This is a genomic window from Pedobacter jeongneungensis, assembly GCF_039538295.1.
Classification (GTDB): Bacteria; Bacteroidota; Bacteroidia; order Sphingobacteriales; family Sphingobacteriaceae; genus Pedobacter; species Pedobacter jeongneungensis.
Window position 1 is genome coordinate 1 of the sequence record NZ_BAABBY010000004.1, and the last position, 57,671, is coordinate 57,671.

At 41.1% G+C, this 57,671-nt stretch carries 54 protein-coding genes and 1 tRNA gene (1 of these 55 running past the window's edge); 19 read left to right on the forward strand and 36 right to left on the reverse strand.

The genetic code is table 11. The features are described 5' to 3' along the window. Positions 1–1,590: 1,590 nt before the first annotated feature. The gene (locus ABD769_RS08285) at positions 1,591–2,577 is read right to left on the reverse strand and encodes a D-alanine--D-alanine ligase (protein WP_344850948.1); all 987 of its coding nucleotides are present in this window, start codon (positions 2,575–2,577) and stop codon (positions 1,591–1,593) included. 268 nt (positions 2,578–2,845) lie between these two features. On the opposite strand from ABD769_RS08285, the gene ABD769_RS08290 reads away from it, so the two are divergent. The 5 genes from ABD769_RS08290 to ABD769_RS08310 all read left to right on the forward strand — a co-directional run bounded on the left by ABD769_RS08290 (position 2,846) and on the right by ABD769_RS08310 (position 6,275). Further along, on the forward strand, positions 2,846–3,616 hold the full coding sequence (locus ABD769_RS08290; RefSeq protein WP_344850949.1) for a PASTA domain-containing protein: 771 nt from the start codon (positions 2,846–2,848) through the stop codon (positions 3,614–3,616). Positions 3,617–3,634: 18 nt separating this feature from the next. Beyond that, positions 3,635–4,690, forward strand: coding sequence for an endolytic transglycosylase MltG (gene mltG, locus ABD769_RS08295; RefSeq protein WP_344850950.1), 1,056 nt, complete (start codon positions 3,635–3,637; stop codon positions 4,688–4,690). Next, positions 4,690–5,097, forward strand: coding sequence for an acyl-CoA thioesterase (locus ABD769_RS08300; protein WP_057934757.1), 408 nt, complete (start codon positions 4,690–4,692; stop codon positions 5,095–5,097). The genes mltG and ABD769_RS08300 overlap by 1 nt, the downstream gene beginning before the upstream one ends. Positions 5,098–5,105: 8 nt before the next feature. Continuing rightward, entirely contained in the window at positions 5,106–6,095 is a 990-nt protein-coding gene (locus ABD769_RS08305; protein WP_344850951.1) for a YihY/virulence factor BrkB family protein, read from the forward strand. 95 nt (positions 6,096–6,190) lie between these two features. Then, positions 6,191–6,275, forward strand: a tRNA-Ser gene (locus tag ABD769_RS08310). A 327-nt stretch (positions 6,276–6,602) separates the two neighbouring features. Here the strand turns inward: ABD769_RS08310 and ABD769_RS08315 are convergent. After that, positions 6,603–6,791, reverse strand: coding sequence for a hypothetical protein (locus ABD769_RS08315; RefSeq protein WP_344850952.1), 189 nt, complete (start codon positions 6,789–6,791; stop codon positions 6,603–6,605). After that, positions 6,791–7,624 (reverse strand): LCP family protein, encoded by an 834-nt coding sequence (locus tag ABD769_RS08320; protein WP_344850953.1) that lies wholly within the window; start codon positions 7,622–7,624, stop codon positions 6,791–6,793. Before ABD769_RS08320 ends, ABD769_RS08315 begins: the two co-directional genes overlap by 1 nt. 192 nt (positions 7,625–7,816) lie before the next feature. Between ABD769_RS08320 and ABD769_RS08325 the strand changes: the two genes are divergently transcribed. From ABD769_RS08325 to ABD769_RS08340, 4 genes are all read left to right on the forward strand, one after another. Beyond that, the gene (locus tag ABD769_RS08325; RefSeq protein ID WP_344850954.1) at positions 7,817–8,752 is read left to right on the forward strand and encodes a glycosyltransferase family 2 protein; all 936 of its coding nucleotides are present in this window, start codon (positions 7,817–7,819) and stop codon (positions 8,750–8,752) included. A gap of 115 nt (positions 8,753–8,867) precedes the next feature. Further along, on the forward strand, positions 8,868–10,034 hold the full coding sequence (locus tag ABD769_RS08330; RefSeq protein ID WP_344850955.1) for a glycosyltransferase family 2 protein: 1,167 nt from the start codon (positions 8,868–8,870) through the stop codon (positions 10,032–10,034). 58 nt (positions 10,035–10,092) lie between these two features. Continuing rightward, positions 10,093–11,460: a UDP-glucose dehydrogenase family protein gene (locus tag ABD769_RS08335; RefSeq protein WP_344850956.1), complete on the forward strand. Its 1,368-nt coding sequence runs from the start codon at positions 10,093–10,095 to the stop codon at positions 11,458–11,460. A 50-nt stretch (positions 11,461–11,510) separates the two neighbouring features. Next, positions 11,511–12,404, forward strand: coding sequence for a glycosyltransferase family 8 protein (locus ABD769_RS08340; protein WP_344850957.1), 894 nt, complete (start codon positions 11,511–11,513; stop codon positions 12,402–12,404). Here ABD769_RS08340 and ABD769_RS08345 read toward each other — a convergent pair. Beyond that, the gene (locus ABD769_RS08345; protein ID WP_344850958.1) at positions 12,397–12,918 is read right to left on the reverse strand and encodes a serine acetyltransferase; all 522 of its coding nucleotides are present in this window, start codon (positions 12,916–12,918) and stop codon (positions 12,397–12,399) included. The two genes, ABD769_RS08340 and ABD769_RS08345, sit on opposite strands and share 8 nt — an antisense overlap. Positions 12,919–13,173: 255 nt before the next feature. On the opposite strand from ABD769_RS08345, the gene ABD769_RS08350 reads away from it, so the two are divergent. Genes ABD769_RS08350 through ABD769_RS08360 form a run of 3 tightly spaced genes read left to right on the forward strand, consistent with a single transcriptional unit; the run spans position 13,174 to position 16,216 of the window. Continuing rightward, entirely contained in the window at positions 13,174–14,526 is a 1,353-nt protein-coding gene (locus ABD769_RS08350; protein WP_344850960.1) for a lipopolysaccharide biosynthesis protein, read from the forward strand. 36 nt (positions 14,527–14,562) lie between these two features. Further along, the gene (locus ABD769_RS08355) at positions 14,563–15,417 is read left to right on the forward strand and encodes a glycosyltransferase family 2 protein (protein ID WP_344850961.1); all 855 of its coding nucleotides are present in this window, start codon (positions 14,563–14,565) and stop codon (positions 15,415–15,417) included. Positions 15,418–15,436: 19 nt separating this feature from the next. Then, complete coding sequence (locus tag ABD769_RS08360; RefSeq protein WP_344850962.1) at positions 15,437–16,216, forward strand: glycosyltransferase; 780 nt, start codon at positions 15,437–15,439, stop codon at positions 16,214–16,216. 20 nt (positions 16,217–16,236) lie between these two features. On the opposite strand, the gene ABD769_RS08365 is transcribed toward ABD769_RS08360, so the two are convergent. The 12 genes from ABD769_RS08365 to ABD769_RS08420 form a co-directional block, all read right to left on the reverse strand. Next, positions 16,237–17,328 (reverse strand): acyltransferase family protein, encoded by a 1,092-nt coding sequence (locus tag ABD769_RS08365; RefSeq protein WP_344850963.1) that lies wholly within the window; start codon positions 17,326–17,328, stop codon positions 16,237–16,239. A gap of 3 nt (positions 17,329–17,331) precedes the next feature. Continuing rightward, on the reverse strand, positions 17,332–18,540 hold the full coding sequence (locus ABD769_RS08370) for a glycosyltransferase (RefSeq protein ID WP_344850964.1): 1,209 nt from the start codon (positions 18,538–18,540) through the stop codon (positions 17,332–17,334). Positions 18,541–18,563: 23 nt separating this feature from the next. After that, the gene (locus tag ABD769_RS08375) at positions 18,564–19,718 is read right to left on the reverse strand and encodes a glycosyltransferase (protein ID WP_344850965.1); all 1,155 of its coding nucleotides are present in this window, start codon (positions 19,716–19,718) and stop codon (positions 18,564–18,566) included. Between the two features lie 99 nt (positions 19,719–19,817). Beyond that, positions 19,818–21,074 carry an O-antigen ligase family protein gene (locus tag ABD769_RS08380; RefSeq protein ID WP_344850966.1) on the reverse strand — a complete coding sequence of 419 codons (1,257 nt, stop codon included), beginning with the start codon at positions 21,072–21,074 and terminating at the stop codon, positions 19,818–19,820. A gap of 33 nt (positions 21,075–21,107) precedes the next feature. Continuing rightward, positions 21,108–23,246, reverse strand: a complete 2,139-nt coding sequence (locus tag ABD769_RS08385; RefSeq protein WP_344850967.1) for an exopolysaccharide transport family protein — start codon at positions 23,244–23,246, stop codon at positions 21,108–21,110. A 7-nt stretch (positions 23,247–23,253) separates the two neighbouring features. Beyond that, entirely contained in the window at positions 23,254–23,934 is a 681-nt protein-coding gene (locus tag ABD769_RS08390; protein ID WP_344850968.1) for a TolC family protein, read from the reverse strand. Positions 23,935–23,967: 33 nt separating this feature from the next. Next, entirely contained in the window at positions 23,968–25,041 is a 1,074-nt protein-coding gene (locus ABD769_RS08395; protein ID WP_344850969.1) for a sugar transferase, read from the reverse strand. After that, on the reverse strand, positions 25,041–25,445 hold the full coding sequence (locus ABD769_RS08400) for a response regulator (protein ID WP_113946887.1): 405 nt from the start codon (positions 25,443–25,445) through the stop codon (positions 25,041–25,043). Before ABD769_RS08400 ends, ABD769_RS08395 begins: the two co-directional genes overlap by 1 nt. Positions 25,446–25,654: 209 nt before the next feature. Next, on the reverse strand, positions 25,655–26,197 hold the full coding sequence (locus tag ABD769_RS08405) for a serine O-acetyltransferase (RefSeq protein WP_344850970.1): 543 nt from the start codon (positions 26,195–26,197) through the stop codon (positions 25,655–25,657). Between the two features lie 190 nt (positions 26,198–26,387). Beyond that, positions 26,388–27,980: a hypothetical protein gene (locus ABD769_RS08410; RefSeq protein WP_344850971.1), complete on the reverse strand. Its 1,593-nt coding sequence runs from the start codon at positions 27,978–27,980 to the stop codon at positions 26,388–26,390. A 108-nt stretch (positions 27,981–28,088) separates the two neighbouring features. Beyond that, on the reverse strand, positions 28,089–28,280 hold the full coding sequence (locus tag ABD769_RS08415; protein ID WP_344850973.1) for a hypothetical protein: 192 nt from the start codon (positions 28,278–28,280) through the stop codon (positions 28,089–28,091). A 262-nt stretch (positions 28,281–28,542) separates the two neighbouring features. Then, positions 28,543–29,178 (reverse strand): response regulator, encoded by a 636-nt coding sequence (locus ABD769_RS08420; RefSeq protein WP_344850974.1) that lies wholly within the window; start codon positions 29,176–29,178, stop codon positions 28,543–28,545. 512 nt (positions 29,179–29,690) lie between these two features. Here ABD769_RS08420 and ABD769_RS08425 point away from each other — a divergent pair. Next, a complete protein-coding gene (locus tag ABD769_RS08425; protein ID WP_344850975.1) occupies positions 29,691–30,299 on the forward strand; it encodes a sensor histidine kinase in 609 nt (202 codons plus the stop codon). Positions 30,300–30,589: 290 nt separating this feature from the next. Here ABD769_RS08425 and ABD769_RS08430 read toward each other — a convergent pair whose 3' ends face one another. The 15 genes from ABD769_RS08430 to ABD769_RS08500 all read right to left on the reverse strand — a co-directional run bounded on the left by ABD769_RS08430 (position 30,590) and on the right by ABD769_RS08500 (position 47,306). Further along, a complete protein-coding gene (locus ABD769_RS08430) occupies positions 30,590–30,844 on the reverse strand; it encodes a hypothetical protein (protein ID WP_344850976.1) in 255 nt (84 codons plus the stop codon). A gap of 484 nt (positions 30,845–31,328) precedes the next feature. Continuing rightward, positions 31,329–32,030, reverse strand: coding sequence for a sulfite exporter TauE/SafE family protein (locus ABD769_RS08435; RefSeq protein ID WP_344850977.1), 702 nt, complete (start codon positions 32,028–32,030; stop codon positions 31,329–31,331). Continuing rightward, entirely contained in the window at positions 32,027–32,455 is a 429-nt protein-coding gene (locus ABD769_RS08440) for a FixH family protein (protein ID WP_344850979.1), read from the reverse strand. The genes ABD769_RS08435 and ABD769_RS08440 overlap by 4 nt, the downstream gene beginning before the upstream one ends. A gap of 295 nt (positions 32,456–32,750) precedes the next feature. Continuing rightward, on the reverse strand, positions 32,751–34,127 hold the full coding sequence (gene ccoG / locus ABD769_RS08445; RefSeq protein ID WP_344850981.1) for a cytochrome c oxidase accessory protein CcoG: 1,377 nt from the start codon (positions 34,125–34,127) through the stop codon (positions 32,751–32,753). After that, on the reverse strand, positions 34,111–35,079 hold the full coding sequence (locus tag ABD769_RS08450) for a cbb3-type cytochrome c oxidase N-terminal domain-containing protein (protein ID WP_344850982.1): 969 nt from the start codon (positions 35,077–35,079) through the stop codon (positions 34,111–34,113). Before ABD769_RS08450 ends, ccoG begins: the two co-directional genes overlap by 17 nt. Then, positions 35,066–35,248 (reverse strand): hypothetical protein, encoded by a 183-nt coding sequence (locus ABD769_RS08455; RefSeq protein WP_344850983.1) that lies wholly within the window; start codon positions 35,246–35,248, stop codon positions 35,066–35,068. Before ABD769_RS08455 ends, ABD769_RS08450 begins: the two co-directional genes overlap by 14 nt. 3 nt (positions 35,249–35,251) lie before the next feature. Further along, positions 35,252–37,393 (reverse strand): cytochrome-c oxidase, cbb3-type subunit I, encoded by a 2,142-nt coding sequence (ccoN, locus tag ABD769_RS08460; RefSeq protein ID WP_344850984.1) that lies wholly within the window; start codon positions 37,391–37,393, stop codon positions 35,252–35,254. Positions 37,394–37,465: 72 nt separating this feature from the next. Continuing rightward, a complete protein-coding gene (gene ccoS / locus ABD769_RS08465) occupies positions 37,466–37,645 on the reverse strand; it encodes a cbb3-type cytochrome oxidase assembly protein CcoS (protein ID WP_138820869.1) in 180 nt (59 codons plus the stop codon). Further along, positions 37,642–40,026, reverse strand: coding sequence for a heavy metal translocating P-type ATPase (locus tag ABD769_RS08470; protein WP_344850985.1), 2,385 nt, complete (start codon positions 40,024–40,026; stop codon positions 37,642–37,644). The genes ccoS and ABD769_RS08470 overlap by 4 nt, the downstream gene beginning before the upstream one ends. Positions 40,027–40,038: 12 nt before the next feature. Beyond that, complete coding sequence (hemN, locus tag ABD769_RS08475) at positions 40,039–41,385, reverse strand: oxygen-independent coproporphyrinogen III oxidase (RefSeq protein WP_344850986.1); 1,347 nt, start codon at positions 41,383–41,385, stop codon at positions 40,039–40,041. After that, a complete protein-coding gene (locus ABD769_RS08480) occupies positions 41,385–41,813 on the reverse strand; it encodes a Rossmann-fold NAD(P)-binding domain-containing protein (protein ID WP_344850987.1) in 429 nt (142 codons plus the stop codon). Before ABD769_RS08480 ends, hemN begins: the two co-directional genes overlap by 1 nt. Positions 41,814–42,256: 443 nt before the next feature. Then, positions 42,257–43,288 (reverse strand): response regulator, encoded by a 1,032-nt coding sequence (locus tag ABD769_RS08485; protein WP_344850988.1) that lies wholly within the window; start codon positions 43,286–43,288, stop codon positions 42,257–42,259. 16 nt (positions 43,289–43,304) lie between these two features. Next, positions 43,305–44,495, reverse strand: a complete 1,191-nt coding sequence (locus ABD769_RS08490) for a PAS domain-containing sensor histidine kinase (protein WP_344850989.1) — start codon at positions 44,493–44,495, stop codon at positions 43,305–43,307. Between the two features lie 57 nt (positions 44,496–44,552). Further along, positions 44,553–46,334, reverse strand: a complete 1,782-nt coding sequence (locus tag ABD769_RS08495; protein ID WP_344850990.1) for a hypothetical protein — start codon at positions 46,332–46,334, stop codon at positions 44,553–44,555. Between the two features lie 132 nt (positions 46,335–46,466). After that, positions 46,467–47,306, reverse strand: a complete 840-nt coding sequence (locus ABD769_RS08500; RefSeq protein ID WP_344850991.1) for an AraC family transcriptional regulator — start codon at positions 47,304–47,306, stop codon at positions 46,467–46,469. Between the two features lie 122 nt (positions 47,307–47,428). Here ABD769_RS08500 and ABD769_RS08505 point away from each other — a divergent pair, with 122 nt between their 5' ends. Then, complete coding sequence (locus tag ABD769_RS08505) at positions 47,429–48,442, forward strand: zinc-binding alcohol dehydrogenase family protein (RefSeq protein WP_344850992.1); 1,014 nt, start codon at positions 47,429–47,431, stop codon at positions 48,440–48,442. A gap of 209 nt (positions 48,443–48,651) precedes the next feature. On the opposite strand, the gene ABD769_RS08510 is transcribed toward ABD769_RS08505, so the two are convergent. Together ABD769_RS08510 and ABD769_RS08515 are read right to left on the reverse strand one after the other, a co-directional pair. Then, positions 48,652–49,041 carry a response regulator transcription factor gene (locus ABD769_RS08510; protein WP_138820861.1) on the reverse strand — a complete coding sequence of 130 codons (390 nt, stop codon included), beginning with the start codon at positions 49,039–49,041 and terminating at the stop codon, positions 48,652–48,654. Between the two features lie 44 nt (positions 49,042–49,085). Beyond that, positions 49,086–49,850 carry a DeoR/GlpR family DNA-binding transcription regulator gene (locus ABD769_RS08515; RefSeq protein WP_344850993.1) on the reverse strand — a complete coding sequence of 255 codons (765 nt, stop codon included), beginning with the start codon at positions 49,848–49,850 and terminating at the stop codon, positions 49,086–49,088. 158 nt (positions 49,851–50,008) lie between these two features. On the opposite strand from ABD769_RS08515, the gene ABD769_RS08520 reads away from it, so the two are divergent. The 5 genes from ABD769_RS08520 (at position 50,009) to ABD769_RS08540 (ending at position 56,207) form a co-directional block, all read left to right on the forward strand. Then, positions 50,009–51,577, forward strand: coding sequence for a glycerol-3-phosphate dehydrogenase/oxidase (locus ABD769_RS08520; RefSeq protein ID WP_344850994.1), 1,569 nt, complete (start codon positions 50,009–50,011; stop codon positions 51,575–51,577). Between the two features lie 34 nt (positions 51,578–51,611). Then, entirely contained in the window at positions 51,612–53,102 is a 1,491-nt protein-coding gene (glpK, locus tag ABD769_RS08525) for a glycerol kinase GlpK (protein WP_344850995.1), read from the forward strand. Between the two features lie 27 nt (positions 53,103–53,129). Continuing rightward, entirely contained in the window at positions 53,130–53,867 is a 738-nt protein-coding gene (locus ABD769_RS08530) for an MIP/aquaporin family protein (protein WP_344850996.1), read from the forward strand. A gap of 227 nt (positions 53,868–54,094) precedes the next feature. Continuing rightward, positions 54,095–54,766 (forward strand): 3'-5' exonuclease, encoded by a 672-nt coding sequence (locus ABD769_RS08535; protein ID WP_344850997.1) that lies wholly within the window; start codon positions 54,095–54,097, stop codon positions 54,764–54,766. Then, on the forward strand, positions 54,756–56,207 hold the full coding sequence (locus ABD769_RS08540; protein WP_344850998.1) for a DUF294 nucleotidyltransferase-like domain-containing protein: 1,452 nt from the start codon (positions 54,756–54,758) through the stop codon (positions 56,205–56,207). The genes ABD769_RS08535 and ABD769_RS08540 overlap by 11 nt, the downstream gene beginning before the upstream one ends. A gap of 285 nt (positions 56,208–56,492) precedes the next feature. Here ABD769_RS08540 and rplT read toward each other — a convergent pair whose 3' ends face one another. From rplT to infC, 3 genes are all read right to left on the reverse strand, one after another. After that, positions 56,493–56,837, reverse strand: a complete 345-nt coding sequence (rplT, locus tag ABD769_RS08545; protein WP_025144714.1) for a 50S ribosomal protein L20 — start codon at positions 56,835–56,837, stop codon at positions 56,493–56,495. Between the two features lie 75 nt (positions 56,838–56,912). Continuing rightward, positions 56,913–57,113, reverse strand: a complete 201-nt coding sequence (gene rpmI, locus ABD769_RS08550) for a 50S ribosomal protein L35 (protein ID WP_010600880.1) — start codon at positions 57,111–57,113, stop codon at positions 56,913–56,915. A 29-nt stretch (positions 57,114–57,142) separates the two neighbouring features. Further along, a protein-coding gene (gene infC, locus ABD769_RS08555) for a translation initiation factor IF-3 (RefSeq protein ID WP_025144713.1) crosses the window boundary here: on the reverse strand, positions 57,143–57,671 show its 3' portion. Its footprint extends 41 nt past the window's final position; only the last 529 of its 570 coding nucleotides appear in the window; its start codon lies beyond the right edge, outside the window; the stop codon is at positions 57,143–57,145.

A 57,671-nucleotide genomic window follows, 5' to 3' on the forward strand; every position in this document is an offset into this window, starting at 1 on the left:
TTCTTAGGCATAAAAACCTTGACGACTTTTTAATGTGCCGCTACCGCTTTAGGTAATCTGATTAATAATTAAGCAAATTAGATATTTGTTATCCTAAAATTAAATATCAAAACAAATCTAAAGGACGACCATTCTCTAAATGTGAGCTTCAGTGAACTTATATGTCTTATATGGTAAACATGATAGTTTTTTTTAAAAAAACCATATAAGACATATGAGAAAATATAAGCTCGGGGCGGTTATTTTTGAGCGACCGGAAATGACTTATATTTTCCGTGTTTTCAGTGCTTCCGTGGCAATTGTTAATTAACCCGGTGGTCTGTAAAGATACAGATCATGGGTTTACGGTCGAAAGCCTATTCTCTAAATATGAGCTTCAATGAACTTATATGTCTTATATGGTAAACATGATAATTTTTTTAAAAACCATATAAGACATATGAGAAAATATAAGCTCCTTGCCACTAATTTTAATATCCCAAAAGAATTACATTTAAGGTAATAGATTGATAAACAAATCATTAGAAAGCTTCTGAAATTAGAGTGATAGCTCAGTTGATTGGATTAATAAGGTTAAATAAAACTGTCATTTCGACTGTGTCGCGAAACGCCAGCCTGATACGGGCAGGAAGAAATCTATGCTATATAATTGTAAATAGATTTCTCCGCTACGGTCGAAATGACGACCATTCTCTAAATATGAGCTTCAATGAACTTATATGTCTTATATGGTAAACATGATAGTTTTTTTAAAACCATATAAGACATATGAGAAAATATAAGCTCGGGGCAGTTATTTTTGAGCGACCGGAAATGACTTATATTTTCCGTGTTTTCAGTGCCTCCGTGGCAATCGTTAATTAACGCTGTGGTCTGTAAAGATACAGATTATGAGTTTACGGTCGAAAGCCTATTCTCTAAATATGAGCTTCAATGAACTCATATGTCTTATATGGTAAACATGATAGTTTTTTTTAAAAAAACCATATAAGACATATGAGAAAATATAAGCTCCTTGCCACTAATTTTAATATCCCAAAAGAATTACATTTAAGGTAATAGATTGATAAACAAATCATTAGAAAGCTTCTGAAATTAGAGTGATAGCTCAGTTGATTGGATTAATAAGGTTAAATAAAATTTGTCATTTCGACTGTGTCGCGAAACTTCCGCCTGATACGGGCAGGAAGAAATCTATAAGATGTAATTGTAAATAGATTTCTCCGCTACGGTCGAAATGACGACCATTCTCTAAATATGAGCTTCAATGAACTTATATGTCTTATATGGTAAACATGATAGTTTTTTTTTAAAAAACCATTAGAAAGCTTCTGAAATTAAAGTGAAAGTTTTAGTTGATCGGATTAATAAGGTTTAATAAAATTTGTCATTTCGATAGATTTCTCCACTACGGTCGAAATGACGACCATTCTCTAATGTAAACTTCAATGAACTCATATGTCTTATATGGTAAGATAATAGTTGCTTTTTGAACCATATAAGAAAATATAACTAAAAGTGCTTATTAACAAATGGAAAATGAATTAAGTCTGCCGTGTTTCTGTGTATCAGTGGCAAATATGTCATAATCTAACCCAATGTTTCCTTCATCAAACGCGTATAGAACTCTTTAAGCGATATGCCCATCGCAGCTACCTGTTGTGGAATAAAACTTGTTGCGGTTTGCCCCGGGATGGTATTGATTTCGATAAAATAAAACTTGCCAGTTTCGTGCTCCAGGAAATAATCAACACGCACCACTCCCCTGCAGTTTAGCTTTTTATATACATCCGTAACCACTTGTTGCACACGTTGCAATTCTTCCTCATTCATCCGGCCGGGGGTGATTTCTTCTGTGGCCCCTGGCGTATATTTCGCTTCGAAATCGAAAAATTCATTCTGCGGAATTACTTCTGTGGTCGGTAAAACAATAATGTTGCCTTCCGCGCCAAAAACGCCAATCGAAAATTCCCTTCCACTTACAAACTCCTCAATCAAAACCTGGGTATCTTCCTTAAAAGCCTTTTCTATGGCTTCATCAAGGTCATCAGCATGTTTAACCTTGCTCATGCCAATGCTGCTTCCGCCACTATTCGGTTTTACAAAATATGGCAGTCTTAAATCTTGTTTAATCTGACTTAAACTGTAATTTCCGCCTTTAAATATCTGGACAGATTTAGCTGTATATAAATTTTCAATTCCTTCTACAATTGCTTTGGTATATCCCTTGTTCATTGTGATAGATGAGGTTAAAGCATCACAGGTAGTATATGGAATCCCCAGCATATCAAAATAACCCTGTAATTTTCCATCTTCTCCGGGAGAACCATGGATGGCAATAAAAACGCCATCAAACTTTATCCTTCGGCCATCAAGTGTGAGGGAAAAATCATTTTTATCAATTTCAATCTTAACAGAATCAGCAGGTTCATAAAACCATCCCTTTTCGTTAAGCATAATTTTATACACATCATATAAATCAGGGTCGATGTTCTGGGCAATTGTTGCTGCACTTTTTACCGAAACAACCCATTCGCCTGTGGTACCGCCTGTTAACAACGCAATAGTTTTCTTCATGTCAGAAATCCTTTTATAAATAGAAATTGAATATAAATATATCCCCAAAAATATAAATATCTTTGTGCTTTGATCACATTAACGGAACAATTATTGAAGGTTGGATAAGAGAATTAGTGAAGGAGTGAATGATTGAAGATTGAATGAAGAATTGATTGAGTGAGTGAGTGAGTGATTGAATGACTGGCGCCGATTTAGATTCTATAATTCAATCAATAATTAAAATAGTTACATTTGAGCTTATACGCATAAACCCCATTTAAGATACATGTCTAAATTTATAGATTACTTAAAAACCAAATCGTTTAGAAACAACATTTTAGCAGCCATAGGCACCGTTTTTGCCCTGCTCCTGATTGCATTTTTTAGTTTAAGGTATTACACCAAACATGGCGAAGGCTTAAATGTGCCGATGGTAAAGGGGCTTTCTTTTGAGCAGGCAGTAAAAAAACTGGAAGATGCGGGACTAAAATATGAGGTGGATTCTGTTTTCATTATGGACCAGCCGGCCGGCATTGTAATTGACCAGGATCCTGACCCAAACACATTTGTAAAAGATAACCGTACCATTTATTTAACCATTAATGCCGGTAAAACACCAAATACAAAATTCCCGGATATTGCGTTTAAAACCTTACGCGAGGCACAGGCGATTATTGAAAGTTCGAGGTTAAAACTGGGTGATACCACTTACAAACCGGATGTGAGCCGTGATGTAGTGCTCGAAGCCTCTTTTGGCGGTCAGCCGATTGCCGCCGGGCAGATTGTTCCGGTAGGTTCGAGGATTAACCTGGTACTGGGCGATGGCCGTGGAAACGAAGAAGTAGACATTCCGCAGTTAATGGGTTTAACCATGGATGAAGCAAAATTTAGTTTGCGGGGCTCGAACCTGAGCTTAGGTAATATTATTTACGAAGGTCCGGTAACGGACAGCGCTGCTGCAATTATTATTAAACAAGACCCGATGCTGGTTGATTCGCTAACAAAAGTGCCTTTGGGTACAAAAATCAACATTACGCTATCCAATAAACAACAATAATATACGCATACGATACAGATGACTGAAGTAGAAAAAAAGACCATGAGTACCGGCAAAAAAGCAGCAATTGTAATTGCGCTGATTGTAATTTTAATTGCCGGTTATTTTGCGCTGAACCTTTACAGGCTTTATTTTGCCCCCAACATTACCGAGAACCAAAAATACTTATACATTAAAACAGGTAGCAGCTATGATGATCTGCTGGCCGAAATGAAAAAGAAAGACCTGGTAAAAAGCATTGGTACTTTTACAGCTGCTGCCGGAAAAATGAACCTGGCAACCAGTGTAAAACCTGGCCGTTACCGTTTGAAGAAAGGCATGACTAACCGCACCTTGATCAACCTGATTAAAGCCGGAAACCAGGATCCTGTTAAACTGAAATTCCAGAATATCCGTAAGAAAGAGAATTTTGCAGCTTACCTGGCCAGCAACCTCGAAGCCGATTCTTTAAGTTTTATCCATGTACTGGATTCGACAGCACTGATCAGCAAATACGGTTTCAACCAGGATAATGTGTATGCCATGTTTATTCCGAATACTTATGAAATGTACTGGAACATTTCGCCGGTTGATTTTTTTGAACGCATGCACAAAGAATATGATAAATTCTGGAATGCCGACCGCAAACAAAAAGCGGCAAGCTTAAACCTTACACCTGCACAGGTATATACTTTAGCCTCTATTGTGGATGGCGAAGCGCTTTACGATAAAGAAATGCCGATTATTGCAGGCTTGTATTTAAACCGACTGAACAAGGGCATCTTGCTACAGGCGGATCCGACGGTAATTTTCGCTAATAATGATTTTACTGTGAAAAGGGTAACCGGAAAATTATTGCAGGTGCAATCGCTTTACAATACCTACAAGTATGCGGGTTTGCCTCCCGGTCCGATTATGATGCCAAGTATCAATGCGATTGATGCAGTGTTAAACCGCGACAAAAACAATTATATTTACATGTGTGCCAAAGAAGATTTTTCGGGTTACCATAACTTTGCCGAAACGAAAGCAGAACACGAAATCAATGCAAAAAAATATCGTGAGGCTTTAAACAAAAGAAATATCTTTAAATAATGTATAGCCACAGTACAAAAATCAGGGTGCGCTATGGCGAAACCGATCAGATGGGTTATATGTATTACGGCAATTATGCGCAGTATTACGAAGTGGGCCGTGTAGAGATGTTGCGGAGTTTAGGTATGAGCTACAGTTCTATGGAAGCCGATGGCATTATGATGCCTGTGCTGGAGCTGAAATGCAAATACATTAAACCTGCATTATACGATCAGGAAATTACTGTTAAAACGATTATTAAAACCTTGCCCGGCATCCGCATTTTCTTCGAGTACGAACTGTATAATGAAAAAGAAGAATTGATAAACATTGGAGCCACTACGCTTGTTTTTGTCGACATGAAGAAGAACAAGCCTACCAACCCGCCCGAAAACTTTATGGAAAAGTTATCGGTATTTTTTAATTAACAGCTGCAATGGAATGGTTACACCGGCAATTATTACATCTTAAGCTCTATTCTCGGTTTATAGAATGGACTAAGGAATGTATTTTGCCCGGATTTAGCCCGCTCCCCTTATATACTGTCGCTACGTTTTTTTTCCGCGAGATTGGCAAAGATTCACTGGTTAACAAATCTTCATCGCTGGCCTATAGTTTTATGCTGGCCATTTTCCCGGGGATTATTTTCTTGTTCACACTGATTCCTTTTATCCCGATAAAGGGTTTCCAGGATCAGCTTTTAAATTTAATCCAGCTGGTATTGCCGCATAACGCTTTTGATGCTTTCGAAACGACATTAAAAGACATCATCAAAAAGCAGAATACCGGTTTGTTGTCTTTCGGTTTTTTATCGGCACTGTTTTTTGCCACCAACGGGGTTAAAAACCTGATGAAAGCATTTAACAAATCATCGCTGATTATCGAAACCAGGGGCTGGTTAAAACAACGCTTAATTGCCCTGATCTTAACGGTAATCATTTGTTTTTCCATTATCATCTGTATTAGTGCCATGGCATTGGGTGAGGTTCTGCTGAACAAAATCAACGATGAACTCCATTTAAAAGATAGTTTTCTGGTTTACACCATTAAATTTACGCGTTGGGCATTACTGGCCATTCTGTATTTCATTACCATTTCTATTTTATACCGCTACGGACCTTCGCACACTAAAAAATGGCGCTTGTTTAGTGCGGGTTCATGGCTGGCTACTATACTGGCTTTTCTCACCATCTGGGGATTTTCCTTCTACATCAATCATTTTGCCTCTTACAATAAGGTTTACGGCTCTATCGGGACGCTGATTGTGGTGATGATCTGGCTTTACCTCAACTCACTCATTTTATTGATTGGTTTTGAGCTTAATGCCAGTGTTGATGTAAGCAAACGAAGTGTTAAAATCATCCGCCCCACCTTCAACCTGTTCAAAAAATCAGAGCCGATTGAAGAAAACATCCGAAAGAAATAATTTTTTTCTCCCTCTGTGTTAAGTAATTATCAAGTTTATATAAAAAAAACGCATTCTGAGTTTGCAGATTTAAGCTGAGTTTGTACTTTTGCAGCGGAGAGCTGGCAGAGTGGTCGAATGCGGCAGTCTTGAAAACTGTTGACTGTAACAGGTCCGGGGGTTCGAATCCCTCGCTCTCCGCATAAAAACTAAAGCCTGAAATCATAAGATTTCAGGCTTTTTTGTTTTCTTATTGGTAACTGAAATTGGGTTAATTGTTCAATTGGTTAGCTGTGAATTGCAAACTGCAAACTGTCAACTGAAAACTATTAACTGATAACTGAAAACCGATTTCTTCTCATTTATCGTTCAAATCTGTAGGAGGCCATTTATATAGGGTTTCCTGCAAATTTGGTGAGATATGCCCGGATGAATGAAAAAGCAGAAATCGAGGCCATGCCACGTTATATTAACCCGTTAATAGCTTTATCAGCAAATTTGTAAATCCAGATATTTATTACGTATAGTTTATGATAAGGTAATATCTACAGCTACAAGACCAGAGGCACCCATACTAATATCAAATAACACTTCATCACTAACATTCACGTTTACCTGTAAATTCGCTAAACTAAATGTAATCTCCTGCTGGTTCTCGTCTTCTATAGTTCCATGTCCGTGAATTTCACTCACACTCAGTATTTTTCCCTTTCTCATTATTTTATCATATCGTTTAAACGGTAAGCTGCACTCTTAAAATTCTTTATCTTTAATACCAGCCCCACCCCATTTATCCGTTCGTTGCTATAGAGGTTTCCGGCAGGAAACACCTGCGACCTTGGCAGGTGCTGTTTGTTAAGGAAAGTGCTAAAGGTTTTCATGTAATCTTTAAGGTGGATGTCGGTATCAATCATCGACCATAAATCGGAGATGTTTTTTAAAGCCACCGATTTATTTTTCACCGCGTAGCTGATTACTGCTTTAGTAATGTTTTTCTGTCGCTCTACCCTTGCATGGTCATCATAACAGGTTCCGGCAACCCTTACCCTGGCATAAGCCAAAGCCTGATCGCCAGTTACCTTAATTACTCCCGTTCGTGTGAGCGGCAGTAAAGGCACACCTTTTAAGTACGACTGCTCTGCTATATACCGGTTTACATATTGGTGTATGCCTTTATCTATATTAATGGTAATTCCTCCAAAAGAGTCGATTACTCTTGCTGTATTGTTAAAGTCAGTTACGATAGAAGATACCAGTTTGGTTTTAAAATTTGCATTAATGGTACTGATCAATAATTCCCTTCCGCCCAGGCGATACGCCGCATTAAGTTTCTGATTGCCATATCCCTTAATGTAAACATAAGTATCGCGCAAAATGGAAGTTAGCTTTACCTCTTTATTTTTTACGGTAATCACCATAATCAGATCTGCATTGCCCCTCGTATTATTCTCCCTCGAATCAGATCCGATCAAAAGTATCTGCTGGGCGTAAAGTGTAGCCATGCCAGATAGGCTTAGTAACACCATTAAAAGTAAGGTCTTGATTTTCATAATCAGTGTATTAAAACGGCAGATCTGAACATACATATCCACCTAATAATCAAACACAAAGCTATCGTTAGCTGCTCCTTTTACCTATAGCCTTATTTCACTAAATCCCTGTCGTAAGTGTTTTTAAACGGGCAGATAAACCACCCAAAAAGACTATAGACCAGTAGCCGGGCTTTGCATAAGTTTGCAGAAATGGCATTAACATCTATCATCACAGTAAACTACAACCAGCCCGGGGCTACGCTGGATCTTCTGGAATCAATTAAAAAAAACTGCCAGACAGATGACATTGAGGTAATTTTGGTTGATAATGCGAGCGATGTTGACAACAAAAGCCTTTTTGCAGACTACTATCCTTCATTAAGGTATATCCGTTCGGAAGTTAACCTGGGTTTTGCCGGCGGGAACAACCTCGGTATCAGGCAGGCTAAAGGTGAATATATTTTGATGATCAATAACGACACCGAAATAATTCCCGGTTTTGTGGGGCAGCTTGTAGCAGAAATGATTGCCCGGCCGGAAATCGGGATCCTCTCGCCGTTAATACTTTTTTATGATGATCCAAGCGTTATCCAATATGCCGGTTTTACCCCGTTAAATTTAATTACGGGCAGAAATCGCACCATTGGCCTGGGCACGCAGAATAATAACCAATACGACAATACCAGTTACCAAACCGCTTTTTGCCATGGAGCAGCCATGATGTGCAGGAAAAGCGACATTACCCATATTGGGCTGATACCTGAACAGTATTTTTTGTATTATGAAGAGCTGGATTGGTGCGAGATGTTTAAACGGGCAGGCAAACAGATCTGGTTTACCGGTAAAACACACATCTTTCATAAAGAATCGATGAGTGTAGGGAAAGAAAGTGCTGTAAAAACCTATTTCGTTACCAGAAACCGGCTGCTTTTTATGCGGCGGAATACCAACTGGCTAAATGTTACGCTGTTTAGCGCTTATTACCTGCTTCTGGCGGTGCCAAAACAACTCATTACTTACGTGGTAAAAGGCAGGACAGATCTGATCCCTTTTGTAGCAAAGGGACTTTCGTGGCACCTGTTCCGTTCCAAAAATCATGTCGAACAGCATTCCCCTCTCGTTTTACAAGCCAAACGTATTAAATAAGCATTATAATGGTAGTAAAGGACTATTGAGATACAGTTTTAAGCATCCTAACTTCGTGCCGCTGGTAAGCCAGGGCTTAATGATCCACCACCAATTTATACATATCCAATAAACAATGATTATTTTCTTTTGGGCCTGCCTTTTCATCGTGATGTACACCTTTGTGGGTTACGGATTATTGCTTTATATCCTCATCAGGATTAAACGCTTTTTCACCCGTCCAAAAAAGTTCCTCACTGATGCTGCCCTGCCTACTGTTACCTTACTGGTGGCTGCCTGGAATGAAGAACTGATTATTGGCGATAAAATTAAAAACACCCTATTACTGGATTACCCAAAAGAGCTGTTGCAGATTATTTTTATTACTGATGGCTCTACAGACCTCACCCCCGATCTGATTTACCCCTATAAAGAAATTGTGCTGATGCATAATGGTGCCCGCCACGGCAAAATGGCGGCAATAAAAAGAGCAATGCCAGGCGTAACGGGCGAAATTATTGTATTTTCGGATGCGAACACTTTTTTAAATCAACAGGCCCTGCGCGAGCTGGTGAAACATTACCAGAACGAAAAAGTGGGCGCTGTTGCAGGCGAAAAACGGATTTTGGTTAACCAGCATGCCGATGCCAGTTCGGCCGGAGAAGGTTTTTACTGGAAATACGAATCGCGGCTTAAAAAGTGGGATTATGAGCTCTATTCTAATGTAGGTGCTGCAGGAGAACTTTTCAGCATCAGGGCATCGTTATACGAACCGGTAGAAAGCGATACCATTATTGATGACCATATGATTGCCATGCGGATTGCGGAAAAAGGCTATTTAATCGCTTACGAACCTGCAGCTTACGCCAGCGAAACGGCTTCGGCAAATACCGCTGAAGAGCTTAAACGTAAAATAAGGATTGCAGCTGGTGGTATCCAGTCTATTTTCAGGCTAAAAGTGGCAGCAAATCCTTTCCGTTACCCCCTATTAACTTTTCAGTACCTGTCGCATCGCGTACTCCGCTGGACGATTACCCCGTTCCTGCTTGTTCTGGCCCTTTTGGCCAACATCATCATTGTTTCGCAGTATAACGAAAGGTTTTACCTGTTCCTGCTGATGGCACAGTTTGCTTTTTATGGCCTGGCCCTGCTCGGCATGTTGATGGAACGGAGAAACATCAGGCTCAAACCGCTTTTCATCCCCTATTATTTCTGCATGATGAATTATGCCGTGGCAGCGGGGATTTTAAGATACATTAACCAGAACCAGAGTGCAGCCTGGGAGCGCTCGCTACGCAAATAGCCAAACCGGCAGGCTAAACTTTCCATTGATAAATTAAACGCTATTAACAATAAAATACATGAAAATTGCAGTTATCGGCACCGGCTACGTGGGCCTAGTAACAGGAACCTGCCTGGCAGAAACAGGAAATGATGTAATCTGTGTGGACATTAATGCCAGCAAGATAGAAAAAATGCAACAGGGTGAACTCCCTATTTATGAACCCGGATTAGAATTGCTTTTTCACCGCAACATTCAGCAGGGACGTATCCGCTTTACCATGGATCTGCAATCGGCGGTAGAACATGCCGAAATTATATTTATGGCCCTGCCTACCCCTCCGGGCGAAGATGGTGCGGCCGATCTTTCGTATATACTTGGTGCGGCAAAAGATATTGCAGCGCTCCTCACCGGCTATAAGGTAATTGTAAACAAATCAACCGTGCCGGTAGGAACCGCAGATAAAGTAAAAGCTGTTTTTGAAAGCCATACTTCTATCGCTGTTGATGTGATTTCGAACCCTGAATTTTTAAGGGAAGGCGTTGCGGTAGAAGATTTTATGAAACCAGACCGCGTGGTAATTGGCACAAGCAGCGAAAGGGCAAAAAAATTAATGTCGGAGCTTTATGCACCCTATGTACGCCAGGGCAATCCGGTTATTTTTATGGATGAGCGCTCAGCCGAACTAACCAAATATGCGGCAAATTCATTTTTAGCCACAAAGATTACTTTTATGAACGAAATTGCCAACCTGTGCGAGCTGGTAGGTGCCGATGTTGACGCCGTACGTAAAGGGATTGGAACTGATGAGCGCATAGGCAAACGCTTTCTATTCCCCGGTATTGGTTATGGTGGTTCCTGCTTTCCTAAAGATGTGCAGGCCCTGGTTAAATCGGCAGATGAGCACGAATACAATTTTGAGATCCTGAAATCAGTAATCACCGTAAATGAAAAGCAAAAAGTAATCCTTGCAGATAAACTGCTTCAATACTATGATAATGAAATCAGTGGTAAACATTTTGCCCTTTGGGGACTTTCCTTTAAACCGGAAACAGATGATATCAGGGAAGCACCAGCACTTTACCTGATCGAAACCCTGCTTAAAAATGGTGCCAGCGTTAGCGTTTTTGATCCCGAAGGACAGGAAAATGTAAAATCGATATTTAACAACCGGATTTCTTATGCCGAAAACCAGTACGCAGCACTTGAGGGGGCAGATGCATTGTTAATTGCAACCGAATGGTCGTTATTTAGAAACCCTGACTTTGAAAAAATGGCTGAATTGCTTAAGGAAAAAGTAATTTTTGATGGCAGAAATCTGTTTGAGCTCGAAAAAATGACCGAGCTTGGCTATTACTATAATAGTATAGGAAGGAAATTGATTGCACCGGATGAAACCTTGTATCAATCTCTGAAAAGTAAAACAGATGCTGTTCAAAATGCTTGATCAGAATAATTTATACAACTATACATCAATACACAAAACCATAAAATGTCATGACGCATCAAGCTGAAAGTATAACGATAGTAACCATTTGCGACAATCAGTTTGTGGCGCTGATGGCTGCAATGCTGAGGTCGTTAGAAGATAACCACCATTCGGGAGAAGAAATTAACCTCTATATCGTTTCTGACCACATTACGGAGAAAAACAGGCTCAAAGTGGTTTCGAGCCTGGCTACCACTAAACTTCGTTTACACTGGATCCCGATTGAAGAAGCTTTACCGAAACAGTTTAAGCTACCCAGGGATAAATCTTCATTTCCGGCGAATGTTTACATGCGCTTGTGCATCCCTTATTTTATCCCTCAGGAGGCTACAAAAGCAATTTACCTGGATGTGGATATGATTGTGCTTGATGATATTTCTAAGTTATGGCATACCGATATTGGCGATTACGACCTGGGTGCTGTACCCGATCTTTCGGGTGTGGTGAGTTCGCCATGGGGAGGAATCAGTAATTATAAAGCGTTGGGGCTCGATCCTGACAGCAAATACCTTAATGCCGGCATGATGTTGTTAAAACCGCAGCGTTGGCGCGAACGGAATATTACTGCCCGAGCTTTTGCCTGTGCCGCAGAAAATGCAGCGTATCTCAACTTTGCAGAGCAATACACACTCAACGTGGTTTTTAATAATGACTGGTTTGAGCTGGATCCTTTATGGAACTGGTTTGCCAAAAAAGATACGGCCAGCCCCTACCTCATCCACTTTACGGGGATGAAACCAATTTACAATGGTTATTCGGGACAGGAACATTTTAAAACTACGTTTTTCCATTACCTAAATAAAACCCAATGGGCAAATTACCGCATTAAAAGTGATGCGGTGAGCAAACTAAAAAAGATTTATAATAAGATAGAGAAAAAGCTGGTGATGGCTTTCAGGTAATCACTGGGTTGCTGCGGAGAATCCTTGCAGGGTTTCCTGCGGCTACAGCACCATCAGGTATTGATTTTACCACTACTGAACCCGCCCCGATGGTTACGTTGCTGCCGATGGTAATGTCACCAATAATTACTGTATTGCAGCCAATGTCTACAGCATCGCCAATAACCGGGGCTTTAACGATTCCCGATGCTGTAAAATCCTGTTTAACACCAATGGTGGTACACTGGCGCACCGAGCAGTTTTTACCGATTATGGTATCAGGATGGATAACCAGGCCGCTGCCGTGCCAAAGCTGAAAGCCGCTCCCTATAGAAGTTTTCCAGTTGAGCTCTACACACATCATCCATTCTATAAAAACCCTGTAAAACAACAGGTACCAAAAGAACAGAATCTTAGTAATTTTATACCTCGATATCAGCTGTGCTACCCTAAAAAACACCACGATATACTTTCCCTTGGTGGGATTGGCCAGATTGGCCTTCCGGTCCTGAAGGATATATTTGATTATCCTCATATTAAAACTTCCGGTCTGTAAGGCCAGTAAACGGTATTGTTTGTGTATTCATATAAAAACCAGCCCAGGAGCATTAACGCACAATGTATTGATGAGGCTGGGAATTACCCAAAATTAACACCTTAAAGCTTTGCTTTCATTAGTATTTAAGGGCTATTTATAGAGCAGTACGGGATGAGTAATTTTGATCAACCTTGTTAACCGCCCCTGCATGGAGCTTTGGCCAGAAATCATGGAAAAACCCTGTTTTATTGAATGAAATTAATTTCTAAACTAAAAAACATCCATTTCCTTTCCCTTATGGGTACCGGTGGAATGTCGTTGCTCACTTTCCTTTTTACCGCCATTTTATACCGGTCGTTAAGCATTAAAGAAATTGGTATCTGGTTTTTCTTTCAGGCACTTCTTTCCTTTTTGGATACTTTCAGACAGGGATTTTTAACCACGGCATTTGTAAAATTTTATGCAGGCGCTACCGAAGAAAAAGGCCGGCAGGTAATTGGTTCTACCTGGTATATCGCTGCCGGAATTACGTTGTTATTAGTAGCCTTTAATATACCGTTACTATTTTTCAGTCACTTCAGTAATGATGAAAGCCTTGCATTTTTCATCAAATATTACGCAATAAACCTGATCTGCTCCTTACCGATGATTGTAGCCATGTGCATTGCCCAGGGTGAGCTCCGGTTTGATACGCTTTTATACATCAGGATGTGCCAGGTAATTTTACTCATTAGCTTTCTGGTTATCCTCAACATTTTAAAAATCAACTCGTTGCAATACCTCATGTTTGCCAACATTGCCGCAACGCTGCTAACCAGTATGTTAACGCTGGTAATGGGCTGGTCGGGCATTGGTTATTTTTTCAAAAAACAGAAAGACTGCATCAGGGAGATTTTCAATTTCGGAAAATATACGGTGGGCACTTCCATCAGCAGCAGCCTTTTTGGGGTAACAGATACTTTTGTCATCAATTTTATGCTCGGGCCATCCTCACTGGCCGTGTATAACCTGGGCAAACGCCTGATGGAAGTGGTAGAAATTCCGCTAAGAAGTTTCGTGGCCACCGCAATGCCTTCTTTATCTAAAGCTTACAACAGCGGAAATAAGAAAGAGGTAATTGATATTATGAAAAAATATATCGGAACCATTACCATCTGCCTGTTTCCGGTGTTGGTGGTGGCCTATATTGCCGCCGGACTGGCCATGAGCATTATTGGCGGGGGGCAATACCACAATACGCCCGCAGGTGATACAGCGATAAACATCTTCAGGATTTTTACCACGTTTGCGTTGCTTTACCCGGCAGATCGTTTTATGAGCGTAGCACTTGATGCGATCCACAGGCCACAAATCAATTTCATTAAAGTAATTGTAATGCTGGTGGTTAACCTTTCGGCCGATTTTTTGGGTGTGTACCTGCTTGGGAATGTTTATGGCATTGTAATCGGCACATTTTTCCCCACCATTACCGCAATAGCCATCTCTTATTATTACATCAATAAAGATTTTAAAAAATTCTCTCTCGTAAACAGTTACCTCAGCGGCTACCGCGAACTGATGAGGTTTGTAACGCTGGGATTAAAACAGGCAAAAAATTTACGCTGATTACGGTCCATTTAACTCAATGATACAACGCATACCATGAATAATATTTTCACTACTCCGGACTGGATCAACAAATATGATTTTTCTTTTAAACAAGTAACGGAAGTACCCGAATCGCTTTTTGAAGAAATAAACGCCCGGCTGGATGTGCTGCAAACCGGAACTCCCATGGTGAGTATTGTAATTGCGGCCTGGAATGAAGAAGTTAATATTATCCGCAATATTGCGAGCCTCGCCAACCTGGCCACTAAAATACCGCTTGAAATTATTGTAGTTAACAACAACTCTACCGACGCAACACAGCTGACTCTGGATAAACTGCACCTTAAAAGTTATTTTCAGCAGATACAGGGCTGTGGACCTGCGCGACAGATGGGGATGGAAAAAGCCAGGGGAAAATATATTCTGCTGGCTGATGCGGATTGCATTTACCCGGAGTGCTGGCTTGATGATATGCTGGCCATTTTAAGCAGCCCCGGTACCGTTTGTGTGTATGGCCGCTATTCTTTTATTCCCGAACCCGGTTTCCCCCGGTGGAAACTGGCCATCTTAGAGAAAATGAAGGATGCTGTTGCTGCCTTAAGACATGTAAAACGCCCCTATCTTAATGCATTTGGCATCAGCATGGGTTATATCCGCGAGTATGGAATGAAGGTGGGCTACGTGATGGTAAATGTGCGGGGCGAAGACGGGCGCCTGTGTTTCGATCTGATGCAGTTTGGCAAAGTACGCCAGCTTAAGCGCAACCGTTCCCGAGCATGGACAGCACCACGAACCTTGCAGCGGGATGGTTCTTTTACCCAGGCATTATTCTCTAGGATTTCGATTGAATCAAAAAAAATATTCTCGCTCTTTACGCCACACAAGCCACACGATACCAAGAAAATTTAAACCTTAAAATCAATTAACAATGTACACCTTTTTTCAGGTTTCCCTTTTAATTACGCACTACAACAGAAGTTCATCCTTAGCCAACTTGTTATATACGCTTAAAGACCTAAAATGCGGTTTTGGCGAAATCATTGTTTCGGATGACGGAAGCAATGAAGAACACCAGGGCAAACTCCACCTGCTCCAAAAAGCTTTCGGTTTTAAACTGATTACCACACCCGTAAACCGTGGCCTGGGCCATAACATTAATAAAGGCCAGGATGCAGTAACCAAGCCTTACACCCTATACATTCAGGAAGATTTTGAACCTTCTGCCCAGTTTCCGCACCTGTTTTTACAGGGACTGGAGCACATGAAGGCAAAGAAGGCATTGGATATTGTGCGGTTTTATGCATACTCGCCTTACGCCTACCTAAAGCCCTTTGATGAACACTTTTCGCAGATGTTCCACCCTACCTTTGGGACAGATTACACCAAAATATACCTTTATTCGGACCATCCACATTTGAGAAGATCAGATTTTTTTCAAAAATTCGGCCGTTATCCTGAAGGATTAAAGGGAGACCTTACCGAATACAAAATGTGTATTTCCTTTTTACAGAACAAAGCACAGGGGCTGTTCTATAACGATTTTAGCAAGCTGCTGATCCAGAAAAATTCGCAGCAGGAACCGAGCACCATGACCAGGATCAGCTGGCGTGAAAGTAAAGCCGTATGGATTAAACTGTTAAGAGATACTTACCGCCAGCTTAAGTATAATTTCGACATTATTGCGCAGCCACCCCTCCGAAAGCTTTAATAGCTAGGGTGGCTGTAATATTATGGCTTTTTCTGCAGCTGAAGTTTTTTCTGAAAGCGCATTTCGATGTTCCTGTAAGTCCAGCCAGCAATCAGATAAATTACGAGGTAATTAATGATAAACAAATAGCCGTATGCCGCGGGAGGAAATTTCAGGATCCTGATAAAAAGGACATTAAAAATACTGATAAACAGGGTGTGCACCATGTAAATGGAATAAGAATATTTCCCCATCTTCTCCAGTAAGACTGATTTGCTAAGCATAAGGGATAAATAACCTTTCTGGAAAGCAAAAATAAAGACAGAAACGAAGAAAACCGGTTCGAAAAGAATGCCCAGCTGACGGAATTCTTTTCCGTTAACCACCATAAAACCGACAATGATTACTGCAGATATTTCTAAAAAGGTAAACAAAACTGCAGACCATTTACTCAGGCGGTTATGGGAAAAATCGAAAAGGTAAAAACATAAAGTACCGCTAAAAAAGCCGATAATGCCTCTTAAGAAACCATAATTGTAAGTATAATCTAAACGTGCGCTACCGGTAAAGTTATAAATTAATGTGCCTGCCAGGGCTGCCAGTAAAAAATAAGCTATGGGTTTAAACCGGTCGAGTTTGAGATGGCTGAGTGAAAAACAACTAAGTGCGAAAACCACATAACTGATAAATTCTGCGCTAATAGACCAGCTCACCATGTTCCAGCTGATATCGCGTACGCCAGGGAAATCAATGGAGTTGAGCAGAAAAAAAGAAGTGATAAAAGTAAGTGTAGAATTATCAAGCGAATTATTGATCTGCACCCGGCCCGCCAGAAAATATTTAATTCCCTCTATCCCCAAAAACAACAATAACATTAAAAGATGCAAAGGGTAAAGCCTGATCAGCCTTTTGTAAAGGAAGCCTGAAATGTTTTTAACAGCGTTAATGGAGCGGTAGGAATAACAGATTACAAAGCCACTTAACACAAAGAAAAAATCGACAAAAAGATCTGCATTTTCGATAAAAGCATTATTGAGTATGGGTGTATCAGAAAAAGCGCTCATGTGGTAAAACACCACCAGGGCGGCAAAAATCCCCCTGAAAACATCGAGTACTACAAATCTGTGTTTCATCTCTCAGCAATTAGAGCGTTTAGTTTCCACTAATCCGGCCAGGGCATCGTATATTCCCTTTACCGATTTTTCCCAGCTGTGCGAGCGTGCGAAAGTTGCCCTCTGAAAAGCTTTTTCGGGAGTATTATGGTTAAGCAAGGTTTCAATCCCTTTAATATAACCGTTTATGCCTTTGGCCAGGTACACCTGCTCTTTAAAGGCTTCCATAGATGGCGTAGCAGTAGCAATGGTGGGTTTGCCCAATACCAGGTATTCATCAATTTTACGCGGATAGTTACCAATGGTGAGGTCGTTGATCAACTGGGGATTGAAGCACACATCAAATGCCTGAATGTGCATCGGGAGTTCATCAGTTGGCCTGGCACCTAAAAAGTGTACATTGTTAAGCTGATGCAATCCGCTGGCCATAAAATCGGCATCTTCTGGTCCTACCAGCACAATGTTCCAGTCGGGGCGCGCTTTGGCTATGCCTGCTATCAAAGCAATATCCAGCCTGGCCGAGGTGAGTACCCCCACATAACCAATAACCGGACCTGTAAAAGTATTTGGTTGTTTCTGCTCAGGCTGCTCCAGAAAATGGTCGAAAAGGCTAAAATCGCAGCCCTGCCCAATATAGCTGGAGTTGGGATTATAATGCCTGCAATAATCTGCCAGAAATTCAGAATTGGCTACACAGAGGTCATTTTTTGCAATCAATTGCGGTTCGAGGGCCAATCCGTGTTTTTTATAATAGGATGTGGCAATCAGGTTATCACGCGAGTAATAAACAGCAGCGAGGGGCTGCAACAGTTCGATGAGGTAAAAACTCCTGAACATGTCGCCATCGTTAAACAATACAGCATCGTTAAAGCCCAGGCTCTCGATTACAGGTTTTATGGCACGGTAAAATTTATGGTTATTAAACCGGTTAATGCTGGTAAAAATAAATCCGCGGGGCAACCAGTTTACCGATTCGATAAGGCAATCGGGATAGAGCGTAAAAAGGCCCGGACTGATTTCTTCGAGACCGCTTTGTTTGCCTTTAATAATGGCCAGGCGTTTCTGCACTTTTTTATCGGCCGCATGCCGCATTTTGCTGATGCGATCTAATGGCGGATTGATATAAAGCACACGGTTCTGTTTGGAAAATTCAAGTGCAATATTTTTACAGTTGCTCCCGATTTCTGTATCCCAGGGCTGCTGACCTACAATGATGATATTTCGATTTTTCAAATCTTTTTGATTAGCGTTTAGCATTATTTGATAACATGCCTGGTGGCTACCGAGCGTTTATTGGCCTGCCTGATGCGCATGAGAGAGCAGAGCTGTACGTAAATAAATGATGGGATGCCCACCAGGGCCTTGTAAATATTACGATCGGCTTTGCCATGCCTTAGTGCAATAAAAAAACTTAAACCAAAAGCCATAAAGGCTGCACACCATAGCCATGATAATGTGCTTCCTAAAAAAATATTGAGCAGCAAACACGACATTGAAAGCAAAATGAACAGAAAAAGTGGCGGACGTAACAGTATGACTCCAAAAAGCAGCTGGTTCCAACTGCAGTTGGCCAAACCACGGCCAATAACTGAAAAACCCAGGCTAAAATATTTAAACCAGGTATTGATCCAGCGTGAGCGCTGGTTAACCAACTGTACACGGTTTGCTGTTTTTTCGTCGTAAACTATTGCACGCGGTGCAAATGCAATGCGAAGATCCTGAGAAACGATTTTTGCCTGTAAAACTTTGTCAAACCCTGCACCCAGAAGGTCATGATCCCTGAAAGCATTAATATACAATTTGGTGCTAAAAGCCATCCCCGATCCGGCCAGTGTTGCCGAAGAGCCTAAGGCGAACATCACTTCGCCATCAAAAAAATGATAATATAAGTCTCTTGCCGCATCTAACGAGGCAATGGTGGTTTCCAGTCGTTTTGATTTACGCAAACCCTGAACGGCTTCAAAGCCATGATCAAAAAACACATTAAGTTCGTTTAAATATTGCCTGTCGACCAGGTTATCGCTATCGATAATGGTAAGGAGCTTGTGTTCACGTTTAAAATGAGCTATGGCATAAAGGTGCGAACGGGTGTTACTGGCCAATACTTTTTCGGGCCGGAGCAAAATTACCCGCTCATCATCAAAGTGCAGGCCGGAGATATCGCAGTTATCGCACACCAGATAGATCAGGTAATTGGAATAATCCATTTTCAGCAGTGAATCCACTACTGCGGGCAATAATTCTGTCTGTTCATAAGCCGTAACAATAATGGCATAATCGTGCTCAACGCTTTCTATTTTAAGGGATTTGCGTTTGCCAGTCAGCAGATATCCCCCATAGAGCAGCAATGGCAATATGAGGTTGTAACCGATCAGGAGCTGTATAACCAGCCAAACAACATTTAAAATCATATTTCAGGGCTTTTTGGAGAGGTAAATATTTTTGGCTTTAAACAGGCCTGTAATAAAGCAGATTATTCCCGGGATGATAAAATATTCGAACGGCATAACTTAAATTAAAATTTCTTTACCGGGTTTTAACTCCGGAGATCTGTAAATAAATACCCAGGAAAGATAGACCACAATTGAAGTCGGCATGAGGTTAATTACCTCATTACCATAACTACAAAACAGGATACCTGCACAACCTGCTGTAAGGGCAATTATTTTTACCTTTAGCACCCTGTCTGTTATTCGCCATGTAATACCGCAGCAGCTTCCCAAAATGTACATCATGATGCCAAACCAGATGGTAAGCCCTACAACACCGTACATCATCCAGATTTTTACAAAATAGCTATCGGGTTCAACTCTTGAGAGATACTTATCTCCGTTATAAAGTTTTCCATAATATCCGGTCACTCCGGGTCCGCCCCCAAATGGATAATCTTTCATGTAGAGTGCCAGGTTTCTTTGGTTGGCCAACCGCAAGTTTAACGACGGATCTTCAGGGTTCATTGCCGTGCGTAATCGGTAAATCTGGTAATTGCTATCGCCTATGGTGGTAAATTTAAGTATGCCAAGCAGGGCGATCACCAGAAAACCGCCAAATAAAAGCGCCCGGTAATTTTTACCAAGAATAATGGCCACAAAGCCACCTATAACAATTAAAAACAAAGCACCACGCGTACCCGAAATCAGCATACCATAAATGTTGATGGCCCCGCATAAAAAAAGTAAAACCCTTTTCCAGGTTTTGATGGTTGCGAGCGAAAGAATAATCGCCATTAAGCCTACGTGGGCCTGCGATGCACCAAACTGCCCGGCATCACTGTAAAAAGAAAAAACACGCAAACGGCCCCATAAAAGATGAGTGCTTGCATTATCAAGCAAAAATACCCGCTCATTGGCACTTGGACCAATATAAAGTTGTTTAATTCCGTTTAATGAGGCCAAAGTGGAACAGATTAATACCAGGATAAGAAAAATATCCAGATCGCGGTGCGTCCGGAAAATTAACAGGCCAAGCAACACCGCTATAAAGGGATAAATGGCGGTACTGCGGATTTCATTGATCCAGCCCAGTTTGTTGGACCCCGGATTAAAGCCTTCAAATAAACTTACGATCAGCCACAACAACAGCAGGTAAAAAAGGCTGATATTTATGGCATCCCATTCTTTTTTTGCCGTGGTAACAATTGTAGTAAGCAAAATGAGCACAAAAAACACATCGATCAACAAACCGTAAGGCAGCAAGCCGATTTCGCGTCCAAAAAGAAACAGGAAAAAGCAGTAGGCAACCAGAAAATAAAGTAAAATCCGCTTCATTAGTAAGGTAATCCGTATTGATGCACCCGTAAATTATTTAACATTGGTTACCTTATTAAATACCCAGCCCATAAAACCGGGTTGCTCCCTGATGTAACGGATTAAAGGCCTGTCGGCTTCGCCAATTTTACCGCCATACTCAAAAAGGGCAATGTTACGCTCAGTGAATAACAACCATTCTTTCGAAATATTAACTTCGCGTAAGCTGTTCACGTCGATAATTACGTAATCAAATTCTTTTTTAAGCACTTCAAAGCCATCTTTCAGGTTGCCCACATTCTGGATCTCCAGCAGCGAATTCCGCTCAACGCTTTTGTTCATCACCGTAATCAGATCTTCGGTATGAAATTCTTTTTTGATCAGGAATGACTGAAAGCTCAGGTTAGAGATCAGTCCTGTTTCATTTGATAGCGGCTGTTGTTGTTCATCAGCAATGAGCAGCACCTTTTTACCGGTTAATGCAAAGGCATAAGCGAGGCTATGGCTTAAAAAAGTTTTTCCTGCGCCACCTCCCAAACTGGTAATACCCAAAATTTTGCTGCCACTGCTTTCCATTTGCGAGGCAATTTCGAACCTCAGCGATCTGATCTGTTCTTTAAATACCAGGTATTTTCCATCTGCAGATTTATCGCCCCAGATATTTCTGGCGGTGCGTTCTTTACCAGCTATCTCGTTTATGTTTCCAATTACCGGACTTTCGGTAATGGCCTCAAGGGTTTGCTGGTTGCGTACGGCAGAATCTACCACCACCAGCAGCAGCACAAAACTAATGCAAAGCGCAAAAGTGCCTGTGCCGGCTCCTGCAATATACAGTGCCTTTTTTGTAGGTTTTGGATTGCCTGGCAACCCCAGTTGTTCAATTTCGAGGTTAAGGCCTAACTTCTGATCGGTTTTTGCAGCATTAAAACGATCAAGCGCCAGCATGTAATCTTTGGTGGCCAGTTCCGCATCGCGCTGATAGTTTTGTATATCGGCATCAAACGGAACCATACTGCTGTAGCGGGCCCGTAAAATACGCAACTGCCCGTCGAGCGTTCTGATACTGCTCCGGGCTTGTTGTAAAGATACTTCGAGACCAACTTTTTGCTGAACAAGATCCTGCTTTGATACACGTGTATCTACTATATTTTCATCCATATTCGCCGAGCTTTTATTACTGATCAGGCGGTTTAATGAATCAATTTTCTTTTGCATGGCAGGTTTAAATCCACCATCTATATAAAGGTTATTGGCAACCTGCAACTGCCTTTTAAGATCAACAATCTCGCGGTTGCTGGCCCTGCTGCTTCCATTAATATAACGATCGCTCCCGCCGAGTTTACTTTCAATGGTGGCAACACCGCCTGCATTAGACTGGATTACCCGCATGGCTTCGGCACGTTGCGCTTCGTACTGCGAAATCTGGTTGTAAACCGTTGCCGATTGTTCGTCGAGGTTAAGCACGCCTTTGGTCCGTTTAAAATTTGATAGCAGGTTATTTTTGGCATCCATTGCATTTTTTTTGCTCAGGAGCATCGAATCGAGAATTTTGGCCGAAGAGTTCTGATTGTTTGACACATCATTGCTGTAACTGCTGATGAACTCGGTAGAAAGCGTGTTTACCGTAAAGGCAGATAATGCAGGATTTCCGGAAGTAAAAATTACGGAGAGCAGATCGCTGTTGGCCGCATGCGAAACTTCGAGGTCATCTCTTAACTGTTCTTCGCCATAACCCATATCTTCGGCAATGGTAAATAGTTTGTAGCGGCCTTTATCATCATCAAGGGTTAACAGGGCATTACTGTTCAGTTTTTTTTCAAAAAGGGCTGTAATCTCTGCCAGTTCTGTACTACTTTTTGCCGATAATGATTCGGGCAAGCGTTTAAATGCACTTTTCTGATCGGTAAGATCATGAATTACCAGCCTGTAAGTAAGCAGGTTAATCATCCTTTTCATTGTAAATTTTTCTACCAGATTGGCAAACTGCTGGTTTACGGCAAAAAAATCTACCGTTTCATTGCTGATTACCTTTTTAGAAGGATCGAGCAAACCAGTTGAAATCTGTGCAACAGATTCGTATTTCCGGGGGATATTTTTTACCAGCAGGAAAGAAATGATTATCGCCAATACGGGCAATAAGATGATGAGCCATTTAAACCTGAAAATCCGATGTAAAAACAATTTAAAATCCATTACCATATTATTTTCCTGCCGGTATCTGCTGACCGATTATTTCTTCCAATAAATCTTTTGCTTTCAGGTAATTGCCCTCCGCCTCTACTTTTAATGTTTCTGCACTCGATTGTGTAACCCTCGATTGATTGAAAACCTCAAGGGAAACCTCACTCCGTTCAAATTTTCTTCTCAAACTTTCTGCAACTCCTTTACTGTCTGATGCACTTTGCGTGAGCACCTTTAAACGGCTTTTTTCCTGCAGGTAGTTATAATATCTTTTTTTAACTTCAAGCGTAAGCTGGGTATCAAAATCAAGCGCTTCCAGCTGGGCTACCTTGTAATTTGCTTTGGCTTTTTTTACCATAAATGGCTTTTGAAGCAGGGAACCTACATTAATATTGACGCCGAACTGAAATCCGTTTACATTGTATGGATTTACAGGATCCAAAACGGTGTTATTTTGGGGGCGGTAAAAGTAAGAGGCATTTAAAATATCCAGGTAAGAAACTTTAGCCATAGAAACATCGTTTTTCACTGCTTCGGAAGAAATGGTCTGGATTTTCCGTTTTACGTAATTCTGCCTGGCCAGCGCAACATATTGTTCAATATCTGCCTGGTTTACCTGGCCCAGAATGGATTCTTGCGCAGATACCGAACTGCCAACAAGCATAAATAATAAAAGGGTTATAACTGAAATGTTTTTCATATAATTTTTGTGTGATATTAACCGGGCAATCTGTTAAACTTCTTCTTTCTGGATTAGCGCGGGAATGGTTTTTAATATAATTTTGAAATCGAGGAAAATGGAATAATGGTTGGCATAGTAATTATCGAGCTCTTTGCGTTCGCTCTCCGACATTTCTTTGCGGCCTCTTCTGCTGATCTGCCAAAGGCCAGTTAAACCTGCGGGGCCGTTAAAACGCGAAGACCATTTATTGGTGGTAAGCTGTTCTGCCTCGTAAAGTGGAAGCGGCCTGTTGCCTACCAGCGACATATCGCCGATAAATACATTGATCAGTTGCGGAAGTTCATCGATACTGGTTTTACGCAATATTTTGCCCAAACGGGTAATCCTCGGATCGTTGTTGAATTTTACAAAAGCAGATTTTCCATTTTTATTCCCTTCGTTGGCATATTGGTTAAGCGAAGCCAGCTCACCGATCATTTTATCGGCATCCTGGCGCATCGACCTGAACTTATAGAAATCGAATATTTTATAACCCGCACCTACCCGTTTACTCTTGTAAATGATGGCACCTTTAGATTCGAGCCTGATCATGATTCCGATGAGGATAAACAGCGGCGTTAATAATAGCAGGGCTGTTCCTGAAGCAATAATATCAAATAAACGTTTACTTAAGGGTATTTTGTAACGTTCCTGCATCTGCACGGAAAGCTCCATAATATTCGGCTTAATTGCTTTAAACCTAATGAGGAAAGCAATCCTGGAAATAAAATCAGCATGTGGAAAAGGATAAACGTAATAATCGTTTGCCCTTAGCTTTAAGGCCTTTTTCCTCGATTCAGCATTTTCTGTCGTACCAATCAGCACAATAATAAGGTGCTTTAATATCGGATGATCTCTGATAAAAGAAACCTGGTTAAACCACTCGGGGTTTTCATCCACTTCGATCAGTACCAGATCGGGAAGGCTTAAAAAAGTTTGTTGCTGGATGTAAGATTGAAAGTCATCGATAAAAATAACTTCTTTGGTATGTTTATCCAGGCATTCAAAAATAGCATCCCTCAATAATTTACCAAAGTAAACCGACCTTACATTGGCAACAGCAGTATCATTATTATGGCCGTTCATTATGCAATTAACCTGCTAATCTGGTTTTTCAAAATTGCCGGATCGAAGGGTTTTTCCATGTAACTGTCAATCCTCACCGACATATTTTTTATTTTATCTTCCAGGTTTTCTTCTCCCGAAAGCAGCATTACCGGTGTATTGCGGTAAAAACCACTGCATTTCAGGCTCTGGATAAATACGCTTCCGTCAAAAAACGGCATCCTTAAGCTCGAAATTACCAGATCAGGATCATTGCCTTCTTCGAGCCAGCTCAGTGCATCAATTCCATTGGTTTTAATGGTAAGCTTGTATTCGGGTGCAAGGATAAAGTTCAGTAATTTGCCAAGGTCCAATCCCCCGTCTACCAGGAGTATATGTTTTTTAACATATTTTTTGACGTTGTTCTTTAAAATAAGATTTTTCATTAACGTTAATTATGATATGGTATTCGTCATCTTCTACACATACCGGTTACTGATATATTTTTAAGATGCTGTAAAGGTCTAATTTCGCCTGCCGCCCATCAATAGCCCAATAGGGCTAATCCCTTCTGGCCGGGTTTTAAAACAACAAAAGCAGTTTTTTTTGTACGGAGGCATTCGCCAAATTGCGGGGTATTAAATTGATATGTTAGCTATGTTCCTTCAACAGAGATGATGTATTTTTTCTTTAATACGGTGGCGGTGCTGCCCACCATTACGCAGTTGTCTTCTACATCTTTGGTAATTAACGAGCCGGCACCAATGGTTACATTGTTTCCGATATTTACATCGCCAAGTATTACCACGCTGATGCCAATATCTACGTTATCACCAATCCGGGGTGCGCGGCCATAACTGCCGTTTTCTTTCATTTTGGCGCTGATGTTGGTAAGCTGCCTGATGTTACAGTTTTTACCGATTACTGTATTGCTGCCGATTACTGTTCCGAAACCATACTGGATCCTTAAACCCTTGCCAATTACAGCGCTTGAGTTGATTCCGATATTCATCAGCCAGCCTAAAGCAAACTTGTAAAGCAACAGGTACCAGAAAAAAATAAACCGTAAAATTCTGTAGCGGTAAATTAACGAGGAGATTCGGTAAAGGAGCATGATAATCCTGGACTTAAAATTCCCTTTATTGTTCTTCCAGTCCTGAAACACATAAAGTGATTGTTCCCGGCCTTCAGAAACCATTATTATCCGTTTTTATATTCATATACATTAAGGCGCATGGAAAAAAAACCGGGCACGCAATATCGCGTACCGATCCTTAGCCTTAGCTTGTACAAAGCTATTGCATACCATCAGCGTCCCAAATAGCCCTTAAGTACCAATAAACAGGAGCAAATGCATGCCCTTGCCATAGTGGAAATTATGGTGTTTTTTATTTAGGTTGAATAAACACGGGAGTTTCTGTTACCAGAACCTGTAAAATGCCATTTTTAGTGGTTACGGTTTTACCGGCCATTTCATCTTTACCAATGGCAGGTGTATAAATAATAGCCTCTTTGCTCTGGCCAAGGTCAAGATCGTATGATTTTGTTCTACCAACCTGATCGGGTATGGTCAGTACAAAGGTTTTTTTTCCGTTGAGCATGTACACATCAACCAGCGGATCTTTACTAAGGGTAGATTGATAGTGGTACTCTCCCATTAACCGGTTTGTTTGGAGTACGTAATCGGCTGAGGGCCTTTTAGAGTAATCCGGATTAATAAAACCCGATGAGGTATATTGCGTCCAGCTGTTTACATCCACATTCTCCAGCATGTAAAATATACATTTCGATATGCCTGATCTGGCATATAGCAAAGCTGTGCGCAGGTTCCAGTCGGCCTGTGTTACCATAGCGCTTTTATCGCCTATTTTTAAGGCTCTTTGTGGAGTATGCTCGCCTACATCGAAACCGGTTTCAGTCACCCACACTGGGATCCCGCCGTTTACCGATTTTGAAAAATCCTTAAATAATGCTGCCACCTTGCCCAGTTCAGAAAGCTCGGGTGCCATGCCTGCTGTTGCGTTGCCATAATTCTGGAAACCATCGTTAGAATACTGGTGGTAATTAATTACATCAAAACACAGATCAATCTGTCCGTTTGCTTTCATTCCCCTGTTGATTTTGCACCATGCCACCATTCTGCGTACAAAATCAGGATTTGGATCAGCCAGGCCGCCCATTACCACAATCATATCCGGATCTGCTGTTTTTACCCCAATGCCTTTACCCAGGGTACCTTTATGGCCATCGTAAAAAGCCGAAAGGTTTGCGGCATATTCTTCAGGAGATTGCTGTGCCAAAGGGCCTTTCCACCATTTATCACGCTCATTATCGCACTCCATATAAGTAATAAGGCCTAAACCTGCTTTGGGTGAATTTGGTGGATCATCCCGCCAGCGCACCGTAGGATCGGCCAGTAACAAACTTTTATCAACCAGTTTGTTAGCACCATAGCGCGCCGCCAGCTGAAAGCCAACACGTGCCTGTTTAATATAAGTGGCAGGTAAAGCGCGGTCTAAACCATAGGGCGCAGGAACGTTTTCGGCATCCCTTTTGCCTAAAGGATAGGTTTCCAAAAGCCAGTCCGGACAGCCCTTTAAATCCAGCAATACGTATTTACCGGCTTCTTTCATTCTCCGGTAAATCTGGTCATAATCCCAATCGCCCCAGTGTGAAGGGCTATAGGTAAATAACCCCTCCTTATTCTCAATTCTTTGCCAATCGAGGTAGTGCCTGATGCCTGTAAAAGATTTTATCGTCTGAAATCTGGATTCTTCAATCTGGCCGTGGTTAACATCCGAAGTAAAATTCCATTCGAAGGCATTTACGCCAAGAAAATCTTTAAATGGTGCTTCACTTACTGAAGTGTTGACCACATTATTTTCGGGCCCGGTGATGATGGCCTTATGGCAGTTGGGAAAAATGAAAATGATACAAACAGCGGCAGCAAAAATTACTCTCGTAAAACGGCTTTTCTTCATGAGCAGGGGATTGGACTACAAGGTAGCAATTTTATATTCCCGCAGCCCATAAACTGCATTATGTGCATAACTTAAGCATTTAACAGGGCAATTTACCCGGCTAAACGCTTATACAGATTCGCATATGATAAAAATGGTCTGTTTACTATCCAGTAAAAATATAAATTCGGTAAACTCATCGCTGATGTTCTTCTTAATCATGGTAACCTTTCCGCTGGATTGGTACTCATCCATTACCTCATCACCAATCTTAATTTTTTCCAACCTGGAAATGGGAGTACTATACGCTAATTTAATCATATCGGGGAAACTTAAATCTTATTAATATCGCCAGCTAAACCAGTGCATCACAAAACACCCGGAACAGAACTAATCGTCCGGCAGTGTGTAAAGGGGGATGACAACAAGGGGACAACAGGTTGCCGGCATTAAAGTTTTACGCTTATTGATTATGATTGATTTGTATGTGTTTAAACATACCTGGATGCATGATGCAGAGAAATAAAAGATTTTTTATGCCCAGCCATTTAACATAACCCGGGGTAATGGTAATGCACGAAGATTAGTTATAACTGTAATCTTTAAATTTATTAAGCGCCTCGATCTTGTTTTGAACATGCAGCCGCTTGTAGATGTTTTTACAGTGGTTCTTAACGGTATTCGGGCTGATAAAAAGCATTTCAGAAATTTCCTTGTACAATAAACCCTTACTCAGTAACGACAGCACTTCGAGTTCGCGTTCGCTGAGGCCTAAATCGATTTTTGGCCGGGCGGGCTGTCCACCGCGAACCAGGTTAATCACTTTTCTGGCAATATACGGACTCATGGGCGCGCCACCGTTGTAAAGTTCTATCAGCGCTTCATGGATCTCTGCCGAAGTACAACCTTTAACAATATAGCCCGATGCGCCGGCCTGCAGTGCGCTAAAGATTTTTTCATCGTTCTGAAAACCGGTACACATCAGAAATAGCGTTTTATCAAGCCCTTCCCTGCTCTGCATTACCAGGTCGATCCCTGACATATTAGACAGTTTAATATCTACAATGGCAATATCCGGACTTTCGTTCGGCAACTTTTCCAATGCTTCTTCAGCAGAGGAATAAACCCCTTTAAGTTCGAAAGATTTGTTTTCGAGAATGGTACTGGCCAGACTGTTCCTGTAAAGGCTGTGATCTTCAACAATGGAAACTGATATCATAATAATGCGTTTTTTTAAGTAATATTGTCAGATGCCTGTTCCCATCATTTCAACATATATCTTTTAACCCGCCATACCGGATTTATGCCGCTGATGATCAGATGATTTTTTTTTGAAGGGGAGACGATCTTTTTATCCTGCTTAAGCCGGACATGACAAACCTATAAAAAAGAATTGTTTTAGCTATGCCCTTTGATATCACTCAGTTAACAAGATTAATTATGACGAAATGAATAGATCGGGCATACAGTTTATGCATATTTCAGTATTACACAACTATGATAACAAAGCATTAATAAGTAGTATTAACAATACAAAATGCCCTTTAACTGCTCACTTTCGAACTTTGATCCAAAACCCCTATAAAAAATATGCAGCTAAATTATTACCAAGAACCGTTTGGAATTCCACCTATTTTGTTGGGGATATTAATTTTATTTCTGTTGTTCTTTTTGATCAGATATTATAAAAGAGCAAAAAAGTTCAAAAAGAAATACAAAAATCAGGCAGTTTTGATCAGAACTGAGAGAGACAGGATTAGTGGTGAACTGCATGACGAAATCGGATCCGGCCTCACCGCCATAAAATTATATGCCGAACATGCAGCCCGGACGAGACCCGATATTCCTGAACTGGGCGAAATGGAAGAAATGGTGAATGAGACAGCGATAAAAATCAGGGAAATCATATGGAGTTCAAATACAGACAGCGATAACCTGGAAAGCCTGATCTATTTTATCGATGAACAGATCAGAAAACTTTTTGAACACACCGATATTATTTTTTCTTCCGAGCTTCCTGAACATATTCCCCTTATTGAACTGGAAAGCCAGAGCAGAAGGGATTGCTACCTGATTATCAAGGAAATCGGGCACAATATCCTTAAACATGCCAACGCCACTACAGCAAAACTTCTGATTGAGATAGAAAAAAATCAGCTGATACTTTCTTTAAAGGATAATGGTATTGGTTTTGATCCCGCAGTTCAGAAATCTTCAGGGGTAGGAATGGAAAATATCAGGGTAAGGGCAGAACGGCTAAGGGCTGGCCTGATTATCGAAAATTACAGGGGCACCAGGGTCAGGATTAATATTCCAATGAAACACAATATTGCACACTAGGCAACAGATTTACACGCTTGAGCAATACCTTTAAATATTATAAACACCGCCTTTTATCCAAAAGGCAGTGTAAAAAATCATCCCTGATCATATGAAGAATACAAATGTAAGTGCGTTGTGTACGGCAAAAAATAGCCCTTTTCAGCTATCTTACTATAATGATATGAAGTTCTCCGCTTGTGAACAGAATTTTATCTGGTCTCTCACTTTATAGGCGGTATTATATGGTATTGATTCAGGTTATCGTTTTTAAAAATATATACCGGGTGGGTATAATCCCCATGTCCAGATTATTTCCCCTGTAACTCGGAGATACCGGGTGCAATGCTCGAAGGGATAATGCTCCTGTTTACCACCCTTACCACATCCCAGAAATAGCTGCCATTTTGATCAAGACCACCCATGATGCGTACTTCGTAAGGTTTTCCCAGGTAGCTTGTAGAAACCTCAAGAAAGTCGTTTTCTATATCCAAGGGTTTTAGTGCAGGTTTAAAACGTTTTAATATTATTTTTTTGAAACTGTCGAATTCGGTATGATTAAGCATAGGTTGATGTAGCTTGATGATTTAAAGTTCTGATAGTTCCAACTTTTATGCCAGTTAGCCATTTACTCATAATTAGTTGACCAAAATAGTGTTTCAGGGGATTAACGGCAGCTTTCATAGAGTTAAAACCGAAATTTTATTTATTTTAAATGAAAAAGCCGCTTGATAAAAATACAGCATTTCATGATATAGTATCATTTAAACTACAGATTTCTGACTACCCGGATTTAGTTTACCGGCCATCTGTGTAAAGTTTAAGTAAAAAATTTACCAACAGATTTTAGTTCATTGCCTTTAAACAAAAGGATTATCAAATCATGTGGTAAAAATCTGAAAGTTACTTTGAAACCTTCCCAACATCGGCGGCAACAAATCATTAAAAATTGTTCAAACTGGTTAACTGTCATAGCCGAATCCATTATTACAAGATCAGGTAAGCAGTAGCGTAATCGATTCAGCACTATGAACTTAAAACGAAACCTTTCTACCTGCACTCTACCGAATGGCCATATCCACCCGTATTTTTAGGCGACAAAAACGGAATACCAAGACCGGCTGATCGCATAATAAGTAAAGCTCCCATGAAAAGCATCATCCAGGGGATAAGCTTGCTGGTATTAAAACGGATATATTTTTTCAGAAAAATCCCACCAAGCGAAATCATCAGCATTAAGGGCGTAGTACCCAGGCCGAAAAGAAACATAAAAGCCGCACCAGCCTGAATATTACCGGCATTTAATGCTGTTGCAAGGGCAAGGTAAACCATTCCGCAGGGAATAATGCCGTTAAGCATGCCCGCAAACAACCCCCATAATTTTAAGTTAAACACCTTCCCCATTAATTTACTCAGCGGGTTCATGGCCTTTAACTGGATGGTTGTAAACCGGTTTTTATAGTTTCTATTAAACTGTAATAATGTAAATAGAATCAAGAGGAAGCCAATAAGCATACTCAACGTTTTCTGATCGCTGAATAAGCGGATGCTGTTTCCTAAAATGCCCACCAGCATACCCAGCACAGTATATACCATCACCCTACCCAACTGATAGAACAATAGTTGCAGGGCACTTTGAAAAAAATCCGCTTTTCTGAATGGCATGCCAAGCATAATTGGTCCGCACATTACTGCACAGTGGAGGCTTCCGAACAGTCCCATTAAAAATGCCAGTGGCAAATAATCTGTCATAAGGTGATGTTATTTTTAAACAGATATGCTTTGCCCCCTGTATGCCACGAAAGGTTGATAAACCACATCCCCTTCGCCATTTTAGTTTTATCTACCAGGATAAGGTGCGAAGTACCTGCAGTAATCCCTTTCAGTTTAACATCATCGTCGCTGTTGGCAGGGCGCATCAGCACGAGTTCGTATTGCGCGCTGTCTTTTAATTGTATTACTACCTGCGTATTGGTGATGGTAATTTCAGGCTTCGCATTATCATTTAATACATTTTGTTTGGCATCGTATTCTGCATTATAATTGATTCCCTTTTCGTAATAATTTTCTTCAATTAAGGCATCCCTACCGTGCACATGGAACATGTAAATTACCATCCCCACAATAAATGCCATAAATGCAAGCATGCCCATTACTATTTTTGTTCCCCAGTTCATAGTTATAACTTTTTAATGATAGAATGAGTGAGTTACCAATGAGTGAATGAGTGCGTTACCAATGAGTAAATGACTGAGTTTTGAATGAGAGAATTATTAATGAGTGAGTTTTAAATGAGAGAATGTTTAAGGCAAATCGCAGATTCAATCATTAATATTTTAATCATTTCATAATTATTTCACTCTACCATTCATTTTAAAATTCTCTCAATCTATCATTTCTTCATTCACTAATTCAATCATTATTTCAATCTATCATTCTCTAATTCAATCATTCTCTCACTCCATCACTCTATTATTCACTTTCCGGTTGTGCGAAAAAACTTGTGCTTGCCGTACTCAAAATCTCGCCATTGGCAACAACTTCGAACACTGCATCTGTTTTATATTTTTTAACCGAATTATTTTTCCTGACCAAAAAGAACGTGAGGTGCACGGTACCTTCTTTTGGTAAAACACTGGCATGCTGAATAAAATCGATCTGATCATTACTATCCTGCGACCTGAAAGTAAATTTTACCGCTTTATTGGTTTTATTTACCAGCTCTGCATTGTACAGGTTAGTCGTTTTATCAGTCCCTCTGCTTTGGTATAAAGTACCGCTGGCCCTTAAAACGGTGGTCTGGATGTTTTCTCTTTTATAAATAAGCGAAGAGAAAACCATTAATACCACGAATAAAACCGCAGCATAACCGTAAGATTTTAAACCAATTTTATATGGTTTACGCTCTGCAATAAAATCCTGGTTAAAGAAACCGATCAGGTTTTTGGGTTTGCCTGTTTTAAGCATCACTTCGTTGCAAGAATCGATGCAGGCGGTACAATTTACACATTCAAGCTGTGTTCCCTGGCGGATATCGATACCTGTAGGGCAAACCTGTACGCAAAGTCCGCAATCAATACAATCGCCTGTTTTTTGGACTGATGCATTTCGCTGTAAGCGGCCACGGGGTTCGCCCCTGGTAAAATCGTAAGCTACCACCAGGCTCTGGTTATCGAGCAGCACGCCCTGAAGCCTTCCGTACGGACAGATTACAGTACACACCACCTCGCGCGCATAAGCAAAAACACCATAAAATATAAGCGTGAACAGCCAGATGGAGATAAAACCAGAAACATGACCTGCAATAGGTTCGGTGATGATTTTCAGCAGTGCATCTGAGCCGATTATATAAGCCAGAAAGGTGTTGGCGATGGCAAAAGAGATGAGCAGGAAAATAAAATGCTTGCTTCCTTTTTTCCATATCTTTTCGGTGTTCCAGGGCCCCTCATCCAGTTTCTTTTGCTTATTGGCGTCGCCCTCTATCCAGTATTCTATCCTGCGGAACACCATTTCCATAAATATAGTCTGCGGACAGGCCCATCCGCACCACAACCTGCCCAATACCACTGTAAAACAAACAATAAAGATGATGAAGATGAGCATGGCGAGTGCGAAGAGGTAAAAATCCTGCGGAGTGAAAATTAACCCAAAGAAAACAAATTTTCTTTCGATGAAATTCAGCAGCACCAATTGCTCGCCGTTAAGTTTTAGAAACGGACAAGAGAACAGTAATAACAGCAGTACGTAACTTACCCATTTCCGGTAATTGTACAATCTACCCGACGGTTTTTTAGGGTAAATGAAATTTCTGCCCCTGCCCTTACTTTCCGGTTTATTTTTTGGTAACATCGGCTTGGTTTACACTATCTTTCGCAACTTTCATCTCGTTGTCTTTTAAGTCTTTCTCTTCGTATTTTTCACCCTGAGGGGATTTGGCACCGGCAGGATTGCGGCCTTTTAACGACAGGATGAAATTTGCCACTGCACTGATCTGTTTAGGATTCAGGTTTTTCTCCCAACTGATCATCCCCTTTTCCGGTACACCATATTTAATCGTTTTAAACACATTGTTGATGCCTCCGCCATGCAACCAGTAATCGTCAGTTAAGTTTGGGCCAATCACACCCTGGCCTTTATCGCCATGGCAAACCACACAGTTGGTGTTAAAAATAGTTTTTCCATCTGCCAGTACCATTGGTGTATTATCAAACTTCACAGAGTTTTCGTCTATCGTATTGGCCGATTTTTCGAGATATGCAGCTTTTTCTACCTGGGCTTTGGCCATTTCATTTTCGTATTCTTTATCCTGCAGATCGCCATAACCACCAATGTGGTAGTAAAAAAGATAACCTGCAGCGAAAATCATCGTACCGAAAAACAAGAAGTTGAACCAGGCCGGCACCGGGTTGTTCAATTCTTTAATGCCATCATAAGCATGATCGATAACCAGGTTCTTTTCCTCTTCAATGGGCTTTAAACCCAATAATTTTGCCCAGACAGAAGGTTTTACGGGTTTCTGTTTTAACCAGCTATCGTAATCGAGAACCTCCTCTTTTACAGGTTTACTGTATGGAGTCGGGTTCAACTGTTCCTGATACATAACCTTAAAGGCATTAAGCAATGTTACCGAAACAAAAAGCAGTACCAGTGCAAAAAGCAGAAGCAGGATAATGAGTATTTCAGATTGGCTGAGTCCTAATCCGGGCTGAGAAGGTGCTATGGCTTCTGCTGTTTTTTCTTCAGCAGCATAAGTTGCCACGGATAAAAACAGTGATAATAACAATAGTTTAATCTTCTTCATATTGATTGGTTTTATTGTCTTGAAAAGGGATTTCGCTCATGGTTTTGATATGGCCTTTGCTTAATTTGAAGAGGTAAACCCCAACAATTACAAAAAACACCATGAACATAAGCAGAGAGGTTACGAGGTATATTTCGCCACCAGCTAAATTTTTGATCTGATTAAACATATTTTATTGATTTGAAGGAATCGTTTCTTTATTGGCTTTGATATCGGTACCCAATCGTTGCAGGTAAGCGATAATCGCCACAATTTCGCGGTCGCTTTTAACTTTAATGTTGTTCTGTTTCAGGTCCAGCGCAATTTTTTCGGCCTGTGCTTTTAAATCCTCATTGGCATGTTTGTCATAACCTTCGGGATAGGGAACGCCAAGGGTTTGCATGGCCCTGATTTTACTTGCTGTGGTGGTGATATCGAGTTGTTGTTCGATAAGCCAGGCATATGGCGGCATAATACTTCCCGGCGACATAGACGTAGGATCAACCAGGTGGTTGTAATGCCAGGCATCAGAATATTTTCCACCTACGCGGTGAAGATCAGGACCGGTACGTTTGCTGCCCCATAAAAACGGATGATCGTAAACAAATTCTCCGGCTTTGCTGTATTCGCCATAACGTTCGGTTTCTGAGCGGAAAGGCCGTACGGTTTGCGAATGGCAGTTTACACAACCTTCTCTGATGTACAGGTCCCTGCCCTGCAACTCGAGCGCGGTATATGGTTTTACACTTGCAATGGTGGGCACGTTAGATTGAATGGTAAAAGTCGGCATCATTTCTACCATCCCTCCAATAAGGATAATGATCAGCGAAAGCACCATAAATTTCATCGGTTTACGCTCCAATACCCTGTGCCAGGCCTTATCGTCTGGGCTACTGTCGACTACAATTTTGCTTAAAGGCATAGCTTCGGCAGCTTCATTGGCTACAAGTTTAGCCCCAAGCATGGTTTTGGCCAGGTTATATGTCATTGCAATTACCCCGGTTAAATAGAGTGCACCTCCAATTGAACGCAGCACATGCATCGGGATAATCTGCAACGTGGTTGCCAGGAAATTAGGGTACTTCAATAAACCTTCAGGGGTAAATTCTTTCCACATCAAACCTTGCGTAAAACCTGCCCAATACATAGGGATGGCATAAAAAAGGATTCCCAGTGTACCGATCCAAAAGTGGAAACCTGCCAGTTTTTTAGAGTAGAGTTCGGTTTTATAAATACGCGGGATTAACCAGTACAATACTCCGAAGGTTAAAAAGCCATTCCAGCCTAAAGCGCCAACGTGTACATGGGCTACAATCCAATCAGTAAAATGTGCTACCCCGTTAATCTGTTTTAACGATAATAAAGGACCTTCAAAAGTGGCCATACCATAAGCGGTAAGGGCAACCACCATAAATTTAAGGGTAACATCTTCCCTTACTTTATCCCAGGCACCACGGAGGGTTAATAAACCGTTAATCATACCGCCCCAGCTTGGCGCGATGAGCATGATGGAAAAAGCAACGCCTAATGATTGTGCCCAACCGGGTAATGAAGTGTATAATAAGTGATGGGGACCAGCCCAGATGTAAATAAAAATGAGCGACCAGAAGTGCAGGATACTCAGTTTATAAGAGTAAACAGGCCGGCCGGCCATTTTTGGAAGGAAGTAATACATCATGCCCAGGTAAGGCGTAGTAAGGAAAAATGCCACGGCATTGTGCCCGTACCACCATTGCACCAAAGCATCCTGAACGCCTGCATACACATAGTAGCTTTTCATAAAAGAAATGGGAAGCTCAAAAGAGTTTACAATGTGCAATACTGCAATGGTAACAAAAGTAGCAATGTAAAACCAGATGGCCACGTAGAGGTGACGCTCTCTTCTTTTAATAATGGCACCAAACATATTGATGCCGAAAACCACCCAGATGATGGTAATGGCAATATCGATTGGCCATTCAAGCTCAGCATATTCGTGTGAGGTGGTAAAACCCAGCGGAAGGGTAATTACAGCCGATAAAATGATGAGCTGCCAGCCCCAGAAGTGGATCTTGCTCAGCACATCACTAAACATTCTGGACTTTAGTAAACGCTGAAGCGAATAATAAACACCCATAAAAATGGCGTTCCCGACAAAGGCGAAAATTACGGCATTGGTGTGCAAAGGCCTGATCCTTCCAAAAGTGGTGTACTGGCTGCCCATATTCATTGCAGGTTTAAAGAGCTGCATGGCAACAAGCAGACCAACGGTCATCCCTATAATTCCCCAAACCAGGGTGGCAATGCCAAAGTTTCTGACAATCCTGTTATCGTAAGTAAATTTTTCTAGCTGCATAATAGAAGCGGAATTTTGTATGTTTTGTACACCAAAGGTATCCTGCTGCCCGGAGATAAAGGATGATGGTGGTTAGCTGGAAAAGTGATCTTCTTCACTTTTTTCGGCAATCACCTCATCGTCGAATAATACGCGGATACCAGGGGTATGCACATCATCATTCTGCCCGGTTTTATAAGCCCAGAAGAAGGCACCCAGAAAAATAAGCGCCATTAAAACGCTGCAGCCAACTAAAAAGTAGAGGATGTTCATATCAGGTTATTTTTACGGGCAAACCAACGGGTTGCCAGGGTGGTAAATAAAATAATGGTCACAGTGCTAACAGGCATCAATACCGCGGCCACCAATGGGTAAAGTGTGCCCTGTACGGCGAAGTAGATGCCAATGCAGTTATAGGCAATGGCAATAGCAAAGCTTATCTTAATCACTTTAAGCCCGTCTTTACTAAGCTGGATAAAATGCGGCAGGAGGTTTAATCCGCCGCCCTGCAGAATGGCATCGCAGCCTGGGGTAAAATTATTGATGTTATCGGTTATAGCGATGCCAAAATTGCTTTGTTTTAAGGCTCCGGCATCATTTAAACCGTCACCCAGCATCATTACTTTATTCTCGTTTTCCTGGAGGTTTAAAACAGCATCCAGTTTTTGATGCGGCCGCTGCCCGAACCTGATGGTGGTATTTTCAGGAAAAATGGTGGTAAGCATAGACCGGTCTTTATCGGTATCGCCTGATAAAACCTGCAGGTTAAATTTTGAGAGTTTCGAGATCAGCTGTGCCAATCCTGGCCGCCATTGCTGTTTGATGTCAAAGCAACCTTTATAAATATGATCAATCACAATATGCACACCGGTTTCGCCAGCCGGTTTTACGGTTAGAGGCAACATGGATAAATGCCCCGCATAAATAGTATGATGGTTAATCTGCGCTGATAAACCTCTACCCACCACCTCTTTATAACCGTTAAGTGAATAAAATCTTTCAACATTTAAAGCTTTCAAAATATGCCGGCTTAAGGGATGGGTAGAGTTGCGCAAAAGCGAAGCCACAACCCGTTTTTCCTCGTTTGTCAGGGATCCGCTAAAAGCGATTTCAGCATTTTCATTACTGGTCAAGGTGCCCGTTTTATCAAAAATCAGGGTATCACATTTGGCGAGTTCTTCAACGGCATCTGTATTTTTCACATAAAATCCTTTTTTATCAAAAACAGATAAGATGGCCGATAAAGTGAAAGGCGTGCTTAAAGCCAGTACACATGGACAGGCCACAATAATGACCGCGGTAAATGCCGACCAGGCCTTATGGCTATCGTTTTGAAACAACCAGTAAGCTGTAGCCGAAAATGCGATCAGAAAAACTCCAAGGCTGAAATATTTTGCCACAGCATCGTTAAAATTCTGCTTTTCGATGTTGTTTTTATAATGTTCATTGTTCCAGAGTCCGGTAAGGTAGCTCTGCGAAACCGGCTTGATTACTTCAAGTTCTATGGCTTCGGTGGTTTGCCTCCCTCCTGCGTAAATGATTTCGCCCAATACTTTATGTATCGGCTCCGATTCACCCGTAACAAAACTCATATCTACCCAGGCATCGCCTTTCATTAAAATGGCATCTGCAGGCACTAATTCACCATTTCTGATCCACAACCTGTCGCCTGTTTTTACATCGCTGATGGATACAGGTTTTTCTTTGCCGTTTTGTAAGGTGGTAACGGCAATCGGGAAATAAGACCGGTAATCGCGGTCGAAAGAAATGTGGTGATAAGTTCTTTGTTTGAGCCATTTACCCATTAAAAGCAGAAACACCAAACCGGTTAAGGTATCGGCAAAACCTGGTCCGGTGGTAAAAATGACTTCGAAAGCGGTACGCAAAAATAAAACGGTAATAATTAGCGCCAATGGGGTATCTAAGTTGATGTGTTTGTGTTTAATGCTGGTAATGGCAGAGGTAAAATAATCGCAGCCGCAATAAAAAGCAGCAGGAATGGAAAATGTAAGGTTCAGCCAGCCAAACAGCGACTGAAATTGCTTTTCAAAACCTGATAATCCAAAGTATTCGGGAAAACTAAAGAGCATAACATTGCCCGTTAAAAAGCCGGCGACCGCAATTTTCAGCACTAAAGCTTTATCAACCGAAGAACTGTGTTCCTTTACCACATCCTGCAAACTGATCAGGGGTTCGTAACCGATCTGGTTTAAGGTTTCTACGAGCTGCCTCAAAGAGATTTCGTCATGATTGAAGCTTATGGTCACTTGTTTTTTAAGGAAATCGATCCGAGAGCTGAAGATAGCGGGATTGATTTTATAAAGGTGCTCTAACAACCAGATACAGGAGCTGCAGTGGATGGCGGGAATGTAAAATGTAATGATGCACGAACTTTCATGTTTATAATCGAGCAGCTGATCAATAATTTTAGGCTCATCGAGGTAGGCTAAATGGCTTTCATTTTTTAACTGCCGGCCCGGATTATTGTTGTACACATAATAATTGCAAAGGTTGTTTTCGGAAAGGATTTTGAAAACAGCCATACAGCCTGCACAGCAAAAATCTTTATCTTCTGTTTGATATTTTACCTTGGGCAGATCTTCCCCACAGTGGTAGCAAATGGCTTTGGTTGTGGTTTTATTTTGATCTTCCATTGTAATCGTTTTTTAAATTGATGAACTGAATAGTTGCGTTTTAGGCTGCTTAAGCCATAATTTCTCGTCGAATGCCATGCAAACATTCCTCAGGAAGGATTTTCCTCTGGCGGTAATCCTGATTTCTTTTTCGGTTACACATATCAGTTTATCGTGCAATAAAGGCAAAAGCCTGCCATATACAGATTCAGGAATCCCTTCCTTATAAACTGTATTTTCTTTGCACATGATGTTGAGGATGTGTTTTCTTACCTCAAGATCTTCATCTGTAAGAAAATGCCCCTTTTCTACAGGCAATGTGCCCAGGTTCATTTTATCCAGATAGGCCTCTACTGTTTTAGGGTTCTGTGCGAAGGCTGTCCAACAGTCGCTGATGGAAGAAACCCCCAAGCCAATAAGCAAGTGGGTATGCTGACTGGTGTAGCCCATAAAATTCCGGTGAAGTTGCTGTTCGGTCATCGCCTGGAATAAAGAATCAGTTGTGAGTGCAAAATGATCCATCCCTACATCCTTATAGCCCGCACCATCCAGTAATTGCCTTCCTGAATGATAAAGCGCGAACTTTTCATCTCCTATGGGGATATCTTTTTCGGTATAATGCCTTTGGCCGGGCTTTAACCAGGGCACATGTGCGTAACTGTAAAAGGCAATCCGGTCTGGCTGCATCGCAATTACTTCTTTTATGGTATCTGTCAGGCCCCGAATGCTTTGTCCGGGAAGGCCATAAATCAGATCGAAATTAACCGAGGTATAACCGATTTCCCTGGCCTGCGTCGTAATTAACGCAACCTGCTCTGGTGTTTGAAAACGGTTAATCAAAAACTGGACTTTAGGATCAAAATCTTGTATCCCTAAACTTAATCTCCTAAAACCGAGTTTGTAAAGTGTTGTTAAATGTCCGGTGGTGGTATTGGCCGGGTGAGCCTCAAAAGAGAGTTCGGCATCAGGCGCCAGTATGGCGTTTTCAAGTATGCCGTTAATGAGCAATTCGAGGTTTTCTGCACTAAAAAAAGTAGGCGTTCCCCCACCCAGGTGCAATTCTTTTAATTTGGGTTTCTCCCTTAAGGCATCTACATACATGCCCCATTCTGCAAGTACAGCAAGGATATATGGCACCTCTACCGAATGATTTTTGGTAATGCGGGTATTACAGCCACAATAGGTACATAAACTTTCGCAAAATGGAAGGTGGATATATAAACTGATGCCTTCGTTTTTGTAACTTAGATAAGTATTGGCAACACTACCCAGCCAGCCATTTGCACTAAAATTTTCAGTATCCCAGTATGGAACAGTTGGATAACTGGTATATCTGGGCGCGGCAACATTATATTTTTTAAGTAAGGCAGCGGTGTTCATTATTTTAGCGCTTTAATGGTTGCACAATTGTTCTGGCAGCAACAGGCTTTGCCTACACATTTACCCGCTGCCCATTGATCGAGGTTTTTAACCACCTGTTCCATCCTTAATTTTGGATCTGCATCTTTTGATGCGAGAGGCACATTTGCTACTTTCATTCCGGCAAAACCTGCGGCTTTTAAGTCGAGATGATCGGTTTCGGATGATGAGGTTGCAATGTATTTGATGCCCAGCGCCTTTAATCCCAGAATCATAGGTTCACTGAGCTCGTCGTTGTTAAAAACCAAGAGGGCTTCCTTTCCGGTTGCAAATGAAAGCGTATCAGCCGTTAAGCTGTTGGCGATTATGGTAATATCATGTTTTTTATAATTGGCCAGTACCAACCATTCCTTTTCATCGGACTTAATGTTGTAAGCTATTGCTTTCATATACAGTGTTTATGTACACAAAACTATGGATGAAATGTAAGGCAACAGGTGAGGATGCTTAGAGAAAAAAATGATAGTGGTTACTTTTTTGAGTGTGGAGTTGGGCGTTTGTAGGAGGATGGTTATTACCATAGATTTCTCGGCTGCGTTGCACTTTGCTCGAAATGACGGATCTCTGTGGGAATTAATGATCAATTTTCAGTTGGCAATTTGCAGTTACCAATTTACTAATGACCAATGAACCAACCTATTAGATAGATTTAGCTTCGCTGAGCCTTCGGGTTCTCGACTGCGTTGCACTCCGCTCGAAATGACGGATCTCTGTGGGAATTAATGATCAATTTTCAGTTGGCAATTTGCAGTTTACTAATGACCAATTTACTAATGACCAATAATCAATCCTCAGTTAACCCGATAAACTAATAACCCCATAAACCAAACTACTACTGCTTAATATTCTTAAGTTTTTCGATAGATAAAATATTAATGGCATTACCGGTTTTATCAATCAGTTTTTCGTCTTTAAAATCAGCGAGCATCCGGCTTACCGTTTCGCTGGCGGTACCTACCAATGCGGCCAGGTCATCTCTGGAGATGCGGATGGTGCAGCTATCAGTCTTGCCATCGCCAAATTTTATGGCCACCTGCAGCAAGGCTTCGGCCACCCGTTTTCTAACCGAAGAGTAAGCCAGTTGAAGCATCTGTTTTCCTTTATCTCGTACATTGCCTGATAATAAAGCAATAAACGTTTTAGACACTGCCTGATGGTTAAGCAGGTATTCCATAAAATCGGCTTTGGGAATCTGGATAATTTCTGATTCGGTTAAGGTTGCTGCATTTTCGGCATACACCTCCCCATTGCATAAACTTTCGTAGCCAAAAAAATCACCATCATGATAAAGTCCCGATGAAAGTTCCCTGCCGTCCTTAAATCTTTTGTAGGTTTTTACCTGTCCTCTGTTGATATAATACAGGTGGGCCGGCTCATCGCCTTCTACATAAATAATCTGTTTATTTCCTACCGGTCTAGATTTACCTTTTTTACGGAGTTCATCCATTACCGTTTCGCTGTTACCTGCAACGGCGTTGAAACCTGCCGATTGCTGTTTTTTCTTAAACCTGCTTTCTATCGCTTTAAACAATTCGATGTCGTCAAAAGGTTTGGTCAGGTAATCATCCGCACCCATTTCCATCCCTTTCCTCATATCCGCCCGTTCTGTTTTTGCGGTGATGAAAATAAAAGGGATATTGGCGGTTTTTGGGTTTTTGTTTAGCAGGTATAATACGCCGTATCCATCCAGTTCGGGCATCATAATATCGCATAATATTACATCCGGGAGGTGATTTACGGCCATTTCTACCCCTACCTTACCATGTTTAGCGGTAAAAGTTTCGTATCCGGCCAGATCGAGCACTTCGGCAGTGCTTTCCCTGATGTCGTTATTGTCTTCAATAATTAAAACTTTCTTCTTCATCGGATTTGCCTCTAAATTACTTGTTAAACGGGAAGATAAGCGTAAAAACCGCACCCGAATTTTGTTCACTCTGGCAGCTAACCGTTCCATTCATAAGGCCTACGTATCTTTTTACAATGTTAAGACCCAGGCCTGTACCCGGAATATCGCCGGTATTGTGTGCCCTGAAAAAAGGCTCAAACAGGTTATTATGATCAGCCTCCGGAATGCCAATACCGTTGTCTTTTACTTCCAGAATCAGTTCATGATCCTTTAAAATAGAATTAAACTGGATCAGGGTGTCTTCACCAGAATATTTGATCGAATTGGAGATCAGGTTGATCACGCAGTTTTTCAACAGGTTCGGATCGAGGTAAACTTCTGCCGTTGTTCCGGTATGCTCATAAATAATATGCTGGTTCTGTTTAGTCATCATCTGCATCTCTTCGGCTATTTCTTCGGCAAAGCTGATGATGTTAAAAGATTGTGCGGATGCTTCTACTTTCCCTGCCTCTAGTTTTTCAAGTGAGAGGAAATCATTTAAGATCGTAGTGAGGTTATTAATGGAATTTTTGATCTTTAAAGTATGTTTTTCTACACTGGCCACATCCTGTTTGGTGGTGTATTTATCAATCAGGGAAGCCGACAACTGAATGGAGCTCAGCGGAGTCCTGAACTCATGCGAAGCCATGGAAACAAACCTCGTTTTAAGCTGATTAAGCTCTTTTTCCTTTTGAAACAGTGCCCGCATGTTTTCTTTGGCCATCTCCAGTTCCGATACCAGTTTAACCAGATCCTGTGTGCGCTCCTTGATCTTTACTTCGAGTTTTTCAGTATAGCTTTTTATCTGTTCTTCGTTCGCTTTTTCTTTGCTTAGGTCGTGGATAAAACCCGTGTAGATTTTACGGTCGCTAAATTTAATTTCGCTAACGCCCAGCCTGAACGGAAAAACAGAACCATCTTTACGTTTACCCGAAACCTCTCTCCCAACGCCGATAATGTGTTTCTGCCCGGTATGCTCGTACCTCGAAAGGTATTCATCATGCCGCGAATGGTCAGGCTCGGGCATTAAAACCGATACATTTTTACCCACCAGTTCTTCTCTCCCATAACCAAAAAGCTCAAGCGCAGCAGGATTTAAGTGTTCTATAATCCCCATGTCATCAATGGTAATAATCCCATCAATGGCGTTTTCAATAATTGCATCTAAAAATTTCGACCTGTCCATTTAATGCTTCAAGTATATCGTTGTAAATATAGAAAAGTTATTACCGATCTTTTTTCCTTATCCGATAATCAGTGCATCCAGTTTATCTTCCGACTTCGCCAGCTGCTCATACAAACCCTTTAGCTCTCCTGTGGTTTGATCTGCAACTTCATTAAAAAGCTTTTTATAATAATTGATTCCTTCAGCCAGTTGCTGCTTAAATCCATTTAACTGTTTTATTTTTTTATCGCTGAAACTTTGAAGTTGCTTTTTGATATCCTCCTGAAGGTAATTGATATAAAGATTAAGTTCTTTGATAAATACATGAGGCCTTTCTACCTGCGCCAACAGGTTAATTTTTCCGTAAATGTGGCCAACCATCTCGTCAAACGAATATACATCAGAAAAGTAGGCCAGGTTTGGCCCGGGACAAATGGCTACTGCCTTGTTTTCTTTAGGTTTAAGGATGTTGTATTTTAAGTAGGTGGAAGAACAAAGTCCCTCGCAAAGACAAATTTTTTCGGTCACCTCATTAAATTGCTTTTCATATTCTTCTTCAGATAATCCGGCGGCTTTAAGGCTTTTTATTTTTAAGTGCTGGTATTCGCGCGATGCAGTACAAATGGCCTGATCGGTAAATTCGGTATTGTTGCAAAGGTATTTCTTGGTGCATGGACTTCCTGGCCTGCCTTTGTCGATTCTTTCTGTCCGCTGAAGATCTATTGTACTGTTTCTGAAATTATTAAAGTGGATACCCAGCGGAGAGGCACCGCTCAGGTAAAAATCGTCTTCTTTTGCAGCAGCTAACCTGGTTAACGTATTGGCATCTACATTGGTTACTTCGGGTACGAGTAAAAAAGGACTTCCCCAGCCTGTGGCATCAAGATGATAATGTTGCAGCAGAAACCTATGCTCTGCAGCAGTGCCGATTCCACCCTGTACCGTAATCCGTTGTTTAAGCTGTTTGTTTATAACAATTCCCTTTTGCGTTAAGGCAAGCTGATATTGGTTAAAAAGCTCCTGACGCATTTCGATTTTTTTGATTTTAAACTCTTCGAGGATAGGCCCCAGCAAATAGCCTTCTGTGGCAAACGCATGCCCGCCACAATTTAAACCAGATTCGATCCTGAATTCTGACACCCACAGTCCTTTTTTGGCCAAAAATTTAGCCTGGATCAGGGCTGACCTGAAATCGCTCACTTTTAAAATAATCTGCTTGCTCAGCAAACCCTTTTCATCCGGGAAAAAATCTCCGAAATTTTCCATGTAACTGTATAATTTCGGGTTCATCCCCGCAGATAGTACCACAGATGCACTCAATTTACTTTCCGCAAAACCACGCAATGCAGATAATGCATCGGTATTTATATCGCCCGAATATTCGCCGTCAACGTAGTTCATTTTATCAACCTTAGCCATAATATTTACATCTATGGTTCCCATCCGCATGGCATTTTTCAGCACAGATTGAAAGCTTTGTTTCGCTTCTCCTTCGGGATACTCCATCATCAGTTCGTAACCATGTTTTAACCTGGAGGTATCTGGCAAAAGCTCGAAATACCGACAGAGATCGCTTCCCACCATAAAATCCTGTTGTTTTAGAGCTTTAAAATCCTGGTTGATACAATCAGATAAAAAATTAAGGTAGGCCGTAATGCGCCGGCTCCGGCTATCGGTTTCACTTTTGGGAATCGCCTCGAAATCCACAGCCCTGTTTTGCGAGTGATAAGCGCGCATACGCTCTACCAGTTCATCATCAACGATAGAAAGTACAGAAGAAATGCCATACCTGGCAACTTTTAAAGGAGTATCAATGGAGTAACCGAGGCCCAATACGGGAATATGAAATGAATGTAACATGGTGTTTTTTGGTATAAACCGGCTTTTTATAAGGCGAAAAGTCAGCTATTTTATACCGCAAAACTACCCTGCTTTAATTAATCTGGTGGTGATGCGCATCAAGGCAAAAAATGAGCAGGATCACTTTTTTAATCAACTTGCAAACGAGCTTCTGTAAGCTTTAAGGCTCATCCCCTTTTGCGATTTAAAGAATTTATTTAAATGACTTTCATCGGTAAAGCCCAGTTCAAAAGCGATCTCATTGATGCGCATATCGCTAAAACGCAAACGTGCTTCTACCAGTTTAATCCTTAAATTGGCAATATATTGTTGGAGCGTTTCGTTGGTTTGTTTCTTAAAATACTTGCCAAAATAGTTTTCTGAAATGCCAAATTCAATGCTGAGTTTTTCTGCCCTTAGCTTTTCGGGACTATAAATATTGGCTTGAATATAGTTTAAAAGTGCCAATGTTTTTTGTTCCGAATCTTCCTTCACACTGGCTGGCAAATATTTGGCAATATTACGGGCAACCAATACTATCATCGTATCAACCATTTTGCCAATCAATTCTTTATTGTAAAGATCACGTTTTACATACTCTGCAATCATGGCTTCGGTAAGCGACTTAATTAAAGGTTTATCCGAAAAATTTTTAAGGATACAACCGGGCTGGTGACTGGCATTTTGAAGGATGTATTCCAACCTTTTCACATCATCGGTATGGAAATCCTTTGAGCGGAGGTACACATTCCCAAAGCGAAGAAAGAAAAATTCGGTAGTAGTTGCTATTTCAAACGAGTGACAATCATCGGGTGTAATCAGGAACATATGTCCGGGCTGGTAATCGAATTTATTGTTATTGATGCACTGCTTTCCGGTACCGGAGAGAATATAAACCAATTCGAAAAACAGGTGTTTATGGCCATTTTTAGGGCATTCATCTAATTTCTGATAACTAATTTCGAAGGGCTCGTATAATGTTTCGCTATTCATCCTGCACAAAATTAAGGCGCAAATTTACCAATAAAAAGCAAATTTATACCGTAATATAAAACTTTATCAGTTTATATTTGCTATACAAAAAAAATAATTAACCATTAAATAATTGATCAGCCATGAAAGCCATAGGATTTAAAACCTCACTCCCTATAAATGAAAGCGAAAGTTTTATCGCATTTGAAACATCCGTTCCACAACCAGAAGGACGCGATATCCTGGTAAAAATAAATGCCATCAGCGTAAATCCGGTTGATTATAAAATCCGCCAGAACAGTGCAAAAGATACCGTACTGGATACACCAAAGGTTATTGGCTGGGATGCAGCTGGCACCGTTGAAGCCATTGGTGAGGGCGTTACATTTTTTAAACCCGGAGATGAAGTTTATTATGCCGGAGATTTAACCCGTAGTGGCTCAAACGCCGAATATCAATTGATTGATGAACGCATTGTTGGCTTAAAACCAAAAACTTTAAGCAATGCTGAGGCTGCTGCCATGCCATTAACAGCACTTACTGCCTGGGAATCACTTTACGATCGCATCCGCATCAGCGAACAAAAAGATAAAGGCAAAAGCATCCTGATTATTGGTGGGGCTGGTGGTGTGGGCTCTATTGCCATACAGCTGGCAAAAAAAATTAGTGGTTTAAAGGTTATTACCACAGCCTCGAGGCCAGAAACTAAAGAATGGTGCAAAGCCATGGGTGCTGATGTAGTGGTAGACCATAAAAATTTGGTAGAAGAAGTACATGCTGCAGGTTTTAAGGAAGTAGATTTTATACTCGATTTTGTAGACCTGAACAGTTATTGGGATGCTCTTGTAGAGCTGATTAAACCACAGGGCCATATTGTTTCCATAACAGGCTCAGCCACTCCCATTGCCCTGAACAAACTAAAAAATAAAAGTGTTACTTTTTCTTGGGAATTGATGTACACGCGCTCCATGTACCAGACAGACGATATGGAACAACAACATCACATCTTAAACGAACTGGCAGAATTATTTGATAATGGCACGCTCAAAACTACGCTAAACCAAACCTTAAAAGGATTTACTGTAGAAAATTTAAAAGAAGCCCACCAATTGTTAGAAAGTGGTAAAACGATTGGTAAGGTGGTGATTGACTATTAAACAGTTTATCATTTCGGCTATATAGCAATACGCTACTAAACGAAAACCGTCATCTCGACTGGAGCAAAGCGGAACGGAGAGATCTATCCCGAAATAGATTGCTTGATAACATTGTACCCTCTCGAAAGGACGGCAATCTGTGAGGGAAATTATACCGCAAAAAAAGAGAGAAGCCATATAACTTCTCTCTTTTTTATATCCTTTTTCAACTAAACTTTAGTGCGGTTTTCGGCACTTCTTTTTAATTGTGCATGAATACGTTCAAGCACATCATCAATATCGAAAGGTTTGCTGATGTAATCATCTGCAAGGGCATCAATTGCTTTTTGCTCGCTATTGTTCTGTGCAGACATTACAATAATCGGAATGTGTTTGGTAAAAATATCGTTTTTTAAATCTTCGCAAATCTCAGCTCCGTTTCCATCTGGCAACATTACATCTAACAAGAAAAGATCTGGCATTGCATCCTGGATATTTTTCTTCAGCTCTGCAAACGATGATGAAAGCTGCAGTTCAAAACCCTCTTCCTTTAACAGGATTTCAATCACGTTTCTGATCTCCTGATCGTCTTCTAAAATGTGTATTCGTTTTTTTTCCATGTTCAAATTATATGTTTGGGATATACCGTTTTGCGTGGAATGCGCTACACGATAGTAACAGTAACACCCAAGCCCTCTAAATGTTTTACAATTTGTTCAGAAATTCCTTTATCAGTGATAATATGGTCAATTTCTTCTAATCCGCATATCTTTCCAAAGCCTCTTTTACCAAATTTAGTAGAGTCGGCCAGTACTATTGTTTTTTGTGAAGCACCGATCATTTTACGGTTTAAATGCGCCTCCATGGCATTTGTAGTGGTTAATCCGAAATCAAGATCAATGCCGTCTACCCCTAAAAAAAGCTTGTTGAAATAAAAATCCTGCAATACCTGTTCTGCATAAGCGCCCATTACGGATGATGAACTTTTTCTCAATAGCCCACCCAGCTGGATCACCTCTATGCTCGGCTCGCGCATTAATTCCAAAGCCACATTTAATGCAGAGGTTACCACGGTTAAGTTTGTTGCCGGTGCAATATTTTTAGCAAAATACAGTACAGTAGTACCCGATGCAATTACAATAGAATCATTATCGTTCAGCAATGCAGCAGCAGCCACACCTATTTTATTCTTTTCGGTCGATTGTATTTTCTCTTTTTCATTAACCGGACGGTCTACCGTGTATGGATTATTTACCGTAGCCCCACCGTGGGTCCTGAACAGCAGGCTTTTATCTTCAAGTAGTTTTAAGTCCTTTCTTATTGTTACCGACGACACTTTCAGTTCCTTACATAAATCAACCACATTGATGTACTGATCACGTTGCAGGCGACTTAAAATAAACTGGTGCCTCTCAGCCAAATTCATCATAGTATATTTAATTTGCAGGCTGCAAATTAGCAATAAAAACATTCTTTAAAATATTTTGAACAAATAATTAATAAATTTTTAACAGAGATATTATATTATTCCGATTATGATTTCGTATAATTGCGTATTGTTTCGTTTTATTACTTTTATCTTAAAAAATGAAAAGATTACATCAGCCGCTCATTTCAGAAAACATAAATTGGGACTTGATTATCATTGGTGGCGGCGCAACCGGCCTGGGTACAGCACTTGATGCCGCCAGCCGGGGTTATAAAACGTTACTGGTGGAGCAGGCTGATTATGCGAAAGGAACATCAAGCCGGAGTACTAAATTAGTGCACGGAGGCGTACGTTACCTGGCCCAGGGAGATATCGGCCTGGTGAGGCATGCACTTAAAGAACGTGGATTATTACAACAAAATGCTAAACACCTGGTACATAAAGAGGCCTTTCTGATTCCCTGTTACGATTGGTTTTCTGTGATTAAATATTTAACCGGACTTACACTTTACGATTGGCTGGCGGGAAAATACAGCTTCGGGAAATCTGAATATTTCTCTAAAAAAGAAACATTGGCCATGATGCCGGGTATTAAGGAAAAAGGCCTAAAAGGAAGCATCAGATATTACGACGGGAAATTTGATGACGCCCGTTTAGCGATCAATATTGCACAAACCGCTATCGAAAAAGGTGCTACTTTATTAAATTATACGAAAGTAACCGGCTTGTTAAAAAATGGCGAAACCGTTACAGGTATTGAAACAGAAGATACGATTACGGGCTTAAAAGCCCAATTTAAGGGTAAAGTGGTAATTAACGCTACTGGCGTTTTTGTAGATGATATTCTGCACATGAACAATCCTGCTTCCAAAAAAATGGTTCGCCCAAGTCAGGGTGTACACGTAGTGTTGGAAAAGAGTTTCTTAAATAGTGAATCGGCTTTAATGATTCCAAAAACGTCGGATGGGCGGGTTTTATTTGCCGTTCCATGGCACGAACATCTGTTGGTAGGAACCACCGATACCCCTTTGGATGAGCATAGCCTCGAGCCTCGTGCTTTAAAAGAAGAAGTAGATTTTATTATGGCCACCGCGGCAAGTTACTTTAACCGTAAACCGGTAGAAAAAGATATATTAAGTGTGTTTTCTGGCTTACGGCCATTGGCAGCCCCAACAAGCGGCGATGAGAACAGCACAAAAGAAATCAGCAGAGACCATAAACTAATTGTTTCAGCCAAAGGATTAATTACCATAACCGGCGGAAAATGGACTACTTACCGCCGTATGGCTGAAGAAACTGTTGATTTGGCCATTATACAAGCTGGTTTGGAACCGAAAGCATGCGTAACCGAAAACCTCAGTATCCATGGCAGCCAAATCATTGAAGAAAATCATCATTTATCTATCTACGGATCGGACCGTGATAAAATTGAAACTTTAATTAAACAGGATCCCAGCCTTGGACAGCAGTTACATCCATCTTTCCCTTTTGTAGAAGCGGAAGTAATTTGGTCTGCAAGGAATGAAATGGCCGAAACCGTAGAAGATATTTTAAGCAGGAGGCTGAGGGTATTATTTATTGATGCACAGGCCGCAAAGGCTATGGCGCCTCGGGTAGCCTTGCTCCTAGCAAGAGAATTATCGGCAGATGAAAACTGGGAGGCCGGCCAAATTGAAACTTTTAATAAATTAGCTGATGGTTACCTTTATCATCAACCTATAAAATAACCGTGAAGGCATAGTCCTCTAACCAATTATTATTATGAGCAAATACATCTTGTCTATCGATCAGGGAACCACAAGTTCGAGAGCCATTATTTTTAACCACGATGGTGAAATTGTTGCTATTGCGCAAAAGGAATTTACGCAGATTTACCCGAAAGCCGGATGGGTGGAACACGATCCGATGGAAATCTGGTCGACACAGCTGGCCGTTGTCACCGAAGTAATTGTTAAAGCGAGCCTTACTGTAAACGATATCTCGGCAATCGGCATTACCAATCAGCGCGAAACCACAGTGGTTTGGGATAGAGAAACCGGCTTACCCATTTACAATGCCATTGTTTGGCAAGACAGGCGAACTTCTGCCTATTGCGACGAAATTAAAGCGAAAGGTTTAGCCAGTAAAATACAGGAAAAGACCGGCCTGATTATCGATTCATATTTCTCTGCCACTAAAGCCAGGTGGATTTTGGAAAACGTGGAAGGTGCGCGCGAAAAGGCTGAAGCAGGAAAACTGGCATTTGGCACGATAGATAGCTGGTTGATCTGGAAATTAACCGCAGGCGAAAAACACGTTACCGATGTAACCAACGCCTCGCGCACCATGCTTTATAATATCCACACTTTAAGCTGGGATGACGAACTGCTCGAATTGTTTTCTATTCCAAAAAAAATGCTTCCAGAAGTAAAATCATCAAGCGAGGTTTATGGCGAAACCGCCGGAAGAATATTAGCCGCAAAAATTCCCATTGCAGGCATAGCCGGCGATCAGCAATCGGCCCTTTTTGGCCAGATGTGCACCGAAATCGGCATGGTAAAAAATACTTATGGCACAGGCTGTTTCATGCTGATGAATATCGGGGAAAGTCCAAAAATATCAGCCAATAACCTGTTAACCACCATCGCCTGGCAAATTAACGGAAAAGTAAATTATGCGCTTGAAGGGAGTATTTTTATTGGCGGTGCAGTGGTACAATGGCTAAGGGACGAAATGGGTTTTATTTCCAGATCGGCAGATGTAGAAACCCTGGCCAAAAAAGTAAAAGATACCGATGGCGTATATGTAGTGCCCGCTTTTGCAGGTTTAGGTGCACCACATTGGGACCAGCATGCCCGCGGAACCATAACCGGATTAACCCGGGGAACCAACAAATCGCACATTGCAAGGGCTGCTTTAGAAAGTATTGCGTACCAAACGATGGATGTTTTAAAAGCCATGGAAGCCGATGCCGGTGTGAACATTGCAGAACTCCGTGTAGATGGCGGTGCTACGGCGAACGATTTACTCATGCAGTTTCAGGCCGATCTTTTAAACTGTGAAGTCATCAGGCCTGAAGTTACCGAGGTAACTGCCATAGGTGCGGCTTATCTGGCTGGTTTGGCTACAGGCTTCTGGCAGAGTATCGATCAGATCCGTAACCAGTGGAAAATAAACAGAACCTTTACTGCTGAAGCAGGCATTGACAATACAGAAAGAATAAAAGGCTGGAACAGAGCAGTAAAGGCAGCAAGGGTTAATGCAGAAGATTAATTAGAAATTTCATCAGATTTAATTGTTATGAACGTATATCTCGCAGAATTTATTGGTACCGCGCTAATGATGCTTTTAGGAAATGGTGTGGTTGCAAATGTAGTACTAAAAGGTACAAAAGGCAATAACAGTGGTTGGATTGTGATCACTACCGCCTGGGCACTTGCCGTTTTTGTTGGCGTGGTGGTGGCCGGACCATACAGCGGCGCACACTTAAACCCCGTTGTAACTTTAGGCCTGGCCATCGGCAAAGGCTTTAGCTGGGCTTTGGTCCCCTATTATATCCTGGCCCAAATGGCTGGCGCAATAACGGGTTCTTTTTTGGTTTGGGTAATGTATAAAGATCATTTCGACGCCACGGATGATGCAGGTTTAAAAGCCGCGCCTTTTGCTACTGCTCCTGCAATCAGAAACAAATCCTCCAACTTAGCCTCAGAAATCATTGGTACTTTTGTACTTATATTTGTGATTTTTTATTTTACAGACGCCAGCATGGGTACCAAAGAAACTGTTACCCCTATCGGATTAGGCTCTATGGGAGCTATCCCCGTAGCTTTTTTAGTATGGGTTATCGGTTTGGCTTTAGGCGGAACAACGGGATACGCCATCAACCCGGCAAGAGATTTAGGCCCGCGGATTGTTCACTCGTTAATCCCGATGAAAGGCAAAGGCAGCAGCGACTGGAGTTATGCATGGATACCGATCGTTGGTCCAATTGTTGGCTCAGTACTGGCTGCTGTGGTATTTTTGTTGATTAGTAAGTAGTTATTTCTTCGGAAAAATGCTCATGAATAAAATTAAAAAAGAAAAGTCGTCATTGCGGGAAGGCTTTTCTGCAGACGAGGCAATCTTTTAATACCTATCTTTTCAGATTGCTTCGTCGTTCCTTCCCACAATAACGATCGAATTATGAATATTTTCTGTTACGCAGCTACCGAATAATAATTATCTTTGAAATAAGATCGTGCTACTGTTTACCTAACCAACCAAAATTGCAGGAATATTTCTTAGTTGTTGATACCGAAACATCTGGTTTGCCCAAAAACTGGTCGGCACCTTACGCTAATGAAAAAAACTGGCCGCATATTTTACAGATTGCGTGGATTATTTACGATCAGCAGCACAATGAAATTAAACGCGCAAATCATTACATCAATAGCTTTGGCGTTAAAATAGACAAAGCAGCAGCAAAAATCCATCACATTACTTCAGAATACCTGGAAATTCACGGAGAGAAAAAAGAAGATGTAATGCTGGAATTTGCCCGCGACATTGAAAAATACCAGCCATTGGTAATCGGGCATTTCATTGAGCTCGATTACCACATGGTGAATGTAGAATTGCTGAGGATCGGTAAAGAAAGTAATTTCGGGAACCTGCCTTTTTTCTGTACCATGAAAGCCAGTTCGCCTTACATTACCAATACGGTGATCAGTCATTTAAAACTTGATAAATTTTACACGGTTTTATTTAACGAAATACCTGAAAATGTGCACAATGCATTGTCGGATGCTTTAAATACAGCCAAAATCTTTTTTCATCTTTTAGAAACAGATAAAATAAGCTTAACTTCAGCTTACCAGCAAAAACACACTTTTAATCAGGAAAAGAAAAAAACATTCTCATTTAAAAGGATTTTTCAGGGATTTTTTAATGGAAGATAAATTAGCAGATCAGATTTATACAGCCCGCATTGGCGACATTGCTTTTAAAAAGATTGTGAGCTGCAGTCCCGATACTCCTATTTTTGAAGCTGCGATAAAAATGGCTGAACACAAAACCAGCTGCCTCTTTATTAAAAATGGTCAGGATACTTACCTTGGTTTTGTAACCGATATTACGCTGAGGGATGATGTGATTGCCCGGCAGCTGGATACCAACCTGCCAATTGATGCGGTGATGGATACCAACATCGTAACCATTTCTCCCGAGGCTTATGTGTACGAAGCCATATTGATGATGTTCAGCAAAAAATCGCGCTATCTGCTGGTAAATGATAATGGAAATTATGTTGGTTTTCTGAGCAGAAACAGGTTATTAAGCGAACAGGCCGAATCTCCCCTTGTTTTTATTCAATCGGTGAAATCAGCTGTGAATACTGCTGATTTAAAATTGAAATGGCAAAAGGTGCCTAATATTGTAGCCCAGTTATTGGCCAGAGGGGTACATGCTAAAATTGTAAACGAGGTGGTAACTACCATTGCCGATACCATTTCTTTTAAAATTATTGAAGAAGTAATTGCTAAACTCGGTCCGCCCCCGGCCAAATTCGTATTTATGGTTTTGGGCAGCGAAGGCAGAAAGGAACTGAGCCTTAAAACCGATCAGGACAACGCCATTATTTACGAAGATACTTCTGAAGACAACAGGGCGGCTGTCCGCTCCTATTTCCTGGATCTCGCAACACAGGTTTCTGACAAATTAAACTTTGTAGGTTTCGTATATTGCGATGGCGATTACATGGCCACCAACCCAAACTGGACGCATTCCCTGTCACACTGGAAATACAATTATAAAAACTGGATTGAAGAAGCTCTGCCAGAAGCAGCAGTTAAATTTGCTGCCTTTTTTGATTGCAGGGCCATATATGGTGATCTGGAGATCATGCAAAGTTTAAGATCTTTCGTGGATGAAGAGCTGCAAAAGCCCATCGAAAAATTTTATGTGTACCTGGCCAAAAATGCTTTGCTTTATGAACCGCCGTTAACTTATTTCAGAAACATCAGAACGCAGAAAATCCATAAGAAAGAAGTATTCGATATTAAAACCGCCATGACCCCTATTGTCGATCTGGCAAGGGTTTATGCGCTCCAGAACAGGATTTTCCAAAAAGAAAACACCGGCGAACGCTTAAAAGCACTGAAAGAGTTAGGCGTTTTTAGCGAAGCACAATATAACGAACTCTCACAATCCTATTATTACCTGATGGGCTTACGTTTAAAGCATCAGGCCAATCTGATTGTCAACGATCAGGCTGCACCGAACAATTTTATTGAAATTGATGCATTAACTAAAATTGAGAAAGTAACACTGATCGAAATTTTCAAGATCATTCAGAACTTTCAAAGCGGCATCAGAATGAAGTTTACGAATACGCTGGGCTAAGCGCAGAGGGCATGGTGTTTGGCGTTTTAAAGACTTACGAGGTCTGATAGGCACAGTGCCGGTAGATCTCGTAAGTCTACGCATCAAAGAGTCGTCATTTCGAGCGAAGTGCAATGCAGTCGAGAACCACGAAGTGCTCAGCGAAGCTAAATCTACCTCAAGATAGATCTCTCTCCCGAATATTCGGGACTGCGTTCCAGTCGAGATGTCGATCAAGTAAACAAAAAAAGTCCCGATTTGCATCGGAACCTTTTCTAAATATGATTATCGCTTAAGCGAAAATTTCTATTTTACTGCATCAATTACAGCTTTGAAAGCTTCTGGGTGATTCATTGCTAAATCAGCCAATACTTTACGGTTTAAACCGATTTCTTTTGAAGCTAGTTTACCGATCAATTGAGAGTAAGAAATACCGTGTTGACGTGCACCAGCGTTGATACGTTGGATCCACAATCCGCGGAATTCTCTTTTCTTAACTTTACGGTCACGGTATGCATATTGCAAACCTTTTTCTACTGTGTTTTTAGCAACAGTATAAACCTTACTTCTTGCTCCCCAATAGCCTTTGGCCAGATTAAGGATTTTTTTTCTTCTTCTTCTCGAAGCTACTGCGTTTACCGAACGTGGCATGTTGTTGTTGTTTTTTGGTAAGCGGCGTCCAAACTAATGGAACTTTAATGCCTGATACCTGGTGAAATTAATAAATTACTTTCCGATGCAAAGCATACGTTTAACGTTACCTGAATCTGCATCAGTTACAATTCCTGCATTTCCAAGAGCACGTTTACGTTTAGTACTCATCTTTGTTAAGATGTGACTTTTGTATGCTTTGTTTCTTTTGATTTTACCTGTTCCAGTAAGCGAAAAACGCTTTTTAGCACTGGAATTGGTTTTCATTTTTGGCATAACCTGTTTTTTAATTTATAAACCTATTTTTATTTTTTTGCTACTTTAGGCGCAACTGTCAGGAACATACGTTTACCCTCTAACTTAGGTAACAACTCTACTTTTCCTACATCTTCCAAAGCCTGGGCAAATTTTAACAATAAAATTTCTCCCTGCTCTTTATACACAATTGCCCTTCCTTTAAAATGCACATAAGCCCTAACCTTCTCACCACTCTCTAAAAAGCTTATTGCATGCTTTAGTTTAAACTGGAAATCGTGATCGTTGGTATTAGGACCAAAACGGATCTCCTTAATTACAGTTTGTTTCGCATTAGATTTAATCTCTTTCTGCTTTTTCTTTTGTTCGTAAACAAACTTACTGTAATCAATAATCCTACAAACTGGCGGTACCGCATTTGGAGAAATTTCTACCAAATCTAATTCCAGTTCATCAGCAAGCGCCAAAGCTTTCGCCAAAGGATAAATCCCCGGTTCAACATTATCGCCAGCTAAACGCACTTCGGGTGATTTTATATACTGATTAATGTTATGCTCTGCTTCTTTTTTCTTAAAAGGT

Coding starts and splice junctions, on each gene's coding strand:
- ABD769_RS08285 (WP_344850948.1), bottom strand. CDS start 2,577: ATGAAGAAAACTATTGCGTTGTTAACAGGCGGTACCACAGGCGAATGG.
- ABD769_RS08290 (WP_344850949.1), top strand. CDS start 2,846: ATGTCTAAATTTATAGATTACTTAAAAACCAAATCGTTTAGAAACAAC.
- mltG (WP_344850950.1), top strand. CDS start 3,635: ATGACTGAAGTAGAAAAAAAGACCATGAGTACCGGCAAAAAAGCAGCA.
- ABD769_RS08300 (WP_057934757.1), top strand. CDS start 4,690: ATGTATAGCCACAGTACAAAAATCAGGGTGCGCTATGGCGAAACCGAT.
- ABD769_RS08305 (WP_344850951.1), top strand. CDS start 5,106: ATGGAATGGTTACACCGGCAATTATTACATCTTAAGCTCTATTCTCGG.
- ABD769_RS08315 (WP_344850952.1), bottom strand. CDS start 6,791: ATGAGAAAGGGAAAAATACTGAGTGTGAGTGAAATTCACGGACATGGA.
- ABD769_RS08320 (WP_344850953.1), bottom strand. CDS start 7,624: ATGAAAATCAAGACCTTACTTTTAATGGTGTTACTAAGCCTATCTGGC.
- ABD769_RS08325 (WP_344850954.1), top strand. CDS start 7,817: ATGGCATTAACATCTATCATCACAGTAAACTACAACCAGCCCGGGGCT.
- ABD769_RS08330 (WP_344850955.1), top strand. CDS start 8,868: ATGATTATTTTCTTTTGGGCCTGCCTTTTCATCGTGATGTACACCTTT.
- ABD769_RS08335 (WP_344850956.1), top strand. CDS start 10,093: ATGAAAATTGCAGTTATCGGCACCGGCTACGTGGGCCTAGTAACAGGA.
- ABD769_RS08340 (WP_344850957.1), top strand. CDS start 11,511: ATGACGCATCAAGCTGAAAGTATAACGATAGTAACCATTTGCGACAAT.
- ABD769_RS08345 (WP_344850958.1), bottom strand. CDS start 12,918: ATGAGGATAATCAAATATATCCTTCAGGACCGGAAGGCCAATCTGGCC.
- ABD769_RS08350 (WP_344850960.1), top strand. CDS start 13,174: ATGAAATTAATTTCTAAACTAAAAAACATCCATTTCCTTTCCCTTATG.
- ABD769_RS08355 (WP_344850961.1), top strand. CDS start 14,563: ATGAATAATATTTTCACTACTCCGGACTGGATCAACAAATATGATTTT.
- ABD769_RS08360 (WP_344850962.1), top strand. CDS start 15,437: ATGTACACCTTTTTTCAGGTTTCCCTTTTAATTACGCACTACAACAGA.
- ABD769_RS08365 (WP_344850963.1), bottom strand. CDS start 17,328: ATGAAACACAGATTTGTAGTACTCGATGTTTTCAGGGGGATTTTTGCC.
- ABD769_RS08375 (WP_344850965.1), bottom strand. CDS start 19,718: ATGATTTTAAATGTTGTTTGGCTGGTTATACAGCTCCTGATCGGTTAC.
- ABD769_RS08380 (WP_344850966.1), bottom strand. CDS start 21,074: ATGAAGCGGATTTTACTTTATTTTCTGGTTGCCTACTGCTTTTTCCTG.
- ABD769_RS08385 (WP_344850967.1), bottom strand. CDS start 23,246: ATGGATTTTAAATTGTTTTTACATCGGATTTTCAGGTTTAAATGGCTC.
- ABD769_RS08390 (WP_344850968.1), bottom strand. CDS start 23,934: ATGAAAAACATTTCAGTTATAACCCTTTTATTATTTATGCTTGTTGGC.
- ABD769_RS08395 (WP_344850969.1), bottom strand. CDS start 25,041: ATGAACGGCCATAATAATGATACTGCTGTTGCCAATGTAAGGTCGGTT.
- ABD769_RS08400 (WP_113946887.1), bottom strand. CDS start 25,445: ATGAAAAATCTTATTTTAAAGAACAACGTCAAAAAATATGTTAAAAAA.
- ABD769_RS08405 (WP_344850970.1), bottom strand. CDS start 26,197: ATGGTTTCTGAAGGCCGGGAACAATCACTTTATGTGTTTCAGGACTGG.
- ABD769_RS08410 (WP_344850971.1), bottom strand. CDS start 27,980: ATGAAGAAAAGCCGTTTTACGAGAGTAATTTTTGCTGCCGCTGTTTGT.
- ABD769_RS08415 (WP_344850973.1), bottom strand. CDS start 28,280: ATGATTAAATTAGCGTATAGTACTCCCATTTCCAGGTTGGAAAAAATT.
- ABD769_RS08420 (WP_344850974.1), bottom strand. CDS start 29,178: ATGATATCAGTTTCCATTGTTGAAGATCACAGCCTTTACAGGAACAGT.
- ABD769_RS08430 (WP_344850976.1), bottom strand. CDS start 30,844: ATGCTTAATCATACCGAATTCGACAGTTTCAAAAAAATAATATTAAAA.
- ABD769_RS08435 (WP_344850977.1), bottom strand. CDS start 32,030: ATGACAGATTATTTGCCACTGGCATTTTTAATGGGACTGTTCGGAAGC.
- ABD769_RS08440 (WP_344850979.1), bottom strand. CDS start 32,455: ATGAACTGGGGAACAAAAATAGTAATGGGCATGCTTGCATTTATGGCA.
- ccoG (WP_344850981.1), bottom strand. CDS start 34,127: ATGTTACCAAAAAATAAACCGGAAAGTAAGGGCAGGGGCAGAAATTTC.
- ABD769_RS08450 (WP_344850982.1), bottom strand. CDS start 35,079: ATGAAGAAGATTAAACTATTGTTATTATCACTGTTTTTATCCGTGGCA.
- ABD769_RS08455 (WP_344850983.1), bottom strand. CDS start 35,248: ATGTTTAATCAGATCAAAAATTTAGCTGGTGGCGAAATATACCTCGTA.
- ccoN (WP_344850984.1), bottom strand. CDS start 37,393: ATGCAGCTAGAAAAATTTACTTACGATAACAGGATTGTCAGAAACTTT.
- ccoS (WP_138820869.1), bottom strand. CDS start 37,645: ATGAACATCCTCTACTTTTTAGTTGGCTGCAGCGTTTTAATGGCGCTT.
- ABD769_RS08470 (WP_344850985.1), bottom strand. CDS start 40,026: ATGGAAGATCAAAATAAAACCACAACCAAAGCCATTTGCTACCACTGT.
- hemN (WP_344850986.1), bottom strand. CDS start 41,385: ATGAACACCGCTGCCTTACTTAAAAAATATAATGTTGCCGCGCCCAGA.
- ABD769_RS08480 (WP_344850987.1), bottom strand. CDS start 41,813: ATGAAAGCAATAGCTTACAACATTAAGTCCGATGAAAAGGAATGGTTG.
- ABD769_RS08485 (WP_344850988.1), bottom strand. CDS start 43,288: ATGAAGAAGAAAGTTTTAATTATTGAAGACAATAACGACATCAGGGAA.
- ABD769_RS08490 (WP_344850989.1), bottom strand. CDS start 44,495: ATGGACAGGTCGAAATTTTTAGATGCAATTATTGAAAACGCCATTGAT.
- ABD769_RS08495 (WP_344850990.1), bottom strand. CDS start 46,334: ATGTTACATTCATTTCATATTCCCGTATTGGGCCTCGGTTACTCCATT.
- ABD769_RS08500 (WP_344850991.1), bottom strand. CDS start 47,306: ATGAATAGCGAAACATTATACGAGCCCTTCGAAATTAGTTATCAGAAA.
- ABD769_RS08505 (WP_344850992.1), top strand. CDS start 47,429: ATGAAAGCCATAGGATTTAAAACCTCACTCCCTATAAATGAAAGCGAA.
- ABD769_RS08510 (WP_138820861.1), bottom strand. CDS start 49,041: ATGGAAAAAAAACGAATACACATTTTAGAAGACGATCAGGAGATCAGA.
- ABD769_RS08515 (WP_344850993.1), bottom strand. CDS start 49,850: ATGATGAATTTGGCTGAGAGGCACCAGTTTATTTTAAGTCGCCTGCAA.
- ABD769_RS08520 (WP_344850994.1), top strand. CDS start 50,009: ATGAAAAGATTACATCAGCCGCTCATTTCAGAAAACATAAATTGGGAC.
- glpK (WP_344850995.1), top strand. CDS start 51,612: ATGAGCAAATACATCTTGTCTATCGATCAGGGAACCACAAGTTCGAGA.
- ABD769_RS08530 (WP_344850996.1), top strand. CDS start 53,130: ATGAACGTATATCTCGCAGAATTTATTGGTACCGCGCTAATGATGCTT.
- ABD769_RS08540 (WP_344850998.1), top strand. CDS start 54,756: ATGGAAGATAAATTAGCAGATCAGATTTATACAGCCCGCATTGGCGAC.
- rplT (WP_025144714.1), bottom strand. CDS start 56,837: ATGCCACGTTCGGTAAACGCAGTAGCTTCGAGAAGAAGAAGAAAAAAA.
- rpmI (WP_010600880.1), bottom strand. CDS start 57,113: ATGCCAAAAATGAAAACCAATTCCAGTGCTAAAAAGCGTTTTTCGCTT.